This window comes from Prauserella oleivorans, from assembly GCF_042685745.1.
Classification (GTDB): Bacteria; Actinomycetota; Actinomycetes; order Mycobacteriales; family Pseudonocardiaceae; genus Prauserella_A; species Prauserella_A oleivorans.
On the sequence record NZ_JBHUNT010000001.1, the window covers coordinates 4,277,367 to 4,332,858 of the forward strand.

At 71.9% G+C, this 55,492-nt stretch carries 60 protein-coding genes (2 of these 60 only partly in view); 17 read left to right on the forward strand and 43 right to left on the reverse strand.

Features of this window, described 5'->3' with window-relative positions:
• The 3 genes in view from ACFSZT_RS20935 to ACFSZT_RS20945 are tightly spaced (each overlapping or abutting the next) and all read left to right on the forward strand, a layout consistent with a single transcriptional unit that may run on beyond the window.
• On the forward strand, positions 1-36 hold the 3' end of the coding sequence (locus ACFSZT_RS20935; protein ID WP_377385734.1) for a type III PLP-dependent enzyme. Its footprint begins 1,134 nt before the window's first position; the window shows 36 of its 1,170 coding nt (coding positions 1,135-1,170); its start codon lies beyond the left edge, outside the window; its stop codon occupies positions 34-36.
• Positions 26-415 (forward strand): adenosylmethionine decarboxylase, encoded by a 390-nt coding sequence (gene speD, locus ACFSZT_RS20940; RefSeq protein WP_377385737.1) that lies wholly within the window; start codon positions 26-28, stop codon positions 413-415. Before ACFSZT_RS20935 ends, speD begins: the two co-directional genes overlap by 11 nt.
• The gene (locus tag ACFSZT_RS20945; protein ID WP_377385740.1) at positions 416-1,276 is read left to right on the forward strand and encodes a spermidine synthase; all 861 of its coding nucleotides are present in this window, start codon (positions 416-418) and stop codon (positions 1,274-1,276) included.
• On the opposite strand, the gene ACFSZT_RS20950 is transcribed toward ACFSZT_RS20945, so the two are convergent.
• From ACFSZT_RS20950 to ACFSZT_RS20980, 7 genes are all read right to left on the reverse strand, one after another.
• On the reverse strand, positions 1,254-1,604 hold the full coding sequence (locus tag ACFSZT_RS20950) for a DUF3817 domain-containing protein (RefSeq protein WP_377385743.1): 351 nt from the start codon (positions 1,602-1,604) through the stop codon (positions 1,254-1,256). The genes ACFSZT_RS20945 and ACFSZT_RS20950 overlap by 23 nt on opposite strands.
• 2 nt (positions 1,605-1,606) lie before the next feature.
• On the reverse strand, positions 1,607-2,020 hold the full coding sequence (locus ACFSZT_RS20955; RefSeq protein WP_377385745.1) for a hypothetical protein: 414 nt from the start codon (positions 2,018-2,020) through the stop codon (positions 1,607-1,609).
• A 73-nt stretch (positions 2,021-2,093) separates the two neighbouring features.
• The gene (locus ACFSZT_RS20960) at positions 2,094-2,948 is read right to left on the reverse strand and encodes a lytic transglycosylase domain-containing protein (protein WP_377385748.1); all 855 of its coding nucleotides are present in this window, start codon (positions 2,946-2,948) and stop codon (positions 2,094-2,096) included.
• A 100-nt stretch (positions 2,949-3,048) separates the two neighbouring features.
• Positions 3,049-3,534 (reverse strand): helix-turn-helix transcriptional regulator, encoded by a 486-nt coding sequence (locus tag ACFSZT_RS20965; RefSeq protein WP_377385751.1) that lies wholly within the window; start codon positions 3,532-3,534, stop codon positions 3,049-3,051.
• A 313-nt stretch (positions 3,535-3,847) separates the two neighbouring features.
• Positions 3,848-4,015: a hypothetical protein gene (locus tag ACFSZT_RS20970; RefSeq protein WP_377385754.1), complete on the reverse strand. Its 168-nt coding sequence runs from the start codon at positions 4,013-4,015 to the stop codon at positions 3,848-3,850.
• 307 nt (positions 4,016-4,322) lie between these two features.
• On the reverse strand, positions 4,323-5,465 hold the full coding sequence (locus ACFSZT_RS20975) for a CaiB/BaiF CoA transferase family protein (protein ID WP_377385757.1): 1,143 nt from the start codon (positions 5,463-5,465) through the stop codon (positions 4,323-4,325).
• A 17-nt stretch (positions 5,466-5,482) separates the two neighbouring features.
• Complete coding sequence (locus ACFSZT_RS20980) at positions 5,483-6,634, reverse strand: acyl-CoA dehydrogenase family protein (protein WP_377385760.1); 1,152 nt, start codon at positions 6,632-6,634, stop codon at positions 5,483-5,485.
• A 66-nt stretch (positions 6,635-6,700) separates the two neighbouring features.
• Between ACFSZT_RS20980 and ACFSZT_RS20985 the strand changes: the two genes are divergently transcribed.
• Positions 6,701-7,345, forward strand: a complete 645-nt coding sequence (locus ACFSZT_RS20985; RefSeq protein WP_377385763.1) for a TetR/AcrR family transcriptional regulator — start codon at positions 6,701-6,703, stop codon at positions 7,343-7,345.
• A gap of 71 nt (positions 7,346-7,416) precedes the next feature.
• Positions 7,417-9,018, forward strand: coding sequence for a succinic semialdehyde dehydrogenase (locus tag ACFSZT_RS20990; RefSeq protein ID WP_377385766.1), 1,602 nt, complete (start codon positions 7,417-7,419; stop codon positions 9,016-9,018).
• A 21-nt stretch (positions 9,019-9,039) separates the two neighbouring features.
• Here ACFSZT_RS20990 and ACFSZT_RS20995 read toward each other — a convergent pair whose 3' ends face one another.
• The 8 genes from ACFSZT_RS20995 to ACFSZT_RS21030 form a co-directional block, all read right to left on the reverse strand.
• Positions 9,040-12,039, reverse strand: a complete 3,000-nt coding sequence (locus ACFSZT_RS20995) for a helix-turn-helix transcriptional regulator (protein WP_377385768.1) — start codon at positions 12,037-12,039, stop codon at positions 9,040-9,042.
• A gap of 50 nt (positions 12,040-12,089) precedes the next feature.
• Complete coding sequence (locus ACFSZT_RS21000) at positions 12,090-12,290, reverse strand: hypothetical protein (protein WP_377385771.1); 201 nt, start codon at positions 12,288-12,290, stop codon at positions 12,090-12,092.
• A gap of 157 nt (positions 12,291-12,447) precedes the next feature.
• Entirely contained in the window at positions 12,448-12,657 is a 210-nt protein-coding gene (locus ACFSZT_RS21005; protein WP_377385774.1) for a DUF397 domain-containing protein, read from the reverse strand.
• A 20-nt stretch (positions 12,658-12,677) separates the two neighbouring features.
• Positions 12,678-13,538 carry a helix-turn-helix domain-containing protein gene (locus tag ACFSZT_RS21010; RefSeq protein ID WP_377385776.1) on the reverse strand — a complete coding sequence of 287 codons (861 nt, stop codon included), beginning with the start codon at positions 13,536-13,538 and terminating at the stop codon, positions 12,678-12,680.
• Between the two features lie 190 nt (positions 13,539-13,728).
• Positions 13,729-14,634, reverse strand: coding sequence for an acyl-CoA thioesterase II (gene tesB, locus ACFSZT_RS21015; protein ID WP_377385778.1), 906 nt, complete (start codon positions 14,632-14,634; stop codon positions 13,729-13,731).
• Positions 14,635-14,672: 38 nt separating this feature from the next.
• Entirely contained in the window at positions 14,673-16,097 is a 1,425-nt protein-coding gene (pyk, locus tag ACFSZT_RS21020; RefSeq protein ID WP_377385781.1) for a pyruvate kinase, read from the reverse strand.
• A gap of 72 nt (positions 16,098-16,169) precedes the next feature.
• On the reverse strand, positions 16,170-16,835 hold the full coding sequence (locus tag ACFSZT_RS21025; protein ID WP_377385784.1) for a DUF2461 domain-containing protein: 666 nt from the start codon (positions 16,833-16,835) through the stop codon (positions 16,170-16,172).
• A gap of 122 nt (positions 16,836-16,957) precedes the next feature.
• The gene (locus ACFSZT_RS21030) at positions 16,958-17,983 is read right to left on the reverse strand and encodes a 6-phosphofructokinase (protein WP_377385786.1); all 1,026 of its coding nucleotides are present in this window, start codon (positions 17,981-17,983) and stop codon (positions 16,958-16,960) included.
• Positions 17,984-18,229: 246 nt separating this feature from the next.
• Here ACFSZT_RS21030 and ACFSZT_RS21035 point away from each other — a divergent pair, with 246 nt between their 5' ends.
• Entirely contained in the window at positions 18,230-19,318 is a 1,089-nt protein-coding gene (locus ACFSZT_RS21035; protein WP_377385788.1) for a 3-deoxy-7-phosphoheptulonate synthase, read from the forward strand.
• A 6-nt stretch (positions 19,319-19,324) separates the two neighbouring features.
• Here the strand turns inward: ACFSZT_RS21035 and ACFSZT_RS21040 are convergent, their stop codons facing one another.
• The gene (locus tag ACFSZT_RS21040; protein WP_377385792.1) at positions 19,325-19,828 is read right to left on the reverse strand and encodes a polyadenylate-specific 3'-exoribonuclease AS; all 504 of its coding nucleotides are present in this window, start codon (positions 19,826-19,828) and stop codon (positions 19,325-19,327) included.
• 54 nt (positions 19,829-19,882) lie between these two features.
• A complete protein-coding gene (locus ACFSZT_RS21045; protein WP_377385795.1) occupies positions 19,883-20,644 on the reverse strand; it encodes a lysophospholipid acyltransferase family protein in 762 nt (253 codons plus the stop codon).
• 196 nt (positions 20,645-20,840) lie between these two features.
• Between ACFSZT_RS21045 and ACFSZT_RS21050 the strand changes: the two genes are divergently transcribed.
• Positions 20,841-21,602 (forward strand): alpha/beta hydrolase, encoded by a 762-nt coding sequence (locus tag ACFSZT_RS21050; RefSeq protein WP_377385798.1) that lies wholly within the window; start codon positions 20,841-20,843, stop codon positions 21,600-21,602.
• The gene (locus ACFSZT_RS21055) at positions 21,599-22,111 is read left to right on the forward strand and encodes a hypothetical protein (RefSeq protein WP_377385801.1); all 513 of its coding nucleotides are present in this window, start codon (positions 21,599-21,601) and stop codon (positions 22,109-22,111) included. Before ACFSZT_RS21050 ends, ACFSZT_RS21055 begins: the two co-directional genes overlap by 4 nt.
• 16 nt (positions 22,112-22,127) lie before the next feature.
• Here the strand turns inward: ACFSZT_RS21055 and ACFSZT_RS21060 are convergent, their stop codons facing one another.
• The 7 genes from ACFSZT_RS21060 to ACFSZT_RS21090 are packed head-to-tail and all read right to left on the reverse strand — an operon-like array spanning position 22,128 to position 27,256.
• Positions 22,128-23,006, reverse strand: coding sequence for an NUDIX hydrolase (locus tag ACFSZT_RS21060; RefSeq protein ID WP_377385804.1), 879 nt, complete (start codon positions 23,004-23,006; stop codon positions 22,128-22,130).
• Between the two features lie 9 nt (positions 23,007-23,015).
• Positions 23,016-23,972 (reverse strand): ROK family protein, encoded by a 957-nt coding sequence (locus ACFSZT_RS21065; RefSeq protein WP_377385807.1) that lies wholly within the window; start codon positions 23,970-23,972, stop codon positions 23,016-23,018.
• Positions 23,973-24,407 carry a hypothetical protein gene (locus tag ACFSZT_RS21070; protein WP_377385810.1) on the reverse strand — a complete coding sequence of 145 codons (435 nt, stop codon included), beginning with the start codon at positions 24,405-24,407 and terminating at the stop codon, positions 23,973-23,975.
• Entirely contained in the window at positions 24,404-25,555 is a 1,152-nt protein-coding gene (locus tag ACFSZT_RS21075; RefSeq protein ID WP_377385813.1) for an ArsA family ATPase, read from the reverse strand. The genes ACFSZT_RS21070 and ACFSZT_RS21075 overlap by 4 nt, the downstream gene beginning before the upstream one ends.
• Before the next feature lies 1 nt (position 25,556).
• Positions 25,557-25,997: an SRPBCC family protein gene (locus tag ACFSZT_RS21080; RefSeq protein WP_377385816.1), complete on the reverse strand. Its 441-nt coding sequence runs from the start codon at positions 25,995-25,997 to the stop codon at positions 25,557-25,559.
• A gap of 27 nt (positions 25,998-26,024) precedes the next feature.
• Positions 26,025-26,813, reverse strand: a complete 789-nt coding sequence (locus tag ACFSZT_RS21085; RefSeq protein WP_377385818.1) for a metallophosphoesterase family protein — start codon at positions 26,811-26,813, stop codon at positions 26,025-26,027.
• A 23-nt stretch (positions 26,814-26,836) separates the two neighbouring features.
• Positions 26,837-27,256, reverse strand: a complete 420-nt coding sequence (locus ACFSZT_RS21090) for a polyketide cyclase / dehydrase and lipid transport (RefSeq protein WP_377385821.1) — start codon at positions 27,254-27,256, stop codon at positions 26,837-26,839.
• A 110-nt stretch (positions 27,257-27,366) separates the two neighbouring features.
• On the opposite strand from ACFSZT_RS21090, the gene ACFSZT_RS21095 reads away from it, so the two are divergent.
• On the forward strand, positions 27,367-29,163 hold the full coding sequence (locus ACFSZT_RS21095) for an AMP-dependent synthetase/ligase (RefSeq protein ID WP_377385824.1): 1,797 nt from the start codon (positions 27,367-27,369) through the stop codon (positions 29,161-29,163).
• Positions 29,164-29,176: 13 nt separating this feature from the next.
• On the opposite strand, the gene ACFSZT_RS21100 is transcribed toward ACFSZT_RS21095, so the two are convergent.
• Entirely contained in the window at positions 29,177-29,908 is a 732-nt protein-coding gene (locus ACFSZT_RS21100) for a TetR/AcrR family transcriptional regulator C-terminal domain-containing protein (RefSeq protein ID WP_377385827.1), read from the reverse strand.
• A gap of 87 nt (positions 29,909-29,995) precedes the next feature.
• Between ACFSZT_RS21100 and ACFSZT_RS21105 the strand changes: the two genes are divergently transcribed.
• Positions 29,996-30,979, forward strand: a complete 984-nt coding sequence (locus tag ACFSZT_RS21105) for an ATP-binding cassette domain-containing protein (RefSeq protein ID WP_377385830.1) — start codon at positions 29,996-29,998, stop codon at positions 30,977-30,979.
• Positions 30,976-31,791 carry an ABC transporter permease gene (locus ACFSZT_RS21110; protein WP_377385833.1) on the forward strand — a complete coding sequence of 272 codons (816 nt, stop codon included), beginning with the start codon at positions 30,976-30,978 and terminating at the stop codon, positions 31,789-31,791. Before ACFSZT_RS21105 ends, ACFSZT_RS21110 begins: the two co-directional genes overlap by 4 nt.
• A gap of 79 nt (positions 31,792-31,870) precedes the next feature.
• Here the strand turns inward: ACFSZT_RS21110 and ACFSZT_RS21115 are convergent, their stop codons facing one another.
• From ACFSZT_RS21115 to ACFSZT_RS21150, 8 genes are all read right to left on the reverse strand, one after another.
• Positions 31,871-33,790, reverse strand: coding sequence for a peptidoglycan D,D-transpeptidase FtsI family protein (locus ACFSZT_RS21115; protein WP_377385836.1), 1,920 nt, complete (start codon positions 33,788-33,790; stop codon positions 31,871-31,873).
• Positions 33,790-34,566 carry a septum formation initiator gene (locus ACFSZT_RS21120; protein ID WP_377385839.1) on the reverse strand — a complete coding sequence of 259 codons (777 nt, stop codon included), beginning with the start codon at positions 34,564-34,566 and terminating at the stop codon, positions 33,790-33,792. Before ACFSZT_RS21120 ends, ACFSZT_RS21115 begins: the two co-directional genes overlap by 1 nt.
• Entirely contained in the window at positions 34,563-35,519 is a 957-nt protein-coding gene (gene rsmH / locus ACFSZT_RS21125; RefSeq protein ID WP_377385842.1) for a 16S rRNA (cytosine(1402)-N(4))-methyltransferase RsmH, read from the reverse strand. The genes ACFSZT_RS21120 and rsmH overlap by 4 nt, the downstream gene beginning before the upstream one ends.
• Before the next feature lie 190 nt (positions 35,520-35,709).
• On the reverse strand, positions 35,710-36,141 hold the full coding sequence (mraZ, locus tag ACFSZT_RS21130) for a division/cell wall cluster transcriptional repressor MraZ (protein WP_377385845.1): 432 nt from the start codon (positions 36,139-36,141) through the stop codon (positions 35,710-35,712).
• 348 nt (positions 36,142-36,489) lie between these two features.
• Positions 36,490-37,239 carry an ESX secretion-associated protein EspG gene (locus tag ACFSZT_RS21135; RefSeq protein WP_377385848.1) on the reverse strand — a complete coding sequence of 250 codons (750 nt, stop codon included), beginning with the start codon at positions 37,237-37,239 and terminating at the stop codon, positions 36,490-36,492.
• Entirely contained in the window at positions 37,236-37,817 is a 582-nt protein-coding gene (locus tag ACFSZT_RS21140; protein ID WP_377385851.1) for a PE-PGRS family protein, read from the reverse strand. The genes ACFSZT_RS21135 and ACFSZT_RS21140 overlap by 4 nt, the downstream gene beginning before the upstream one ends.
• Positions 37,814-38,356 (reverse strand): DUF3558 family protein, encoded by a 543-nt coding sequence (locus ACFSZT_RS21145; RefSeq protein ID WP_377385854.1) that lies wholly within the window; start codon positions 38,354-38,356, stop codon positions 37,814-37,816. The genes ACFSZT_RS21140 and ACFSZT_RS21145 overlap by 4 nt, the downstream gene beginning before the upstream one ends.
• A gap of 3 nt (positions 38,357-38,359) precedes the next feature.
• A complete protein-coding gene (locus tag ACFSZT_RS21150; RefSeq protein WP_377385857.1) occupies positions 38,360-38,716 on the reverse strand; it encodes a hypothetical protein in 357 nt (118 codons plus the stop codon).
• A gap of 255 nt (positions 38,717-38,971) precedes the next feature.
• Here ACFSZT_RS21150 and ACFSZT_RS21155 point away from each other — a divergent pair, with 255 nt between their 5' ends.
• The 3 genes from ACFSZT_RS21155 (at position 38,972) to ACFSZT_RS21165 (ending at position 43,872) form a co-directional block, all read left to right on the forward strand.
• On the forward strand, positions 38,972-40,030 hold the full coding sequence (locus ACFSZT_RS21155) for an AAA family ATPase (protein WP_377385859.1): 1,059 nt from the start codon (positions 38,972-38,974) through the stop codon (positions 40,028-40,030).
• 75 nt (positions 40,031-40,105) lie between these two features.
• On the forward strand, positions 40,106-41,377 hold the full coding sequence (locus ACFSZT_RS21160; protein ID WP_377386851.1) for a DUF58 domain-containing protein: 1,272 nt from the start codon (positions 40,106-40,108) through the stop codon (positions 41,375-41,377).
• Positions 41,374-43,872: a transglutaminase TgpA family protein gene (locus ACFSZT_RS21165; protein ID WP_377385862.1), complete on the forward strand. Its 2,499-nt coding sequence runs from the start codon at positions 41,374-41,376 to the stop codon at positions 43,870-43,872. Before ACFSZT_RS21160 ends, ACFSZT_RS21165 begins: the two co-directional genes overlap by 4 nt.
• Before the next feature lie 190 nt (positions 43,873-44,062).
• Here ACFSZT_RS21165 and ACFSZT_RS21170 read toward each other — a convergent pair whose 3' ends face one another.
• The 3 genes from ACFSZT_RS21170 to ACFSZT_RS21180 form a co-directional block, all read right to left on the reverse strand.
• Positions 44,063-44,461: a DUF3040 domain-containing protein gene (locus tag ACFSZT_RS21170; protein ID WP_377385864.1), complete on the reverse strand. Its 399-nt coding sequence runs from the start codon at positions 44,459-44,461 to the stop codon at positions 44,063-44,065.
• Between the two features lie 209 nt (positions 44,462-44,670).
• The gene (locus tag ACFSZT_RS21175; protein ID WP_377385867.1) at positions 44,671-45,912 is read right to left on the reverse strand and encodes a DNA polymerase IV; all 1,242 of its coding nucleotides are present in this window, start codon (positions 45,910-45,912) and stop codon (positions 44,671-44,673) included.
• Positions 45,913-45,965: 53 nt separating this feature from the next.
• Positions 45,966-46,727: a methyltransferase domain-containing protein gene (locus ACFSZT_RS21180; protein WP_377385870.1), complete on the reverse strand. Its 762-nt coding sequence runs from the start codon at positions 46,725-46,727 to the stop codon at positions 45,966-45,968.
• 82 nt (positions 46,728-46,809) lie between these two features.
• Between ACFSZT_RS21180 and ACFSZT_RS21185 the strand changes: the two genes are divergently transcribed.
• From ACFSZT_RS21185 to ACFSZT_RS21195, 3 genes are all read left to right on the forward strand, one after another.
• Positions 46,810-47,727: a ParA family protein gene (locus tag ACFSZT_RS21185; RefSeq protein ID WP_377385873.1), complete on the forward strand. Its 918-nt coding sequence runs from the start codon at positions 46,810-46,812 to the stop codon at positions 47,725-47,727.
• A 2-nt stretch (positions 47,728-47,729) separates the two neighbouring features.
• On the forward strand, positions 47,730-48,557 hold the full coding sequence (locus ACFSZT_RS21190) for a DNA-formamidopyrimidine glycosylase family protein (RefSeq protein ID WP_377385876.1): 828 nt from the start codon (positions 47,730-47,732) through the stop codon (positions 48,555-48,557).
• A gap of 303 nt (positions 48,558-48,860) precedes the next feature.
• Entirely contained in the window at positions 48,861-49,925 is a 1,065-nt protein-coding gene (locus ACFSZT_RS21195) for a quinone-dependent dihydroorotate dehydrogenase (protein ID WP_377385879.1), read from the forward strand.
• On the opposite strand, the gene ACFSZT_RS21200 is transcribed toward ACFSZT_RS21195, so the two are convergent.
• The 7 genes from ACFSZT_RS21200 to rimO form a co-directional block, all read right to left on the reverse strand.
• The gene (locus ACFSZT_RS21200) at positions 49,876-51,219 is read right to left on the reverse strand and encodes an allophanate hydrolase-related protein (RefSeq protein WP_377385882.1); all 1,344 of its coding nucleotides are present in this window, start codon (positions 51,217-51,219) and stop codon (positions 49,876-49,878) included. The genes ACFSZT_RS21195 and ACFSZT_RS21200 overlap by 50 nt on opposite strands.
• A gap of 198 nt (positions 51,220-51,417) precedes the next feature.
• On the reverse strand, positions 51,418-52,371 hold the full coding sequence (pspM, locus tag ACFSZT_RS21205; protein ID WP_377385884.1) for a phage shock envelope stress response protein PspM: 954 nt from the start codon (positions 52,369-52,371) through the stop codon (positions 51,418-51,420).
• A 19-nt stretch (positions 52,372-52,390) separates the two neighbouring features.
• Entirely contained in the window at positions 52,391-53,251 is an 861-nt protein-coding gene (locus tag ACFSZT_RS21210) for a PspA/IM30 family protein (protein ID WP_377385887.1), read from the reverse strand.
• A gap of 192 nt (positions 53,252-53,443) precedes the next feature.
• Positions 53,444-53,890 carry a helix-turn-helix domain-containing protein gene (locus ACFSZT_RS21215; protein WP_377385890.1) on the reverse strand — a complete coding sequence of 149 codons (447 nt, stop codon included), beginning with the start codon at positions 53,888-53,890 and terminating at the stop codon, positions 53,444-53,446.
• 94 nt (positions 53,891-53,984) lie between these two features.
• Positions 53,985-54,461, reverse strand: a complete 477-nt coding sequence (locus ACFSZT_RS21220; RefSeq protein WP_377385893.1) for a CinA family protein — start codon at positions 54,459-54,461, stop codon at positions 53,985-53,987.
• Positions 54,458-55,006, reverse strand: coding sequence for a CDP-diacylglycerol--glycerol-3-phosphate 3-phosphatidyltransferase (pgsA, locus tag ACFSZT_RS21225; protein ID WP_377386854.1), 549 nt, complete (start codon positions 55,004-55,006; stop codon positions 54,458-54,460). The genes ACFSZT_RS21220 and pgsA overlap by 4 nt, the downstream gene beginning before the upstream one ends.
• Before the next feature lie 65 nt (positions 55,007-55,071).
• Positions 55,072-55,492, reverse strand: the final stretch of a protein-coding gene (rimO, locus tag ACFSZT_RS21230) for a 30S ribosomal protein S12 methylthiotransferase RimO (RefSeq protein WP_377385895.1). It continues 1,013 nt past the right edge of the window; 421 of the gene's 1,434 nt are visible here — the last part of the coding sequence; its start codon lies off the right edge, out of view; it ends in the stop codon at positions 55,072-55,074.

Below are 55,492 nucleotides of genomic sequence, written 5' to 3' on the forward strand. Positions count from 1 at the left end.
TGCATCAGCGAAGGGAGGCCGACCAGTGCCGAGTGAGTGCCGCGAAGTCGGCGTGTTCTCGGGCACGCACGTGCTGGCCGAGCTCGACGGCGTCGAGCCACGGCTCCTCGACGACGAAAGCTTTCTGCGGACCACCTTGGCACGCACCTTGACCGATGCCGGGGCGACCGTGTGCGAGGTCATCGCGCACCGGTTCCAGCCCCAGGGCGTCACCGTGCTGGCCATGCTCGCCGAGTCCCATGCCTCCGTGCACACCTACCCCGAGATCGGGGCGGCGTTCGTGGACGTCTTCACGTGCGGCGAGCGGGCCGACCCCGAGGAGGCCGTGCAGCTGCTCGCGCGCGCCCTCGGCTCGGCTCCGGTGACCATGTCGACCGTCCGGCGAGGACGGCAGACCGCGATGACGGGGAAGTGAATGTCGAAGCAGATCGTCGAACCACTCGCAGCGGGCATGACCCGCGTCTGGGACCTGGACGAGGTCATCGTCGACACCCGCACCGACTTCCAGCATGTCGTGATCGCGCGGACGGCCCAGGGACGCACCCTCTTCTGTGACGACGAGCGGCAGAGCACCGAGGCCAGCCAGCTCGTGTATCACGAGGCGCTCGTCGTGCCGCCGTTGTTGCTGGCGGACGCCGTGCGCCGGGTGCTCGTCGTCGGGTCGAGCGAGGGAGTGGCGAGCCAGCTGGCGCTCGCGCACGGCGCCGCGCTCGTCGACCACGTCGACATCGACGCGCAGACCGTGCGACTGTGCGCCGAGCACCTGCCCTACGGCTACTCCCCCGCTGAGCTGGCCGAGGCCGAGCAGGGTACCGGACCGGTGCGCGTGCACTATCGCGACGGCTGGGAGTTCCTCGCCACCACCGAGACGCGTTACGACATCGTGCTGATCGACCTGCCGGACGAGAACACCGACCCGGACGCCCAGCACAACCGGCTCTACGGCGCCGACTTCCTCCGGCGCTGTGCCGGGGTCCTCGCGCCCGGTGGCGTGGTGACGTGTCAGGCGGGCTGCCCGACACTGTGGCGCAACGACACGCTCATCGCGGCGTGGCGCCGGTTCACCGACGTGTTCGGCACGGTCGTGTACTACGGCTCGGACGAGCACGAGTGGGCGTTCCTGTCGGGCAGGCCCGACAGTGTCGACGACCCGGTCGGCCGCATGGTGGAACGTCTGGAGCGCGGCGAGGGCTACCGGCCCGCGTCGATCGACGCCGAGGCGCTGCGGGCGAACACCGTCCCGCCGTACTCGGTCAGAGTTTCTGCCCGGCAGTGACGCGCTGGTGGACCTTGCGCTCGACCCAGAAGGACAGGAACGGGACGCATCCGGCGAGCAGCACGCCGACGGTGCCCTTCACCGACCAGCGGGCCTTGAGCGCAAGGTCCACCGCCACCAGCAGGTAGATCATGTAGATGACGCCGTGGATGGGCGAGTACACCGCCGACGGCGTCGCGTTGCCGAAGCCGTACCGCAGGACCATCACGACGCAGAGTCCGAGCAGGCCGATACCGGTGGCGAACGCCGCGATCCGGAACCGCTGCAGGGGACCCCGCAGGGACACCTCAGCGGGCGCCGCGGTCTCGTCGCGCTCGGTCGTCACCATCGTCACTTCACCTCTTGGTCGCGTGCGTTCAGCTCGGCCAGGAACCTGTTGTAGGCGGCCAGTTCCTCGTCTTCGGGATCCTCAGCGTCCACGATCACCGGCTGCCGTCGCGCGGCGGGGCGGGTCTCGGTCCGGCGCTCCGGCTCGGCCTCCGCGGCGGGCGCGGCCGGGGGCTGCGCGGCGATGGCCCGGTCCTCCCGCGTGCGGCGGCTCAGCTTGCGGTAACGCCACACCATGAACGCCGGGAACAGCCCGAACAGCGGCCACTGCAGCACGTATCCGAGGTTCTGGAACGTGCCGCCCGCCGACGTGAACCGATCCCACTGCCACCAGGCGAGACCGCAGCAGATGACCAGACTCAGCACGCACAGGCCCGCGATCGCGAGCCTGCGGCCGATCGTGGAGCTGAAGGTCACGCTTCGACGCTAGCACCATCAGCACAGTGGGCGAGGGCACACCTGGCCGGCTCCGGCCAGCGCCCGGCCGCGCTCAGTCGGCCGCCGTGTGCGCCTGCCTGGCGTAGGTGTCGGCCAGGCCGAACACCTTCTGCGCGTACTCGACGGAGTTGTTGTACGACATGATTCCCGTCCACCAGCCGTCGGCGCTGGCCATGTCGCGGTCGCCGACGCACAGATACCGTGCGGCGGCGAGCGCCGCGTCGTCGATCTGCTGGGGGTCGGCGAGTCCGTCGCCGTTGCCGTCGCTGGCATACCGCGCCCAGGTACCGGGGATGAACTGCATCGGCCCGACGGCCCGGTCGTGCGTGGTGTCGCCGTCGAGCGCGCCGCCGTCGGTGTCGGAGATCGCCTTGACGCCCCGGGAACCGTTGAGTGCGACCCCGATGATCGGCGTCGACGGCCTGCCGTCCTCGCCGAGCACGGCGCCGCCGTAGCGTCCGTGGTCGGACTCGATGCGCCCGATGCCGGCGAGCGTGGCCCAGCTGATGCGGCACCCGGGCTGGTACTGCCGCAAGGCCAGTTCGGCGTTGCCGTACGCGATGAGCGCCCGGGCCGGGATGCCGACCTGCTGCGCGGTGCGCTCGGCCCAGTCGGCGAGTGGGTCGGCACTCGCGCCGCGGGGCGGCAGTTCGACATGCCCACCTCCGGTCTGGGCCCCGGCCACCGCGTCGGTGGCCGGGGCGGCCGTACCGGGCTCCACCCGGGCCGGCTCGATGTCGAGTGCCGGGATGTCGGTGGTGGTGGGGCTCGCCTGCGGGGTGGTGGCGCGGGCGACGAGCCAGACGCCGCCCGCGCCCACCGCGAGAACGGCGATCACGACGAGCAGCCGGACGAGGGCCGCGGGGCCCGGGCGGGAATCGTGCTCCCGCCTCCCCGGTTCGCGCACTGCCTGGCCCTCCGTCTGCCGACCCTGTCCACCGTGAGAACGAGCGAGTGCACGTTAGCGTTATGGGTGCCGGGGCCGGCGGGCGGCACGCCGAGCTCGATCAGCTCGCGGCGTCGCGACGCTGCCGGGACAGCCGCGCCACGCACCACGCGGGCGCGCTGCCGCGGCGGAGGTGTTCCAGGACGGTCAGCGGTCCGAGTCGCTTGGACAGGTCGGCGGGGGTGAGCCCGGCCGCCCGGTAGTCGAGGGCCCGCTGGTCGAGCGGGCTGATGCCGGCATCCCACCACGCTTCGGCCTCGCTGACGTCACCGATCATCTGCCACCAGCCCGCGGCCGCGGCCAGCAGCTCGTCCGGGGCGTCCGGAAGCCGTTCCCGCATGGCGGACAGATAACCCGGGTCGGCGGTCTCGAGCGCGGCCCACGCGGCCGGGCCGGTGTTGCCGCGCTGTCCGGGGATGCCCGGTGCGGGCCGTGGCGCCTCCGCCAGCCACGCCGAGGCGATGCGGTTGATCTCCCGCTCCTCGGCGCTCTGCTCGCGCTCGGACGTCCACTGCCGGATTACCGCCTCAACGCCGGGATCTCGCATCCCTGCCTCCTCTGCAACGCACTGCTGTCGCTTGCGCAAAGACTGGTCGAGCAACGTTGTTCGAGATGTCGAGCGTGTGGCCTGGGGAACCGGCCGATCACGCAATGTGAGCACCGTAGGAGAGCGAGTCGGCTCCGCGCCAGACCCACTCGGCGACGAATTCGGTGACCTGCGAATTAACCCAGCGAATCCACCCGGATGGTCGAGCGGAACGACGGGAAAGAAAAAAGAACCACGGAGAGTGATCGTGAGATTGTGCGCACACGCACGTGACCGGCGCCGCATTTCCCGGCGCCGGTCACGGTGGTCCGGATCAGGAGAAGAGGCTCTGCACGAACGTCACGATCGCCTCGGCACCGTCGCGCAACCAGCCCAAAGCCGCCTGGACGGCGTCGGCCGACTCGGTGGGCCTGCTGATCAAGAAGAACAGGACGAGCGCGACGACGCCGAAGATGAGGACTTTCTTGAGACCCGGCGACATAGCTCCATCCGATTCATTCCGGTGTCCGTTCGGCGCAGCACCGCCTGTGTGTTCCGCCCGCCGGTACGGACCTCTCACGACCAGTACCACGTCATCATGCCCCACCGTCGGATGCTCCGACCGGCATTCACGCGAATGGGCGGCGTGCGTGACTGCCTGTGGTCGTGAAACACCTTCAGGCGGTGTCGTCACTGTAGTCAGAACGGGCGGGCGACGGGAGGTCCGACACGCCCGCCGGTACCGTCACCGGCGCCGGAACGCGGTCCCGGGCCGGCACACGCCGCCTGTCGGCCCGGTCGCCCGTACGTCACGCCACGGCGCCGACGGTCCGTAGCGCCTCGATGTCGGCGGGCTCGTAGCCGAACTCCCGCAGGACGTCGTCGGTGTCCGCCCCCTTTTCGTGCGGCGGCTCCGGCGGCTGCGCCGGTGTGCGGTCGAACTTCGGCCCCGGTGCGGGCTGGACCACCCCGCCGACGTCGACGAACGTGCCCCGCGCGACGTTGTGCGGGTGGGTGGCCGCCTCGTCCGGCGAGAGCACCGGGGTGAGGCAGGCGTCGGTGCCCTCCGCCTTGGCGACGAGCTCGTCCCGCGGGTACTTGCCGATCGCCTCGGCCAGTATCTGCCGCAGGCGCGGCCACTCGCGCTGGTCGAGGTGCATGGGCAGCTCCTGCGGATCGAGCTCCAGCACCTCGACCAGGGCCGCCCAGAACCGCATCTCGATGGCGCCCACCGCGACGTACTTGCCGTCGGCACACTCGTAGGTGTCGTAGAACGGCGCGCCGCCGTCGAGCACGTTCCGCCCGCGCCCGCCGCCCCACAGCCCGGCGGCCTTCATGCCGTAGAGCTGGGTCGTCAGCAGCGCCGAACCGTCCACCATGGACGCATCCACCACCTGGCCCCGGCCGGACGACGCGCGCTCGTACAGTGCCGCCAGCACGCCCATGGCGAGGTACAGCCCGCCACCGCCGAAGTCGCCGAGGAAGTTCACCGGTGGCACCGGCCGCTCCCCCGCCCGGCCGATCGGCTCCAGCGCACCCGACAGCCCGAGATAGTTGATGTCGTGCCCGGCCGACTGCGCGAGCGGCCCGTCCTGCCCCCAGCCGGTGATGCGCCCGTAGACCAGCCGCGGGTTGCGGGCGTGCACGTCCTCGGGGCCGAGCCCCATGCGTTCCGCCACGCCGGGCCGGTAGCCCTCCACGAGAACGTCGGACCGTTCGGCCAGCGTGAGCACCACCTCGATACCCTCGGCCGTCTTGGTGTTGACTCCGATCGTGCGCCTGCCGCGCATCAGCGGGTCGTTCGGGATGGACAGCACGTCCTGGCCCGGCACCGCGCGGTCGACCCGGATGACGTCGGCGCCGAGGTCGGCGAGGATCGTGCAGGCGAACGGCGCCGGCGCCAGACCGGCGAGCTCGATCACCGTCAGGCCACTGAGCGGCCCTGGCTTCATCGATGACACCTTTCGGGTCAGAGGGTGCGCGAGATGATGTCCTTCATGATTTCGCTCGTGCCACCGAAGATGCGGGAGATGCGCATGTCGGCCCAGGCACGGGCGACCGGGTACTCCATCATGTAGCCGTAGCCGCCGAAGAGCTGCACACAGTCGTCGATCACCCGGTTGCACCGCTCGGTGGTCCACAGCTTGGCCATGGCGGCGCCCTGCACGTCGAGCTCGCCCTTGAGGTGCCGCTCGATGCACTGGTCGAGGAACGCGCGGGCGACGGCGCACTCGGTGGCGGCCTCGGCGAGGGTGAACTTGGTGTTCTGGAACCCGAAGATCGGCCTGCCGAAGGCGTTGCGGTCCTTGGTGTAGGCGATGGTCTGCTCCACGGCCGCCTCCATCCCGGCGACCGCGGTGATCGCGATCAGCAGGCGCTCCTGCGGCAGTTGCTGCATGAGCTGGATGAAGCCGATACCCTCCTGCCCGCCGAGCAGGTTGTCCACGGGCACGCGGACGTCGTCGAAGAACAGCTCCGCGGTGTCCTGGCCCTTCATGCCGACCTTGTCGAGCACCCGGCCGCGGCGGAAACCGGGCGTCGACGCCGGGACGGCGATGAGCGACACGCCCTTCGCGCCCGCCTCCGGGTCGGTCTTACAGGCCACCACGACGAAGTCGGCGAGCGCGCCGTTGGTGATGAAGGTCTTCGCCCCGTTGATGACGTAGTGGTCGCCCTCGCGCACGGCCCGGGTCTTGATGCCCTGCAGGTCGGAGCCCGTGCCGGGTTCGGTCATACCGATGGCGCCGATCCACTCGCCGCTGGCGAACTTCGGCAGCCACTCCTTCTTCTTCTCCTCGGAGGCGTACGCGAGGATGTAGTGCGCGACGATTCCGTTGTGGACGGACACGCCCCACGCGCTGTCACCACTGCGGGCCTGCTCCTCGTAGAGCACGGCCTCGTGCGCGAAGGTGCCGCCACCGCCGCCGTACTCCTCCGGAATGGACAGTGCGAGCAGACCCACCTCCCCCGCCTTCGTCCACACCTCACGATCGATCTGCTTGTTCTCGCGCCAGCGCTCCTGGTGGGGCGTCAGCTCCTTCTGACAGAACGACCTCGCAAGCTCACGGAAGTCGTCCAGCTCCTCGTTCAGCCACGAGCTCCTGGGCAGTTGCAGCGGCACGGCGGGCCTCCCTGATCACCTGACGCACTGGAAAACATTCCATCTGGAATGTAAGTTCTGCGCGGAATGTACAGCCGGTCCGCCGGACAGGTAAAGGGGCTCCGGGTGAACGCGACAGGGCGAGGTCACCGCACACAGGCCGAGCGCCGTGCCCAGACCAGGACGGCACTGCTCGACGCGACCATCGAATGCCTGGTGGAGCTGGGCTATCCACGGACGTCGATGCAGGAGATCTGCGCCCGCGCCGGGGTGTCCAAGGGCGCCTTCCAGCACCACTTCGCGGCGAAGTCCGAGCTCATGGCCGCCGCGGTGGAGCACCTCACGACCCGGCTCCAGCAGCAGCGCATCCCCGAGGCCGAGCAGTTGCCCGCCGGCCCGGAACGCGTGGCCGCGGCCATCGACCTGCTCTGGGAGTCCTACTCCGGGACCCTCGCGACGGCCGCCATGGAGCTGTGGATCGCCGCCCGCACCGACCCGGAGCTGCGGGCGGCCATGCGGCCGATCGACCGCGCGCTCGGCCGCAAGACCCTCGAGCGGCTCACGGCGCTGTCCGGCGACCTGCCGCGGGACAAGGTGGAGACGCTGTTCTGGCTCACGGTCAACCTCACCCGCGGGCTGGCGCTCGACGCCGAGCTCGGCGGAGATCCGCGCCGGCGCAAGCAGCTGCTCGAGGAGTGGAAGCGCATCGCGATGCTGCACGTCGCCGGTTGACACGACGTGCACGGCAGGCATACTGCCGGTACGCTCTACTCGCCGGTAACAACGTTGCTCTCGGAGGCGGCATGACCAGCACGGTGCCCGTCAAGGCGGACCAGCCGGACACGATCGGCGGAGTGCCGGGCGCTCCCCCGGTGCGCCGGGCGACGGCGCTGGTGAACCGCGTCGCCGCCGGTCTCGACTCGGCACCGGTCCAGATGGCGGCGCCGTTCACCGGGCTCCCCATGGTGACGCTGCCCCAGGCGACCGACGCCGACACCCGCGCCGTGTTCGCCCGCGCCCGCCGCGCCCAGCACGCGTGGGCCGCCCGCCCGGTGCGCGAACGCCAGCGCGTGTTGCTGCGCCTGCACGAACTCGTCCTCGAGCACCAGGACGAGGCGCTCGATCTCGTGCAGGTGGAGTCCGGCAAGGCCCGGATCGACGCCTTCGACGAGGTCAGCGCGACGGCCCTGGTCGCCGCCTACTACGGCAAGCACAGCGCCCGCATCCTCGCCCCGCGCCGCGCGGCCGGAGCGCTGCCGGTGCTCACCCGGGCCGCCGAGCTGCATCACCCCAAGGGCGTGGTCGGCGTGATCTCGCCGTGGAACTACCCGCTCGCGCTCACGGCCATGGATGTGCTGCCCGCTCTGATGGCCGGCAACGCGGTGGTGCAGAAGCCGGACAACCAGACGGCCCTGTCCGCGCTGTGGCTGCACGAGCTGGCCGAGCGCGCGGGCCTGCCGGTCGATGCTTGGCAGATCGTGCTCGGGCGGGGCTCGGTGATCGGCGACGCCATCGTCGACGAGTCCGACTACGTGTGCTTCACCGGCTCGACCCCCACGGGCAAGCGGCTGGCGAGCCGGATCGCCGGGCGGCTCACGAGCTACTCGCTCGAACTCGGTGGCAAGAACCCGATGATCGTGCTGCCCGACGCCGACGTGCGCAAGGCCGCGGCGGGCGCGGTCACCGCGTGCTTCTCCTCGGCCGGGCAGCTGTGCGTCTCGATCGAGCGGATCTACGTGCACGAGACCATCCGCGACGAGTTCCTCCGCGCGTTCGCCGAGCGGACGGAAGCCCTCCACCTCGGCGCCGAACTGGACTACAGCGCGGGCATGGGCTCGCTGACGTCGCCGGAGCAGCTGCGGACCGTCTCGGCGCATGTCGAGGACGCCCGCGCCGCCGGTGCCACGGTGGTGACGGGCGGGCGCGCCCGCCCCGACCTCGGCCCGCTGTTCTACGAGCCGACCATCCTCACCGGCGTCACCGAGCGGGCGACGCTGTTCGCCGAGGAGACCTTCGGCCCGGTGGTGTCGGTCTACGGCTACACCGACGTCGACGAGGCCGTCGAGCGCGCCAACGACACCGCGTTCGGGCTCAACGCGAGCGTGTGGACCCGCGACACCCGCCGCGGGCAGCAGGTGGCGGCGCGGCTCAAGGCGGGCACGGTGAACGTCAACGAGGGATACGCCGCCACGTTCGGCACCGTCGGCGTCCCGATGGGCGGCATGAAGGAGTCCGGTGTCGGCAGGCGCAACGGCGCGGAGGGCCTGCTCAAGTACACCGAGGCGCAGGCGATCGCCGTCCAGCGCGGCCTGCGACTGCGCCCGTTCCGCGGACTGCCGCCGCGGCTGTGGACGGGCGCGATGACCGCCGGCATGAAGGTCCTGCGCTGCCTGCCCGGACGCTGAGACGTCAAGAGCTGCGGGACATCAGGGGCTCTTGGCGAGCAGGCCGCGGTCGTAGGCGATCGCGACCGCCTCGGCGCGCCGGCTCGCCCCGAGCTTCGCCATCGCGCGCGAGAGGTGCACGCTCACCGTCTTCTCGCTGATGTAGAGCTCGTCGCCGACCTGCCGGTTGGTGCGGCCGAGCGCGACGCGTTCGAGCACGGCACGTTCCCGGTCGGTCAGCACGTCGACCACCGCGCGGCGCGGTGCCACGCCCGGCAGGTCGAGCCTGGCCCGGCGCGCGAGCTCCCGGACGGCGTCCCGCAACGGCTCCGCCGCGAGCCTGCGTGCGGTGTCGTGGGCCGCGGCCAGCTCGTCGGTTGCGGGGCCGCTCTCCCCCGCCGCCAGCAAGGCCTCCGCGTGGTGCAGCCGGCAGATCGCCTGCTCGTACACCGCGCCGTAGCCGAAGGCCTCCACGGTGGCGGCCCACAACTCCGGATCGGCCGGACCGGCGAGCCCGCTCGCCGCGGCCCTCGCCCGCGCGAGCCAGGCCCGGCCCTCCGGGCCGAGGGTGCCGGAGCGAGGGACGGCGCGTTCCAGGCACGCATGCACCCGGGCAAGCAGGTCCTTGCCCACGGCGGCCGCGGCGGCGACCGTGTCGTCGTCCCCGCGCAGCCGCGCCCGCCCGGCCCAGGCCGCGCTCGCCTCGACGCCGAGCGCGCCAACCCGTAGCCCGCCCAGCGCCCACGGGAACAACTCCTCGAGCCGGCCGAGACCCTCGCGCGCGCGTTCCGCCGCCCGCGCGTGGTCACCCTGCCAGTAGGCCAGTCCCGCGCCCGCCGACGCCGCCGACACGGCGATCCAGACATCGGAACGCCACTGCGCGCGCAGATCATCCAGAATGCGCTCGGCCTCGGCGAAGCGACCGCGCGCCACGACGAGGTCGACCCACGCGGCGCCGACGAACGCCGTGACCGTGCTGGAGACGGCGGAGGGCTGCTCCATCCGGTCGTCCGGCCAGTCGCCGCGCAGGTAGCGCAGCGAGACATACCGGACCCGGGCGCTCAGGCCGACCGTGCTCCAGGCGAGACCGGCCTGCTCGGCGTGCTCCAGGCACCGCGCGTAGAGCTCGAACGCCGGGTCGAGTTCGCCCTGGTCCTCGTGACTGAGCGCGCGCATGTACAGCGCGTGCAGCTCGACGTCCGGTGCGCCCGCGGCCCGGGCCTTGCGCTCCGCCTCACCCAGCCGTTCCCGCGCCGTCGCCGCCTCGCCCGCCGAGTCGGCGAGGGTGCCCAGGGTGACCAGGGCCGAGGCCTCGGCGGCGTCCGCGCCTGCCGAGCGTGCGTCCGCCGCCGCTGTCTCGGCGCTCCACCACGCCTCGTCGAGACGTTCCTCGCCCCGCAGAATGCGGGCCCGCGTCGCCAGCACCCACGCGCGGTCGCGGCTCGGTGGAGCATCGGCGACCAGTGCCCACGCCTGCTCGATCGCCCCGACACCCTCGTGAAAGCTGCTGTCCAGCGCGATCAGCGTCTCGGCGAGCCTGCGCCACGCCATCGCCGCCCGCCCGGCGTCCAGGTCCGCCGGCAGGCCGTCGACGGCCGAGCGGGCGAACGCGATCGCGCGTTCGGGATCTCCCGAGGTCCCCGCGTACGACGACGCGCGCAGCAGCAACGTCAGCTCGTCGTAGCCGTCGGGGCGCTGGTCGCGGGGCACGGCGTCCCAGATGTCGAGTGCCTGCTCGACGTGCCGGAGCGCGTTCCCCGGCGCTCCCAGCGCTTCCGCCTCGTCCGCCGCGCGGACCAACGCCGGCAGTGCCGTGACGAAGTCCTTGCTGCGCAGGCTGTGGTAGGCGAGTTTCGCGTCGTGGCCACGCCCCTGCGGCGTCGAGCGGATCCGCGCGGCGTACGCGGCGTGCATGCGCGTGCGCTCGCCCGGCAACAGGTCGGCGTACACCGCTTCCTGCAGGAGCGCGTGGCGGAACTGGTAGAAACCGCCGTCGATCACCAGCACATGGTGCTGCACGGCTTCCCGGAGTGCCTCGTCGAGCTCGAACTCCCCGAGCCCGGAGATCTCGGCGAGCGCCGCGTGCGCCACGCTGTCACCGGCCACGGCGATCGCGCGCAGCACCCGGCGCGTGTCCTGGGCGAGCCGCTCCAGCCGCGCCAGCAGCACCTCGGCGAGCCCGGCCGGGATCTCCTGGCACGTGGTGCAGGAGGCCAGCAGTTCCTCGGCGAAGAACGGGTTGCCCTCCGAACGCGCCACCAGCTCGGCCAGCGTCTCGGGGGCCAGTTCCTCGTCGGCGAGCGCGGCGAGGAACTCCCGGGCCTCCGCCTCCCCGAACGGGGCCAGATCGATCCGCTCGACGGTCGGCAGCCGCACCAGCTCGGCCAGCACCGCGCGGAGCGGGTGCCTACGGTGCACGTCCTCCTCGCGGTAACTGCCGACCACGAGCAGCCGCTGAGTGCGCAACCGGGAGAGCAGAAAGGACACCAGGTTCCGGGTCGAGGTGTCGGCCCAGTGCAGGTCCTCCAGCACGAGCAGCAACGGTCGGTGCTCGGCGATCTCCGTGAGCACGCCGAGCACCGCGTCGAAGAGCTGCAACTGGCCGAGGTCCTGCTCGGCATGCGCGCGCTGCCTGCTGTCGTCGCCCATGGCCGACACGTGCGGCACGGGCAGCTTCGACGACGTCCCGTGCCCGAGCTGCGGCACGAGCCTGCCGAGCGCGGGCCGCGCCGCCAGCGCCGCCTCGACTGCGGCGTCCCCGGTCCCGGCCAGCGGTGCGAGCGCCTCGGCGAACGGGAGGTAGGGCAGCCCGTCCTCCCTGAGGTCGAGGCAGCGTCCGGTGAGGACGAGCGCACCGTCCGCCGCCGCGCCCTCGGCCAGCTCCGTGACCAGCCGCGTCTTGCCGACGCCGGCGTCGCCGGCGAGCAGGATCGCGGTCGCCTCTCCCGTCGTCGCGCGGTCGAGGGCGGCGCGGAGCCGCGCCAGTTCGGGGACGCGACCGACCAGCGGGATACCGGATCCGAGACGGGGCACGAGTCGCATTGTTCCCTACCCCACCGACAGGCCCGCCATGGTTTTCGCGACCCCGACCCTCAGCGTGCGCACCGGAGCGGCTCGTCGTCGTGTGCGCCGGAGCGCGGGGCCGGGATCATCGCGGCCCGCCGGCCGACCCGCCACCGGCGGCCGCTCGGGCTCACCCGCCACGTGCGGCCGGCCTTGTGCAGCTCCTCGGTGCGGTAGGCCACCTCGGCCCGCATCGCGTCGAGCAGCAGTTCCCCTTTGCTGGATGCCATCGCGGTTCAACTCCTCGTTCACCTCGTCGGTGAACGACAGAGTCGTGCTGAGGCACCGGCGGCGGCATCGGACGTTCACGTCGTCCGGCCCCTCGGGGACCCCTTACCCGGCGGTCCCGGCTCCGGCGCGGTGGTAAGGCCCGTCCGGGCGGCCGGATCAGTGCCGGTCGAGCCGTCCGGTCCGGGCCGCGGTCAGCAGCGCCTCCCACTGCGCGGCGGGCAGGCGCAACGCGCCGGCGTCCGGGTTCTTCGAGTCGCGCACGGCCGTGCCGTCCGGAGTGAAGGCCACCTCCACACAGTCGTTCCCGCCCCCGCTGTGGCTGCTCTTGCGCCATTCCAGCCCGGACAACTCGGACATGGTCCCCATCAGCGCTCCTTCGTCTCCCATCAGTTCTCGTGCTTCTCGAACCGCCGCGCCGCGGCCTCGATCATCGTCAGTGAATCGTCGGGCTTTGCCGCGGCCGCCCGCAAATGATCGAACATCAGCGCATATCGACGCACATCCGCGTCGTCCTCGAGATAGAGGCCGCCATTCGTGCTGTCGACATACACGACGTCCTGGTCGGCCTGTTCCGGAAAACCGAGAATGAGAAACGGACCTTCCATTCCCGGATGCGCACCCCCGGAAAACGGCACGACCTGGATCGTGGCATGGGGCAACTCGGCCACTTCGAGCAGCCGCCACAGTTGCTCGGCCATCACCTCCGGCCCACCGACGGCCCGGTGCAGCACGGCCTCGTCGACCACCGCCCAGTATTCCGGCGGGTGCGGATCCCGCAGCAGCGCCTGGCGTTCCATCCGGGCGGCCACCCGGCGTTCGATCTCGCTCTCCGTGGCGTCCGGGCGCATGGCCCTGATCACCGCATGCGCGTACCGCCGGGTCTGCAACAGCCCCGGAACGAGCAGGGCCTGGTAGGCGCGCAGCGAGCTGGCATCCGCCTCGAGGCCCACGAACGTGCCGGTGAACACCTCGTTGTAGGCGTGCCACCACCCCCGCCTGCGCGCCTCGCGAGCGAGCTGGACCAGCGCCTCCTGTTCGTCGCCCCGGACGCCGTAGAGCTCCAGCAGGTCGCGCGCGTCGCGGGGCGTGACGCCGACGTTGCCCGTCTCGATGCGGCTGATCTTCGACGCCGAGCACTCGAGCTTCTCCGCCACCTCGTCGATGGTGAGATCGGAGGATTCCCGGAGCCGCCGAAGTTCACTGGCCAGCCTGCGGCGACGAACGGTCGGGCCCTGGCCACGCGTCATAAGTCACCTCCGATTGACTCACTTCGCACATCTAACCAGGCGACACAACCGGGAGTGACCCGACAATCCTCCGGTGTCAACCAAAAGGTGTTCGCGCGGCGGATTGCAATTTGCAGTTTTCAACCAGGACGCGCGCGACCGTTCCCGCCGGTGCGATTTCCGATTCGGTCCCGCGGGATGCGCGTGGCTGTCACACGAGGCGGACGAGACCTTCCTGCACCACCGTCGCGATGAGCCTGCCGTCACGGGAGAAGAACCGTCCCGTCGCCAGACCACGAGCGCCGGATGCCGACGGTGAGGAGCAGTCGTAGAGGTACCACTCGTCGGCGCGGAAGGGCCGGTGGAACCACAGCGCGTGGTCGAGGCTCGCGCCGAGCACCCGGTCGACGTCCCAGTACACGCCGTGCTCGGCGAGCACCGAGTCCAGCAAGGTCATGTCCGAGGCGTAGGTCAGCACGCACACGTGCAGCAGCTGATCGTCGGGCAGCACGCCGTCGGCTCGCATCCACACCTGGTTGCGTCCCGCCCACGTGCCGGTCTCGCGGGTCACCCACGGCGGGTCAGTCACGTAGCGCAGGTCGATGGGCCGCGGTTGCGTACGGAACCCGAGCTGATCGCTGTACCCCTCGATGCGCTCGGCCAGTGTCGGCAGGCTCTCCGGGTCGGGCACGTCCGGCATCTCGACGGCGTGCTCCACGCCCTCCTCGTCCTTCTGGAACGACGCCGACAGCGCGAAAATCGCCTTGCCGTGCTGGACGGCCACCACCCGGCGGGTGGTGAAGGAGCGGCCGTCCCGGATGCGATCGACCTCGTAGATGATCGGCACCGAAGGGTCGCCGCCGCGGATGAAGTAGGCGTGCAACGAGTGGACCTTGCGCTCGGCCGGCACCGTCCGGCCCGCCGCGACCAGCGCCTGCCCGGCGACCTGGCCTCCGAACACCCGGGTCGGCGAGTGCGGCGGGCTGACGCCGCGGAAGATGTTCTCCTCGATCTTCTCCAGGTCGAGCAGGGCGATCAGCCGATCGAGCACCTGCTGGCCGCCGGTGCCCGCATCGCCGTCCAAACCCGACGCTGCCGCTCTCGCCAGCTCAGTCATACCTAGGAATTCAACACGTTCGGCCCGCGCCACGCCCCTCAGGCGTGGTCGTCCTCACCGAGACGATGAACACGGATCAGGTTCGTGGAACCGACCGTTCCCGGGGGCGATCCGGCGACGATGACCACCAGGTCGCCGGGCTGGTACTTGCCGGTTTCCAGCATCGCGTGGTCGACCTGCTGGATCATGCGGTCCGTGGAGTCGGCGTGCGGCACGATGCGCGCCGTGGTGCCCCACGTCATCGCCAGCTGGCTGCGCACGCTCTCCAGCGGTGTGAACGCGAGCAACGGCAGCCGCGTGTGCAGGCGGGCGAGCCTGCGCACGGTGTCGCCGGACTGCGTGAACGCGACGAGCGCCTTGGCGTTGAGCCGCTCCCCGATGTCGCGGGCGGCGTAGGAGATCACGCCGCGCTTGGTGCGGGGGACGTGGCTCAGCGGCGGTACGGTCGGCAGGTCCGCCTCGACGGCCTCGACGATGCGGCTCATCGTCTGCACGGTCTCCACCGGGTAGCGGCCGACGCTCGTCTCGCCGGAGAGCATCACCGCGTCGGCACCGTCGAGCACCGCGTTGGCGACGTCGGAGGCCTCCGCGCGCGTCGGACGTGAGTTGTTGATCATCGAGTCCAGCATCTGCGTCGCGACGATCACCGGCTTGGCGTTCTCGCGCGCGATCTGGATGGCCCGCTTCTGCACCAGCGGCACCTGCTCGAGCGGCAGCTCGACCCCGAGGTCGCCGCGGGCCACCATGAGGCCGTCGAACGCGAGCACGATCGCCTCGAGGTTGTAGACGGCCTCCGGCTTCTCGAGCTTGGCGATGACGGGCACCCGGCCCCGGCCGACGCGGTCCATCACCTGGTGCACCAGATCGATGTCGGCGGGAGAGCGCACGAACGACAGCGCCACGAAGTCCACCCCGAGCTCCAGGGCGAACTCGAGGTCCTCGATGTCCTTCTCGGACATGGCGGGCACCGAGACGTCCATGCCCGGCAGCGAGACACCCTTGTTGTTGCTGACCGTCCCGCCCTCGGTGACCTCACAGAGCACGTCGGGACCCTCGACGGATTCGACCACGAGACCGACCTTGCCGTCGTCGACGAGCAGGCGGTCACCCGGCTTGGCGTCCTTGGCCAGCCCCTTGTAGGTGGTGGAGACGCGCTCGTGCGTACCGGTCACGTCCTCGACGGTGATGCGCACCTTGTCGCCCGTGCGCCACTCGACGGGACCGCCCGCGAACGTGCCCAGCCGGATCTTCGGCCCCTGCAGGTCGGCCAGGATGCCGACGGCTCGCCCGGTCTCGGCCGCCGCGGTGCGAACGAGGTCGTACACCTGCTTGTGGTCGCCATGGCTGCCATGGCTGAAGTTCATCCGTGCCACGTCCATGCCCGCGTCGACCAGCGCACGGACCTTCTCCGCCGTCGCCGTCGCCGGACCCAGGGTGCACACGATCTTCGCTCGTCGGCTCACACCCTGAAAGCGTAGACCGTCACGCGCGGCACGTCTGTACCGATCCGGTAATCGCGTCGCGTATCGGTCCTGCTAGCGCCGCGGCAGCTCGCTGAGGCCGACATGATCGCGTGCCCACTCGTTCAGTGGGCGCAGCGCGCGCCACGCCGTGCGCACGCGATCCAGGCAGCCGCGCTCGTGCAGCGTGTCGTCCGGCTCCCAGCCGCGGAGGGCGTACAGCGCGCGGTGCCGCAGCAGGTCCAGCCGGGGATGGTCGGCGGGCACGCCGCGCGGCCGGGTCGCGAGCCGCTCGCCCGCGATGTCCCAGCCGTCCGCCCGCAGGTCGGCGACGATGCGCTCGAGCGCGCGGCCGTGGATGTCGGTGTCGACAGCCGCGCGGAACCGGGCGAGCTGGTCGGCGGCCAGGTGGAAGCAGCCTCCGCCCACGCGCAGCCCCGCGGGCCCCACCTCGACGTAGTACGCCCCCGCGCCACGCCCGGGTTCGATCACGCCGCCACAGTGGGTCTTGTACGGCGACTTGTCCTTCGCGAAGCGGACGTCGCGGTGGGGCCGGAACACCTTGGGCTCCCCGAAACCCGGCGCGAACTCGTCCGCGAGCTCGGCCAGCAGGGCCTCCATCGGCGCGCGGACGTCCCGGCGGTAGATCTCGACGTTGGCGTCCCAGTACGGCCTGGAGTTGTCCGCGACGAGACCGTCGTAGAAGTCGATCGCGTACTCGCCGAAACCCGTGAACGACACGCGGCCAGGCTACTCAGGGCTGGCCCGCCCGCGGCGGCACCCGGGCCACCCAGGAGGCGAGCCGACTGTCCGGTGTGGACGGCAAGTCCGGGCGCCCCCTTCCGGCGCCCGACCGCGAACGGTCAGCCGAAGAAGATCTCTGCCTCGGCGTAGCGTTCCGGCGGGACCGTCTTCAGCTCCGCGGTCGCCTCCGCGAGCTTCACCCGGACGATGTCCGTGCCCCGCAGCGCGACCATGACGCCGAAGTCGCCCTCGGCCACGGCGTCGACGGCGTACAGGCCGAACCGCGTGGCGAGCACACGGTCGTAAGCGGTCGGCGTCCCGCCGCGCTGGGTGTGACCCAGGACGACCGCGCGCGACTCCTTCCCGGTCCGCCGGGAGATCTCGTCGGCGAGCCACGTCCCCACCCCGCCGAGCCGGACGTGCCCGAACGCGTCCTTCTCGCCGCTCTGCAGCACCTCCGCGCCGCCCTCGGGCAGCGCACCCTCGGCGACGACGATGATCGGCGCGTACTCGCGCTCGAACCGGCGCTCCACCCACTCGACGACCTGGTCCACCGAGAAGGCCCGCTCCGGCACGAGGATCACGCTCGCGCCGCCGGCGAGACCCGAGTGCAGCGCGATCCAGCCCGCGTGCCTGCCCATGACCTCCACCACGAGGGCCCGGTGGTGCGACTCCGCGGTGGTGTGCAGCCGGTCGATCGCCTCGGTGGCGATGTGGACGGCGGTGTCGAAGCCGAACGTGTAGTCGGTCGCGGCGAGGTCGTTGTCGATGGTCTTCGGCACGCCGACGACGTTGACGCCCTCGTCGGTGAGCCGCTTCGCCACGCCCAGGGTGTCCTCGCCGCCGATGGCGATCAGCGCGTCGATCCCCTGCTCGGCCAGCACCGACTTGATCCGCGCCGAGCCACCTTCCTCCCGGTACGGGTTGGTGCGCGACGAACCGAGGATCGTGCCACCGCGCGTGAGGATGCCCTCGACGTCGTCGCGGCCGAGCGGCCTGCTCTCCCCCGTCAGCGGCCCGCGCCAGCCGCTGCGGAAACCGACGATCTCCCAGCCGTGCGCCTCGATGCCCTTGAGCACGACCGCACGGATCACCGCGTTGAGCCCTGGGCAGTCGCCACCGCCGGTCAGCACGCCGACTCGCATCGATCAACCTCCGCGACTTGTTCTTCGTCACACTGTGGCCGCCAGCGTAGACCCACCCCACTTGATCGGTGCAGCAGCGCCCGGCCGTCTGTTACAGTCTCGGCCGTGCAGCGTTTCTACTGGTTTAGCGGGCCGGCCCGGAGTGGGCCGGTCGGCGACGCCGTGCGCTGACCAACCACCACTTCGAGCCGGACGCCAAGCCGGCTCGGCGGTGCTCGGGGCGGCTTGCGGAAAGGAAGCCACCCGATGTCGATCCCCGCAGGTCCCGCGGATCTCGAACCCGTACAGCGGCTGGACAGCCAGCGAACCACGCACGTCAGCCCGCTCGTGTCCCCCGCGCTGCTGCGCGAGGAGCACCCCGTCGACGCCGCGGTCGCCAAGACCGTCACGCAGGGCCGCGCCGACACCGTGGACATCCTCGAGGGCCGGGACCAGCGTCTCATCGTGGTGGCCGGCCCGTGCTCCGTGCACGACCCCGAGGCCGCCCTCGACTACGCCCGGCGCCTCGCCGAGCACGCCGCGAAGGTCCGCGACGAGCTGCACATCGTCATGCGCGTGTACTTCGAGAAGCCGCGCACCACGCTGGGCTGGAAGGGCCTCATCAACGACCCCGACCTCGACGGCAGCTTCGCGGTGAACAAGGGGCTGCGCCTGGCCCGGCAGCTCCTGCTCGACGTCTCCGCGCTCGGGCTGCCCGTCGGTTGCGAGTTCCTCGACCCTATCACGCCGCAGTACATCGCCGACACGGTCAGCTGGGGCTCGATCGGCGCGCGGACGGCGGCGAGCCAGGTGCACCGGCAGCTGTGCAGTGCCCTGTCCATGCCGGTCGGCATCAAGAACTCCACCGACGGCGACGTGCAGGTGGCCGTCGACGCCGCCCGTGCCGCGGCCGCGGGCCACGTCTTCCCCGGCATCAACGCCGACGGCCTCGCCGCGCTGTTCACCACCGCGGGCAACCCCGACTGCCACGTGATCCTGCGCGGCGGCAGCGCGGGCCCCAACTACGACAGCGCGACGGTGGCCGACACGCTCGCCCGGCTGCGCAAGGCCGGCCTGCCCGAACGCGTCATCGTCGACGCCAGCCACGGCAACAGCGGCAAGGACCACCACCGGCAGGCGGGCGTGGTGAGCGAGCTCGCCGAGCGCATCGGCGCGGGCGAACGCGGCATCGTCGGCCTGATGATGGAGAGCTTCCTCGCCGAGGGCAGGCAGGACCTCACCCTCGGCAAGGCCGCCGACCTGCACTACGGCCGCAGCATCACCGACGCCTGCGTCGACTGGTCCACCACCGCCGGCCTGCTCGACGAGCTGGCCGCGGCCGTCCGGGCCCGCTGAGGCGGGTCAGGCCGCCGGGAAGCCGCGGCGACGCCGGGTCTCCTCGATGACCTTCCACCGCTCGAGGTTGTGCCGCGCGTCGGCGAGCGCGTCGTGGGCGTCGGCAGGCGGGTCGGGCAACCTCGGCTTGCCGACGTCCTCCCAGCGCTGGCGCAGGTCGCGGGTGAACCGCGGCAGCTGCCGCGGCAGCGACGGCATCGGGCCCCACAGCTGCGCCAGCGCCACGTGGTCGTAGGCGGCGTACCAGGCCCACAACTCGATCCCGTCAGGCGGCGTGCCGAAGAACGCCAGGAGGTCCTCGCGGATCCGGCTGCGGCTGCGCCACGCCGGATCCGCCGGGGACGGCAGCTTGTCGAGGACGTGCTCACGCACCCACGGTCCGGCCTTGGCCGGGTCGAACTCCGTGGACACGGCGTAGAACTCGCGCCCGGAGGCGTCCACGACACCGATCGACACCAAATCGATCGTCACGCCGTCCTCGATGAACTCGGTGTCGTAGAAGAATCGCACCGCAGCACCGTATGCACTCTCGCGCCGTGCCCGCACCCGGGGTGGGCGCCGGCGTCAGCCCGCCTGGCTCTCCGGCAGCCGCGCGGCGTCGCGGGCGTCGGCCTGCAGCGGCACCGCGGGCCGCACACCCGCCGACTCGGCGGCGAGCTGCTCCTTGGCCTTCGCGGCGTAGATGTCGACGTACTCCTGCCCCGACAGCTCCATGAGCGCGTACATGATCTCGTCGGTGATGGAGCGCTCGACGAACCGGTCACCCGCCAGGCCCTCGTAGCGGGAGAAGTCGAGCGGCGTGCCGAAGCGGATCTCCAGCCTGCGCGGCCGCCACATCTTGGAGCCGATCGGGTTGACCTGGTCGGTGCCGATCATCGCGACCGGGATCACCGGGACCCGGGCCTGGAGCGCGATGCGCGCGACACCGGTCTTGCCCTTGTAGAGCCTGCCGTCCGGCGAGCGAGTGCCCTCGGGGTAGATGCCGAGCAGCCTGCCCTCCCGCAGCAGCCGGATCGCGGTGTCCAACGCGGCCTGCGCCGCCGACCCACCCGAGCGGTCGATCGGGAACTGGCCCACACCGGTGAAGAACCACTTCTTGAGCCTGCCCTTGACACCGGGCTCGGTGAAGTACTCCTGCTTCGCGGGGAAGGTGACCCGGCGTGGCACGTAGAGCGGCATGAAGAACGAGTCGGCCACGGCCAGGTGGTTGCTGGCGATGATGGCGCCACCGGTGTCGGGGATGTTCTCCAGACCGGTGACCTTCGTCGGCCAGAAGAGCCGTAGCAGCGGACCGAGAAGGACGTACTTCATGAGCCGATAGAGCACCGCGGCAAGCCCTCCTCCAGCACGACACCAGAACCCCGACCGTTGGTCAGCCTACGAATCCGCGCTGGCCGGGCACAACAGGCCGCACCGGGTTGCGCCTGCCCCGGGATCGATCTCACACCCGATGCCGATCGCGGACAGATCGCCGGGCGCGTGCGACCATGGACCGACCAAGCTCGACGGGAGGGCGATCGGCATGCCTGTGCTCGCCGGCGCTGAGCCGTTCCGGCACACCGGCTCCACCGAGACCGGTGTGCTGTTGTGTCACGGGTTCACCGGGACACCGGCGACCATGCGGCCGTGGGGCGAGTACCTGGCCGACGCCGGATACACCGTGTCCTGCCCGCGGCTGCCCGGCCACGGCACCACCTGGCAGGAGTGCAACCGCACCGAGTGGACCGACTGGTACGCCTGCGTCGAGGCGGAGTTCCACCGGCTGGCGCAGGAGTGCGAGTCGGTGTTCGTGTTCGGCCTGTCGATGGGCGGGACGCTGACCCTGCGGCTGGCCGAACAGCTCGGTGACGCCGTCGCGGGCATCGCGCTGGTGAACCCGTCGGTGCTGACCACGCGCCTGGACGCGAAGTTCCTGCCGCTGCTCTCGCGGGTCCTGCCGTCGGCCAAGGGGCTCGCCGGCGACATCGCCAGGCCCGGCGTGACCGAACTGGCCTACGACCGCACCCCCGTGCGCGCCGCCCACAGTCTCGGCAAGCTGTGGACGCTGGTGCGGCGGGATCTGGCCAAGGTCACCCAGCCACTGTTGCTCGCGCATTCGGCGGTCGACCACGTCGTCGAGCCGGTCAACGCGCGCATCGTCGCCGAGGGGGTCAGCAGCACACACATCGAGAAGGTGGTGTTGCACGACAGCTTCCACGTCGCCACCCTCGACAACGACGCACCGCTGCTGTTCGAACGCAGTGCCGACTTCGTACGGGCCGTCAGGCAGGTGAGGGCACGGTGAGCAGACCAGGGGCCGACGGGCCGGAGAACGTGGACGCGACGTTCGAGGAGATCGTCGCCGATCTGCGCGCCCAGGGCTTCAGCGAGCCCGACCTGCAGGTCGCCGAACCGGAGGCCGACCCCGCACCGGACCGGGACGGCCGGGACCCCAAGCGCCGCGGCGCGGGCGAGGAGCAGCCCGACCCGGCGCTGAGCGAGTCGGGCTGGCGGGAGAGCACGGCCGGCTGGGACGAGACGATGTTCGGGCCCGACCCCGCGAGCGACGACGAGCACTTCGTCCCCCCGGAGCCACCGCCCCTGCCGAAGCCCCGCAAGGGCGCGTTCGTGGTGCTGTTGTTCTTCGTCGTGGGCCTGCTGTTGCTCATCGCGCCCACGGTGATCGGGTTGACCTCGAGCATCGGGACCCCGCTGGGCATGCTGGCACTCGCGACCGGGATCGCGTTGTTGCTGCTGCGGGTCAGGCAGGGCCCGCCTGACGGCGCCGATCCCACCAACGGCGCCCAGGTCTGATCCCCTGCCGCGACCGTCAGCCGCAGGCGTCGAGCAGGCTCCACAGCGCGGAGGGCCCGACCACGGTGACCCCCTCGGCCTCCACCTCCCGGCGCAACTGCCGGTCGGCGGTGGCCACGACGACGTGGTCGCGGGGCCGCAGCCCGCGTAGTTCCTTCACGGTCCGCACGATCGCGCTGTCGCCGTCGTCGTCGGCCGACACGACCTCCACTCGTTCGGTCGCGTCGGTCGCCTTCGCCCGCCCCTCGACGACCAGCACCACGCGTGGCCACCACAGCCAGTCACCGTCGTGGCGCAGGCCCACGTCGCCGGCGCGCACACCGACGCACGTCAGCGCGCCGAGCCGGTCCCGCAGCCGCTCGGTGGCGGCCGCGCGGTCGCGCCACCAGCCGTCCGGCCGCGCGCCGACCACGTTGGCCGAGTCGACGACGAGCACCAGTTCGCGGTCGAGCTGCTCCCGGAGTTCGGGCCACGCCGCGGCGAAGTTGCGGTGCAGCGGGTAGCCCGGCACGTCGTCGGGGTGCACCCAGTCGAGGGCGGTGCTCTCGGCGTTGGCGACGCGCGGGCGCACGGTGTCCCGGACGGTCGCCAGCACGGTGGTGTAGCGCCACGTGCCGTGGTCCTCGGCGCGGGCGGACAGCACCCGCACCGAAGCCGCGGGCACGGCGGTCTCCTCCTCGGTCTCCCGGGTGGCGGCCTGCGCGGGAGATTCGTCGGAACGGACCGCGCCGCCGGGCAGCGCCCAGGAGTCGCCGTGGTGGGTCCAGCCCGCGCGGTGCTGCAGCAGCACCCCACGCCGCGGATCGCTCAGGAGCAGACCGGCGGCGCCATGCAGGCCCCAGTGCCGCTCCCCGCACAGGCACTTGACGAACCCGTCGCCGTCACCGAGAAGCATCCGGCCAGCCTAGTCAACGCAGGGCGCGGATTTCTCCCTCGCGAGAGTGGCGGCGCCGACGATGGCGGCCTCGTCGCCGAGCTGAGTGGTCCGGATGCGGGCGAGCGGGCGGTGCCCGACACCGGTCACCGCGCGCACGTACCGCTCGCGTGCCTCGTCGAGGAACAGCGGTGCCGACTCCGACACCCCGCCGCCGATCACGACGATCTCCGGGTCGTAGACGTCGGCGACCAGAGCCAGCCCCTCACCGAGCCAGCGCGCCAGCTCCGCCATGGCCAGGAGCGCGATGGGGTCGCCGTCCCGGGCCGCGCCCGCCACCCGCCTGCCGGTGACCGAGCCGGGATCGCCCGCGGTCTCCCGGGCCAGCACCGTCGACCGGCCCGGGTGGCGGGCCAGCAGCTCGATCGCGGTGGCGGCGAGCGCTGTGCCGCTGCAGTAGCGCTCCCAGCAGCCGTACTTGCCGCAGGGGCACGGCCGCCCGCCCGGGACCACGCACAGATGCCCGAGTTCCGGCGCGACGCCGTGGGCACCGCGGAAGATCCGGCCGTCCAGCAGCAGCCCGGCGCCGATGCCGGTGCCGAGCGCCACGAACGTCACCACCCGCGCCCCGCGGGCGGCACCGAACCGGTGCTCGGCGTACGTCGCGGCGTTGGCGTCGTGCTCGAGCGTCACCGGGAGGCCGACGCGCTTGGCGATCCGGTCGGCCACCGGCGCGTCCCGCCACGCCAGGTGCGGGGCGAACATCACCGACCGGCGATCCGACCTCACGAAGGCGGCCACCGCGAGACCCACCGCGCTCACGTCGTGCCGGTGACGTAATTCCTCCACCACACCCGCGATGGCGTCCTCGAGCACCGTCTCCTCGCCGGGTGTGCCGACGCGTGCCGTGTCGAGCAGCGACCCCTGGTCGTCCACGACGCCGGCCCGCACACTGGTGCCGCCGACGTCGATGCCGATCGCGGGCATCTAGGGCTCCCACCGCTCCCGGGGCCGCACCGCGACCCGCTGCACCCGTCTGCTCGCCCCGGCCGGCGCGGGCTCCGGGCGCGGCGGTGGCTCGAACCCCGGCATGTGCACGCCGTCCTCGGGCTGCCACCGGTCGGCCAGCACGGCCCGCAACAGAGCGATCAGCTGCGCGGCCTGCTCGAGGACCCGCGCCGCGATCTCGGGAGCCTCGCCCCGCACGACCGCGACCACCGCGCACAGCGGGCACCAGCCGCAGGCCGTGCTCTGCCGGTCGTGGGCGGTGTCGCGGTCCGAGCCGTCGCCGTGGTCCCCGCCGTGTCCCGCGGCGACCACGCTCTCCAGCCAGGGCGCCGCCCGCTCGGTGACCAGGTCGACGAGCAGGCGGATCTCCTCGGCCAGGCGGGCGCCGTCGTGGGTGCCGTCGTCGCCGCTCATTCGGGTCCTCTCAGATGCACGAGCACTCCGCGGGAGTCGGATTCGGCGTCGGTGATGTGGCAGACGCGCAGCACCTCGGGCAGCGCGACGAGCCTGCGCACCCCGTCCACGGTGATCGCCAGGTCGTCGTCGACCCGCGCCAGGTCCACCACGCTGTCCCGCGCCAGCGGCAACGCCACCCGTAACTCGTACCCGCCACCATCACCGTCCACACGCGACACCTGGAGCAGCGGCGCCAGGTTGGCGCCGGTACCGCCGAGCGGGCTGGCTCCGCCGTAGAGCTCGTCCGCGATCTCCCGGAGGGCGGGCAGCCCGACCGGCTCCGCGGCTCGGTGCTCCACCGACCGCAGCATGCCCTCCCCGAAGCCGGACCGTTCCAGTTCCGCCAGGACATCGTCCTGCTGCCTGCGGCGCGTCCGCAGCCAGGACGCCGCCGAGCCGCGCCACAGCCCGGGGGCGGGGATCAGCCGGTTGGCGATCATCCCGTCGACGCGGATTCCCCGCAGCGCGAGCGCCGTGAGGGTGCGGCGGGTCTCGGCGACGACGACGCGTTCGGGCGTGAGCACGAGCCGCACGCTGGTCCGCTCGGGATCGGTCAGCAGCGCGCGCAGCGACTCCAAGTGCGCGGCCAGTCGCTGCACCGGTTTGCCCAGGCCGGAGAGCCGCAGCTTCCAGCTGTCCATGCGGTCGAGGTAGCCGGAGATCGCCTCGGGCAGCGCGAGCAGGCGCAACGTCTCGGCGGTCGGGCCGCAGTCCACGACGACGGTGTTCCACGGCCCGCTGTCGGCGAGCCGTTGCACCTCGGTGAGCGCGAGCAGCTCGTCGACGCCCGGCAGGACGGTGAGCTCCTCGGCGGCGAGGCTGTCGAGTCCCGCGCCGTTCACCAGCGCGGAGCGCAGCTGCGCGCGCACCCGGTTCCACGAGCCGTCCGCGAGGGCCCGGGTGTCGATCTGGGCGCCGTGCAGGCAGCTGTCCACCTCGGCGGGTTCGAGCCCGAGCGGTGTGCCGAAGGCGTCGCCGAGGGAGTGCGCGGGGTCGGTCGACACCACGAGCGTCTTGCTGCCCCGGCCCGCGAGGGCGGCGCCGGTCGCGGCGGCGAGGGTGGTCTTGCCGACTCCGCCTTTGCCGGTGAACAGCAGCAGCCGCACGCTACCCCTTGCTCTCGACGCGTCGCTTGAGTTCCTTCAGTGCCGTGTCCATGATCATCTTCTCGGCCTTGCGCCGGAGCAGCCCGATCATCGGCAGTGCCAGCTCCACCGACAACGTGTAGGTGACGAGCGTGCGGTCCCCGCGCGGCTCGAGCGCGTAACGGCCGTTCTGCGCCTTCTGCATCTGCCCCTTGACCAGATGCCAGTTCACGGACAGGCCGTCGTCGGCCCAGTCGTACTCGAGCGTGTAGACGTCCTTGACCGGACCCGAGTCCAGCGTGAAGCGGACCTGCTTGGCACGGCCCTGCTCGTCGGTGGCGAGCACCTCCGTCTTCTGGACCGCCTTGGCCCACTCCGGATAGGCGGGCAGGTCGGCGATGACGGCCATGATCCGCTCCGGCGGGGCGTCGACCTCGATGGACTGCGTGGACTGGTCGGCCATGGGGCTAGAGCGTAGCGGTCCCGGCGGTCACCAGCGCAGTACGTAGGGGCGCGCCGTCTTCCGGAAATGTCCGACGTTGCGGCACTCGGTCCGGCCGGCCCGCGAGCGTGCCGCCAGCGGCTGGTGCACGTGGCCGAACAGCGCCCAGCGCGGCTGCTCGACGGTGATCAGCTCGAGCAGCGCCTCCGAGCCGACCTCGATGCGGCGCGCGACGACGTCGTAGACCAGCTCGGGCACGGCAGGGGGGATGTGACTGCAGAGCACGTCGATGCCGCGCAGGCCGGCCGCGGCCTTGTCGAACTCCTCGCGAGGACGCAGGTACGGCAGCCAGACCGGATTGCGCCTGCGCACCACACCGTCGGGCAGCAACGCGCCGCCGACGAAGCCGAACCGGAGCCCGCCGATCTCCACGACCTCGCCGTCGACGAGATGGATGCCCGGCCCGGCGAACTCCGGCCACAGCGCGGGCGAGTCGACGTTGCCCGGGATGGCGTAGGTGGGCGCGCTCAGCGCCGCGAACAGGGTCGCGTACTGCTCCCGGATGGCCTCGTCGACGGCACCCGCCGGGTCGTCGAGACTCGACCACAGCTCCCGGGAGAAGGCCGCCGTCTCCTCACGCCTGCCCTCCCGGCGCAGCCGCGCGAACGTGCGGACGTTCTCCGCGCCGAACAACGCGCCGAGGATGCCGTTGCCGTGATCGTGGTAGTCGACGAAGTCGATGAGGTCGCCGAGCACGATCAGCGCGTCGGCGCCTTCCCCGGCCCGCGCGAGAGCCTCGGCGTTGCCGTGCACGTCGGAGACGACATGAACCCGCACCTGACCAGCCTACCGAGCGACGATCACGTCTCCGCCGTCCCGGGGCGGGCAGGCGGCACGCCCGGCTCGCGGCCGTCCTCGAGGAGGAGCTTGAGCTCCAGGGCGATGGCCTTCGCCGCCCGGGCCCGGCGGTCGAACTCACGGCGCAGCCGGCGGGGCTTGACCGGCCGGTCACGCACCGGCGTCGCGCGGAGGAAGTAGTGCAGCAGCGTGCCGTCGAGCACCGGTTCCAGCCAGACCTCCATGGTGCCGACCAGTGCGCCGCGGACCGTCCAGCGAAGGCCCTCGTCACCCCGGTCGGTGTAAACTTCCAGGACCAGGTCGGGCCAGTAGCGCGTCCACGAGCGGGGGTCGGCGAAGGCCGCGGCGACCGTGCTCGGCGGCACCGCCAGGAACGTCTCGTCGACGATGTCGAGCGCGGGGGCGTTCTGGGTAACGGTCACGGTTGCAGAATGGCATGTTCGCCGGACTGATCGGACCCACCCATGGTCAGCAGCCGGCTCAGCCGTTAGGTTGACTGGCGAGTAACACAGGTTGGACACGGAGGTTCACGTTGCGCGAGTACAGCGCCCCCGCAAACCGGACGGTCGCCGACGACGAGAACATGTCCGACGTCGTGTGGGCCAACGCCGAGCGGTTCGGCGACACGGTGAGTTTCCGCCGTCAGGTCGACGGCTCCTGGCGTGACGTGACCGCGCGCGAGTTCGCCGCAGAGGTGCTCGCCGTCGCCAAGGGCCTGGTCAAGTCCGGGATCGGGCAGGGCGACCGGGTCGGCCTGATGTCCAAGACGCGGTACGAGTGGACGCTCATCGACTTCGCGATCTGGGCCGCGGGCGCCGTCACCGTGCCGATCTACGAGACCTCCTCCGCCGAACAGGTGCACTGGATCCTCTCCGACTCCGGCGCCAAGGCCGTGATCGTCGAGACCGCCGCCCACACCGCGACGCTCGGCGAGGTGCGCGATCGGCTGCCGGAGCTCAACGACGCGTGGCAGATCGAGGGCGACAAGCCCGCCGTCGAGGCGCTTTCCACGCTCGGCGCCGGCGTCGGCGATGACGAGATCCACACGCGCAGGCGCGCCGTGCGTGCCGACGACCCGGCCACCGTCGTCTACACCTCCGGCACGACCGGCCGTCCGAAGGGCGTCGTGCTGACGCACCGCAACCTGCTCGCCGAGGTGCGCGCCGACGTGGACGCGTTCCCGGACCTGATGGGTGCGGGCAACTCGCTGCTGCTGTTCCTGCCGCTGGCCCATATCCTCGCGCGCGCCATCGCGCTGACGGCGTTCACCGCCCGCGCGACGCTGGGCCACACGCCCGACATCAAGAACCTCGTCCCCGACCTCGGCACGTTCCGCCCCACCTTCGTGGTGGCCGTGCCGCGCGTGTTCGAGAAGGTCTACAACAGCGCCAAGCTCAAGGCCCATTCCGAGGGCAAGGGCAAGATCTTCGACGCCGCGGAGGCCACGGCCGTCGCCTACAGCGAGGCGCAGGATCGCGGCGGCGCCGGGCTCGGCCTGAAGATCAAGCACGCGGTATTCGACAAGCTCGTCTACACCAAGCTGCGCGCCGCCCTGGGCGGGCGCTGCATCGCCGCCGTGTCCGGCGGGGCACCCTTGGGCACCCGGCTCGCCCACTTCTTCCGCGGCATCGGTGTTCCGGTGTTCGAAGGCTACGGCCTCACCGAGACCACCGCCGCGGCGCACGTGAACACGCGCTCGGCCTTCAAGGTCGGCACGGTCGGCAGGCCGGTGGCGGGCACGTCGGTGCGGATCGCCGACGACGGCGAGGTGCTGTTGAAGGGCGACGTCGTGTTCCGTGCCTACTGGAACAACGAGCAGGCGACGACCGAGTCGCTCGAGGACGGCTGGTTCCACACCGGCGACCTCGGCGAGCTCGACGACGAGGGCTTCCTCAAGATCACCGGCCGCAAGAAGGAGATCATCGTCACCGCGGGCGGGAAGAACGTCGCACCGTCCGGCCTGGAGGACGCGCTCAAGGCGCACCCGCTGATCAGCCAGGCAATGGTGGTCGGCGACCAGCGGCCGTTCATCGGCGCGCTCGTCACCATCGACGAGGAGTTCTTCCCGACCTGGAAGAAGCAGAACGACAAGCCGGAGAACGCGACGGTGTCCGACCTCGCCGACGACACCGACCTGCGGGCGGCCGTGCAGGCGGCCATCGACGAGGCGAACAAGCTGGTGTCGCACGCGGAGTCGATCAAGAAGTTCACGATCCTGCCGAACGACTTCACCGAGGCGGGCGGCGAGATCACCCCGAGCCTCAAGCTCAAGCGCAACGTGGTCAGCAAGAACTACGCCACGGCGATCGAGTCGCTGTACGCGAAGTAGCCCCCTCCTCGCGTCACCGCGCGGGGAGGCTGCCCTCGATGCCGGCGATCAGCCGGTCGAGGGCGCGCTCGAATCGGCTGTCGGCGTCCTCGTGCGGGGCCTTCGCCTCGACGACGACGCGCGTGAAGTACGGGTACTCGCCGCTGTCGGCGACGGCCCGGACGTAGTCGGCCATGGCACGGTGCACGTCCTCGTCGTCGGCGTCGCCGAAGTACGCCTTGGCGGCGAGCTCGTTCTGCACGTAGCCGTTCACCCAGGTGTCGAGCAGGCCGATGATCTCGAACATGTCGTCGATGCCGAGCCCGAAGCCGTCGAGGATGGACATCGAGCGCTCGAACCCGCGCAGCATGTTCGGGCCCATCGCCGGCTTGCCCGCCCACACCCGGGACAGCCAGGGGTGGGCGAGCAGCGCCCGGCGCTGACCGCGGGCGAGGTCCCTCAGGTCCTGCCGCCAGTCGCCGCTGAGCTCCGGCCACTCCTCGCGTCCGACGACCCGGTCGCCCATGAGTTCCACGAGGGCGTTCTTGCTGTCGACGTAGCGGTACAGGCTCATCGCGCCCGTGCCGAGGCGCGCGGCGACCTTGCGCATGGTGACCGCATCCAGCCCCTCCTCGTCGGCGATCTCGATCGCGGCATCGGCGATCTGGTCACGGCTGTAGGCCGGCGCGGGCCCCCGGCTGTTACGCGCGCCCTTCGCCCCGGCCCGCCTCGTAGCCGACGGTTCCGCCTCGCTCTTGCCCGGCACTCGTTCTCCCCTGGCGAAACAGTTGCGTACGCCGTACTCGGTTGACTACGTTGGACTGCGTACATCGTACTCACTTCAGGGGTCTTCATGGGGAAACACACGGGTGACGCAGTCGTCCTCGCCGAAGGACTACGCAAGAGATTCGGGCAGACGCAGGCGCTCGACGGGCTCGACCTCACCGTCCCGCCCGGCCTGGTCTACGGCCTGCTGGGACCGAACGGGGCAGGCAAGAGCACGGCGGTCCGCGTCTTCGCCACCCTCACCCGCCCCGACGAGGGCCGGGTGCGCGTCGCCGGCCACGACGTGGTGCGGGAGGCCGCCGCGGTGCGGCGGGAGATCGGGCTGGCAGGCCAGCACGCAGCGCTCGACGAGCAACTCACGGGCCGGGAGAACCTGCGCATCTTCGGCAAGCTGTTCCATCTCGGCGCCAAGCGCGCCCGGCAGCGCGCCGACGAACTGCTCGAACGGTTCGACCTCGCCCACGCCGCCGACCGGTTGGTCAAGACCTACTCGGGCGGGATGCGGCGCCGGCTCGACCTGATCTCCAGCCTCATCGTCTCCCCCACCGTGCTGTTCCTCGACGAGCCCACCACCGGCCTGGATCCGCGCAGCCGCAACGAGATCTGGGACACCGTGCGTGACCTCGTCGCCCAGGGCACCACGGTGCTGCTCACCACGCAATACCTCGACGAGGCCGACCAGCTCGCCCACAACATCGCCGTCATCGACACCGGGACGGTGATCGCATCGGGCACGCCGGACGAGCTCAAGGCGAAGATCGGCGGCCGGATCGACGTCGTGGTGGGCGATGCCGCCGAGATCGCCGATGCCGCGCGGGCCCTGACGGCGCTCACCGACATCAGCGGCGAGCCGGACGTCGACGCCGACCGCAGACTGCTGAGCGTGCCGGTGGGGGCCGACTCCCTCGCGCTGCCCGACGTCGTGCGCCAGCTCGACCAGGCCGGGGTGAAGGCCGTGGACGTCGGCATCCGCAGGCCCACCCTGGACGAGGTGTTTCTCACCCTCACCGGCAAGGCGACCACGACGACCACCGAGGAGACGGCCCGATGACCGCACCAGCACCCGCGTCCCCGTTGCGCACCGGGCTCTCCGACGGCCTCGCCGTGATGAGGCGGAACCTGCTCAAACTCAAGCACCAGCCGGGTCAGATCGCCGCGACCTTCGCCTTCCCGCTCGTGTCGGTGGTGTTGTTCGGCTACGTCTTCGGCAGCGCCATCCCCATTCCCGGCGGCGGGAACTACCGCGAGTACCTGATGCCGGGCCTGTTCGTCATGGGCACGGTCTTCGGATTGATGGGCTCGCTGACCGTCATCGCCAAGGACAACGGGCTCGGCGTGATGGACCGCTACCGCTCGATGCCGATGGCCCGCTCGGCGGTCCCGTTCGGACAGACGGCGGCCGACCTGATCGTGGCGGCGGGCAGCCTCGCCGTCATGGCGCTGTGCGGACTGCTGTTCGGCTGGCGCGCGCACAACGGCATCGGCGCGACACTCGGCGCGTTCGGGCTGCTGCTGTTGCTGCAGTACGCCGTGTCGTGGGTCGGGGTGTTCCTCGGTTCGCTGGCGAAGAACGAGGAGACCGCTGCGAGGATCGGGCCACTGATCATGCCGGTCACGATGATCTCCAACATCTTCGTCCCCACCGATGGCATGCCGGCGATCCTGCAGGCGATCGCGGACTGGAACCCGGTCAGTGCGGCGACGGCCGCCTGCCGCGAACTCTTCGGCAACCCGGGCCTGCCCGCGGGAGACCTCTCCTGGCCCATCGCCAACCCGGTGCTGGCCACGGCAGGTTGGTGCGTGCTGCTGCTGGTGATCTTCGTTCCGCTGTCGATCCGCCGGTTCCGCACCGCGGGCCTGTAGCCGCACGGACGACGGCCCGCCACCCGGTTCACGTGTCCCGGGTGGCGGGCCGTCCGGCTGCTCGGCGCCGCGTGGTGCCTCAGCCCCGCATGATGAGGGGAACCACCGGTGCCTTCTTGTCCGACAGCGGGATCGAGTACCGCTGGGCCAGGTACGAGGCCACCTTCTCGAACAGCGGCGCCGCGGAGCTACCCTCCGGCAGGGTGGTGTCCGGCGCGTCGAGCCGGATGCCGACCACGAACCGCGGTTCGTCAGCGGGCAGGATGCCGGCGAACGTGATGTTGTAGAGGTTGTCGCTGTAGGCACCGGTCTCGGGGTCCACCTGCTGGCCGGTGCCGGTCTTGCCCGCGATCTGGTAGCCCTCGATCGCCGCGGCCGGCGCGGTCCCCCGGTGGTAGACGTCGCCATCCTGGGTGACTGCCCGGAGCATGTCCTTGACCGTGTCGGCCGTCTTCTCGCTGACGACTCGCGTGGATGCCGGCTTCGGTTCGGGCACGCGCTGGCCGTCCGGGGTGATCTTGGCCCGCACGACGCGCGGCTCCACGCGCACACCGTCGTTGGCGATGGCCTGGTACATGCTCGCCATCTGCACCACCGTCATCGACAGACCCTGGCCGATGGGCAGGTTGCCGAACGTGGTGCCCGACCACTGGTTGCGGGGCGGGATGAAGCCGGGGCTCTCCCCGGGAAGCCCGATGCCGGTGCGCTTGCCCAGCCCGAACCGCTTCAGCATGTCGAGGTAGCGGTCCGGGCCGAGCCGCTCGGCCAGCATCAGGGTGCCCACGTTGGACGACTTGGCGAAGATGCCGGTGGTGGTGAACGGCTGCGTGCCGTGCGACCACGCGTCGTGCACCACATGGTCGGCGATCTCGATGGATCCGGGCACCTGGTGCACGTCGTCCGGCTTCGTGATCCCGGCCTCGATCGCGGCGGCGGCGGTGACGACCTTGTTCACCGAGCCCGGTTCGAACGGGGTCGTCACCGCCGTGTTGTTCATGAGCTCGAGGTCGAGCGAGTCGGCGTTGGGGTCGAGGGTCTTGTCGTTGGCCAGCGCGTAGACCTCGCCGGTCTTCGCGTCCAGCACCACCGCGCTGCCGCCCTTGGCGTGCGAGCGCGCGACATAGTCGCTCAGCATCTGCTGCAGGTTGTACTGCACGTCGGAGTCGATGGTCAGCTCGAGGTCCGAGCCGGCGGTGGCCGGCTGCAGATCGCGCTCGGTCCCGGGGATAACGACGTCGGTGCCCTGCGCGGTGTCGACGATCTGCCTGCCCGACGTTCCCGCCAGGTCGGCGTCCCGCATGCTCTCCAGCCCGGCGAGGCCACGCAGGTTGTGTTTGGACTGATCCGGATCATCGGTGCGCCAGTTCGCGAAACCGACGATGTTGGAGGCGACCTCGCCGCCCGGGTACTCCCGCTTGGCCCGCTTCTCGTAGCCGATCTCCGGGTAGGCCGCCTTGATCTCCTCCGCGACCGAGGGTTCCACGTCGTCGACCAGATACGTGAAGCTGCCGTCCTTGTGGAACCGCTCCAGTAGTTCCTGCTCGGTGGTCTTGTCCGGGAGCCTGCCCGCGATGAACTTGGCGATCTCCGCCACCCGGGTCTCGTAGTTCTGGCCCGACTTCGGGTTCTCGCGGGCGAACTCGTTCCACGTCTTGCGCATGAGCCGCAGGTTGGCCCACAACATGCGCGTTTCGACGCTGAAGGCCAGCTGTGAGCCGTTCCGGTCCACAATGGAGCCGCGCTGGGCGGGGATGTCGATGGTGGTCGTGCGCTGCCGTTCCGCGCGTGCCGACAGGGCCTCCGCCTGGAAACCCTGCACCTGCACCAGTTTCAGCCCGGCCGCCACGAGGACGACGATGAGCACGATCCGGCCGGCGACGAACCGGCCGCGATTTCCCCCGTCCAGTACGGGCGCGCCCCGACGACGGGCTCGCGCGGAATAGGTCCGGCGGGTGCCACCCGCACGGGTCCCTCCTCGCCCTCGTGCCTGAGGTCGCATCAGTCCCCTCCGGTTCGCTCCTGCGCCACCGTCCGTGCCCGCTCGGCGTCGTCGGCGGCAGCGTCGTCGGCCGCCCGCTGATCGCGCGGCTCGCGGACCTCCTGACGCTGCGCGTCCGGCACCCGGTCGGCGTCCCCCGTGGCGACCCGGTCCCGCTCGTGGCCGGCATCCGTCGCCGGCTGCCGCGGCTCCTCCGGTCGGTCCGCGGGTTCCGGCGCCGGCGGAGGTGGCGGTGCGGGTGTGGTCGCCTCGGTCGGTTCCCCGACGACGGTCACCGAGCCGTCCTCGCCGACGACGAGCCGCGCCGGGTTGCCGCCGGGCACCATGCCCAGCGCCTTGGCGCGCTCGGCCAGCGACGCCGGCGACTCCGCCGTGGCGACCTGGCGCTGGAGCTGCGCAGACCGCTCGGCCAGCGCGGCGTTGCTCTGCCGCAGTTCCTCCAGGCGGTAGGAGTCGGTGATCGCCTGCGTGGACAGCCACAGCGTGGTCGCGACACCGGCCGCCATCAGCGCCATGAGCATGAGCACAAAGGACGCTCGCGAGCGCGGCCAGCGCAACCGCAGGCCCGTGCGCCGCTGGGGCTCACCGCTTTCCCTGCGCTGCAACAACTCCACGCGCTGCGCCCGGCGGGCGTAGGCGCGTTCGGCGGCGGAGCTCCGCCGCCGAGGGGAGCCGACGACACCGGGTGTCGCCGGTGCGGTGGTCGTCGTCGTGGCACGGGCGCGCTGCCGGGTTCGGGACGCGGGCTGGTGACGGGGACGTGCGGGCGCGGTCATCGGGCAGCCGCTCCAATCCGTTCGGCCGCGCGCAGCCGGACCGAGGCCGCGCGGGGGTTGTGGTCGATCTCCCGCTCGTCGGCCTTCTCGGCGCCGCGGGTCAGCAGGCGGATGTCGGGGCCGTGGCCCGGAAGCTCGACCGGAAGTCCTTCCGGTGTCCGGGACGACGCCCGCTCGGCGAACGCTCGCTTGACGATCCGGTCCTCCAGCGAGTGATAGGCCTCGACGACGATGCGCCCGCCGTCGGCGAGCGCGTCGATGGCCGCGGGAACGGCCGCCCGCAACGTGTCCAGCTCCCCGTTGACCTCGATCCGCAGGGCCTGGAACGTTCGCTTCGCGGGGTGCCCTCCGGTGCGCCTGCTCGGCGCGGGGACCGTGTCGTAGAGCAGCCGGACCAGCCGCTCACTGCGGTCGAACGGGGCCTTCTGCCGCTCGGCGACGACGGCCTTGGCGATCCGGTGCGCGAACCGCTCCTCGCCGTACTCGCGCAGGATCCGCGTCAGGTCGGCGACCGAGTAGGTGTTGAGCACGTCGGCCGCCGTGGGGCCCGTGGTCGGGTCCATGCGCATGTCGAGCGGGGCGTCCTTGGCGTAGGCGAACCCGCGCTCGGGGAGGTCGAGCTGCATCGACGACACCCCGAGGTCCATGAGCACACCGTCCACACGGGAGAGACCGAGATCGGCGAGCACGGCGGGGATCCGGTCGTAGACGGCATGCACGAACTCGACGCGGTCGCCGTGCCGGGCCAGGCGTTCGCGCGCCCGCTGCAGTGCGTTCGGATCCCGGTCCAGGCCGACGATCCGCAGCGCGGGGTGGGCCGACAGCAGAGCGTCCGCGTGGCCGCCGAGACCGAGGGTGGCGTCGACGAGCACCGCGTCGCGATCGGCGAGGACGGGCGCGAACAGCTCGAGCACCCGCTCGAGCAGGACGGGAAGGTGCGCCACGTCGTTCATGGCAGCGCCCCCTTTCGCCTCACCGCCCTGATCGGTCCGGGACGGATGCCTTCAGGTTGCGGACCTGATACCGGGGAAGGTGCACCAGGGCCGCAGCCTGAGGGCATCCGTGCCCATGTCTGTGCTGTCACGTCACACGAGGAGATCGCGAAACCCCCATCCCCGGCTGCCGGGGAACCCGCGCCCGCCGTCAGAACACGCCGGGCAGGATCTCCTCTTGCGCCTTCGCATAGCTGTCTTCGTGTTCTTCCAGATACGTCTGCCACGCCTGGGAGTCCCAGATCTCCAGCCTGGTGATCGCACCGATCACCACGCACTCCTTGTTGAGCCCGGCATAGCGCCGGAGCTCGGACGCGATGGCGATGCGCCCCTGCCCGTCCGGACGTTGTTCGTCGGTCCCCGCGAACAAGTACCGCTGGTAGGCCCGCACCGACTCGTTCGTGAACGGCGCCTCGGCCACCTTCCGGGCCATCTGCTCGAACTCCGCACGCGGGAAGACGTACAGACAGTGGTCCTGTCCCTTGGTGATCATCAGTCCACCCGCCAGCGCGTCCCGGAACTTCGCGGGCAGCGTGAGCCGCCCCTTGTCGTCCAGTTTCGGGGTGTGGGTGCCGAGGAACAACGGCCTCCACCTCCCCTACCGACCAGGACCGGATACGCCTCCGCGAATCCGCCGAGATCGGCTACGGAGCTCCCTTCTGCCCCACTGCTCACCACCGTACCCCACTTTTCACCACAGTCAACGGCAAAACGACGCTTTCGCGCGATAGCGCTCGCCGTTACCGCAGGTCAGCGCAGTGGGTGGCGAGTGGGGGCCGGTGGGGGGAGATCGCCGCCGCGGGTGATGCCGACGGGACTAAACCACCTGGGACGCACCGATTCGTGTTGCTCACACCACATCGGGACCACATCGGACGGTCCGGGGTGGGGCCAGGTGGGGCGCGTGGTGGAGCGTGGGGGACGGCCGTGGTCAGCCGCCGAGGACGTCGGCGAGCCGCAGCGCGATCCGGTCGCGGTCCGCCGGCGCCACGCTCATCCACCGCTCGCCGTCGCGGCCGGGCAGCACCGTGCCGAGGTACGCGCCGACGTCGGTGACGAACCAGCTCACTCCGCCGAGTCTGCGCAGCCGCTCGCCGTCACGAACCCGGACGGAGAACTGGCCGGCCGCGAGCACCGGCCGCGCCTGGATCGCCAGCACCTCGCGGATCTGCTGCGCGTATGCGCGCGAACCGCCCCGAGAACCGGTGCCGTAGACGGGATCCTCCGCGGCGTCGCCAAGTGCCGACGCCGGCAGGCTCACGCCGTAGCCGGGACCGGACTCGACCTCCGGCAGCACGCCGACCGCCGCGGCGAACAGCTCGCCCTCGCCGATCGCCTCCAGACCGATCGTGCGGTGTGGCTGCACGGCGAGCACGCCGGCACCGCCCCCGGCGGCCGCGACCGCGCGCAGTGGCTCGGCCTCGGTCATGTCCAGCAACGCCTCGCACTCGACGTACACCGACGCGGAGGCCAGCAGATCGAGCCGTTCCCGCAGCGCGGCATCGAGCTCGCCACCGTGGGCCAGTCCGCGCTCGGCGAGGTTGTCGTACACGGCCTGCCGGATCTCCCGGCGCTCCGACTCGGTCTTCCCTCCACTCGGCACCGCGAGCGGAGCCGGAGGCGCACGGTGGCCGAGGTCCGACCACAGGATGTCGAAGGCCGAGGCGGACACCCGGATCACTCGAGCGCCGGCCTTCCCTCTTCGGTCAGGGCGGGCGGTGGCGTGAACGACACGGCGGGCACGGCCGCCCGCAACGCCGCGTCCCGCGCGTACATGACGTCGATGGCCTTCTGCCGGGCCGCCTCGGCCTCCTCCCGCCGTGCCGAGAGCACATCGGACAGCCCGACCAGCACTGCGATGTCGCCGCTGCCCGCGGCGTCCCGGATCATCGCGGCAGGGTCGTACGACACCGGCTCGGGCATCTCGGCGCGGGCCTTCGCCGCGACCTCGGCCTGGCTCGCGACGGCGTCGGCGAGCGTGGCCGAGACCCCGGCCGCCGACCGGGACCAGGCGGCCGCCCTCGCCAGCGCGGCGCGGACCGCCTCACCGCCGGGACCGCTCCACGCGTCCTCACTGGCACCGGACACGCCGGTCAGCACCTCGCCCGCCTCGTGCAACCGTTCGGCCAGGTCCGTCCACTCACGACTGATCTCCCCCGCCGCCGAGGGCTCGTTACCCGATTCGACGTCGGCCTTCATCGCCTCATGGCTGTACCACTCGTAGCGACGTTCGGTGGCGGGTACCGCGTGCTCGCTCATCCGGCTCCCCCCGGCAGGTCCGGTGCGACCAGCTCGGCCACGGTCATCGCTCGCCGGCACGCGTCCTCGGTACCGGTGAAGTCCGTCCTCGACACGTCCACGTGCACGCTCGCCGACTCGCCCGCCGCCACCAGCACCGCGCACGTGCCGTCGTCGGCGGCCGGGTCGGCGACCCGCAGCGCGTCGTGGCCGCCGATGCTGATCGGCTCGGCGTCACCGGGCACGTCCAGGTCCGCCAGTCCGGACGTGCCGTCGACCGTGACCGTCACGCCGAAGGAGCCCGGCTCGGTGTAGTCGCACGCGGCGGCGCCCCCGATCGACCGGCGCTCCCCCGGCACCGTCAGGCCGGCCGTCGAGCGGTCGGCCGCGGACAGCAATGCGCACGGATCGAGCACGGCGAGTTCGGCCGCCGTCGACGAGGGCGCGGCGGAGTCCGGAGCCGGAGCAGGCACGGCGTCGGCCCCGGCCGGCTCGCCGTGCGACCTGCCACAGGCGGCCACGAGCAGCAGCACGGGCGCGAGCAGGCGGAACCAGCGCATCGGTCAGCCTCCGCCCACGCAGTCGACCCCGTCCGCAGCGGCCTCGTCCTCGGCGCGGTACCGCTCGAGCGCAGTGTTGATCTGCGTCTTGAGCGACTCGAGCTCCCGGCCGAAGCGGGTGAGAGCCTCCACCGCGGAGCCCTCGCCCTCCAAGCCGTAGCGCGCCATGAACTCCCCGAGCTCGCCGGCGTACCCGCCGCCCAGCGGCACCGTCCGGCCGAGGACCTTCGCCTGGCGCACCAGCCTGCCCACCACGTCCTGGAGCTCGCTGAGCCGCCGGAAGGCGTCGGTGGCCAGGTCGGGCGCGACGGCGAACGCCTCCGCGGGCACCACGGGTGCCGCGGCGTGCCCACCAGTCATCGCTCGCACCTCTCCGTAACCGGCTGATCTCAGCACGAGAGCATAGGCGAGAACGCTCGGTCATCCGGCCCGCCCGTACGCCGTCACCTGATCGTCGCAAGCACAGTCGGTGACGGTTCCGCTGCGCGGGGTTGGATCTCCGAGTTCGCCTGCGTTTGACACACTTCGTGGCACGCTGGGACAAGGGCGGGGCAGCCCATTCCATGAACGGTGACCACCCGTTCGTGGCATGCGCGAGGGGCATCAGGAGGTCGTGTGACGTCGAGAGGGCACTCTGCCGCAACCGCCGATCCGGCCGGCGAGCACGCCGGTCCGGCGGCCTACCCGCAGGCCGTGGCCAGGCCGAGCACTGGCCTGGCCGAGCTGCACGAGACCGCCCGGCGGATCGCCGGCAACGTCGAGCGCGTGCTCGTCGGCAAGCCCGAAGTCGTGCGCATCGCGCTGGTCACGCTTCTGGCGGAGGGGCATCTGCTCGTCGAGGACGTGCCGGGGGTCGGCAAGACGTCGCTGGCCAAGGCGCTCGGGCGGTCCATCGACTGCACCGTCAGCCGGATCCAGTTCACGCCGGACCTGCTGCCGAGCGACGTCACGGGCGTCTCGATCTACAACCGCCAGCAGGCGGACTTCGAGTTCCGGCCCGGTCCGGTGTTCGCCAACATCGTGGTGGGCGACGAGATCAACCGAGCCTCGCCGAAGACGCAGTCCGCGCTGCTGGAATGCATGGAGGAACGCCAGGTCACCGTCGACACGACGACGTACCACCTCGACGAGCCGTTCATGGTGATCGCCACCCAGAACCCGATCGAGATGGAAGGCACCTACGCGCTGCCCGAGGCGCAGCGCGACCGCTTCACGGCGCGCGTGTCGATCGGCTATCCGGACCCGCAGGCGGAACTGGCGATGGTCGACGAGCACGCCGGGCACAATCCGCTCGACGATCTCGAGCCCGTGTCCGACGCGGCGACCGTGCACCGGCTCGTCCAGGCCGTGCGAGGGATCCACCTCGCACCCGAGGTCCGGCAGTACGCCGTGGAGCTGGTGGCGGCGACGCGCCAGGTGCCGGAGCTGCGGCTGGGCGCGTCGCCGCGCGCGACACTGCAGCTGGTGCGGGCCGCGCGGGCGCAGGCGGCGCTGTCCGGACGCGAGTACGTGGTGCCCGACGATCTGCACGCCGTCGCCGTCCCAGTGCTCGCGCACCGGCTTGTCCTCACCACCGAGGCGCACGCCGCCCGCCGCTCGGCAACGGACGTCGTGCGCGCGGTCCTGCAGCGCGTTCCCGTCCCCCACGGCGGTAACGGGCTGGCCCACCGGTAGCGCACGGAACGGACCGACGTGACCACTCCCAACCCCGGCCTGGCCGACCCGGTGCGGGACCGCACCCGGGCCGGCCTGTGGCGCTCGCTGTCGGGGCTGACCACCCGGGGCCGCTGCCTGCTCGCCGCCGGGGTGGCTGCGGCCGTGTGCGCCGCCGTCCTCGACGAACGCGATCTGCTGCGGATCGCGGTGTTCGTCATCACGCTGCCGTTGTTCGTGGCGCTGCTGGCCTCGGCGTCGAAGGTGCGGATCGGCGCGTCGCGCACGCTGCTGCCTGAGCGCGTGCCCGCGGGCGGGCACGGGGAGGTGCGGCTGGACCTGTGGCGCGACGGCCGGCTCCCCGCGGGCGACGTGCTGCTCGAGGACGGTGTGCCGTACGTGCTCGGCTCGCGGCCACGGTTCGTCGTGGAGCGGCTGCCCCAGCACCGGTCGGTGGCCCTGCGGTATCCGATCCAGCCCGCGCTGCGCGGCATCCAGCGCATCGGCCCGCTCCGGGCGACGATCACCGACCCGTTCGGCCTCTGCGAGTTCGAACGGGACCTGACGTCGTTCTCGCGGCTCGTCGTGGTGCCCCGGGTGGTGCGGCTGTGGGGCCTGCCGATCGGCGCGGGCATCGGCTCGGGCGACGACGGCAGCATCCGGCTGCACGCGGGACAGGGCGAGACCGACGTCAGCGTGCGCCAGTACCGGACCGGCGACGACATGCGGAAGGTCCACTGGCGCTCGACGGCCCGGCGGGACGAGATCATGGTGCGGGTCGAGGAACGCGCGTGGCGAGGCGGCACCACGGTGCTGCTCGACCACCGGGCCGCCGCCCACCACGGCAGCGGAGCGACCGCGAGCCTGGAGTGGGCGGTCGAGTTCGCCGCCAGCGTGTGCCTGCATCTCGGGCACGCCGGCAACCGGGTGCGGCTGGTGAGCGAGCACGGCCGCGTCCTCGCCGACACGCCCGGTGGTGGCGGGCCGCAGTACGACAACGTCGTCCTCGACGCGCTGGCCGCCCTGCAACCCACCCACGAACGCGAGCTCACCACCGGTTTCGACCCGGCACAGGGACAGGAACTGATCGCCGTGCTGGGCACCGTCGGCAAGGACGCGGTCACCGAGCTCACCCGGCGCCGGCCGCGCGGCACCCGCAGTTTCGCCGTGCTGCTCGACACCCCGGCCTGGAGCGGCAGCGTCTCCCCCGGCCCGCGGAGCACGTCCACCGACGAGGCGGCGACACTGCTGCGCGCGGCGGGCTGGGGCGTCGTCGTCGCGGGCCCCCGATCGCCGATGACCCAGGTGTGGTCCGAGCTGTGCCGCACCGTGGCTCCGGGCACGTCGCTGCTCGGCGGTGTGTCATGACCACCACCACGCCGCCACGGCCGCAGGCTCCCCCACCTGCTCCCGCGCCACCGCCACGGCCGGCGATGACCGCGAACGCCGTCGTGTCGCCGGTCGCGGCCGCGATCGCCACGATCGCCGCCGCGACAGCCCTCACCGGCGTCATCCAGGGCTGGGGCTGGCTCGGCTACGTCGTCGTCGCGACCGTGCTGGTCACCTGCACCGGCATGGCGCTGCGGGCACTGCGCGCGCACCCCTTCGCGGTCGGCGCCGCGCAGCTGCTGGTACTGCTGTTCCTGGTGGTCGGCGCGTTCACGCGCAGCGGCTTCCTCGTGATCGTCCCCGGTCCGGCGGCGCTCACCGAACTCAACGACGTGCTGGTCGCCGCGTTCGAGGAGATCCGCACCGGGCTGCCTCCGGTCGAGGGCACCACGCCGATCGTCTGCCTGGTCACGATCGCCATCGGGCTCGTCGCCGTGGTGGTCGACATCCTCGCCGTGACGGCCGCCGCGCCCGCGGCGACCGGGCTGATCCTGCTGTGCGTCTACGCCGTGCCCTCGGCGCTCGCCGGTGAGCTCCTGCCCTGGTGGACGTTCGCGCTCGGCGCGGCCGCGTTCGCCGGCCTGCTCGCCGTCGACGGCAGCCACCGGCATCGCAGCTGGCGCAACCGCGGCACCCCCGGTCTCGGCGCCTCCCCCGGCTCGGTGTCGGCGCCGGTCGCCGTGGTGGCGGCGGCGCTCGCGGCCGGTCTCGTGGCGGGCACCGCGGTCACCGGCATCGGCACCGAGGGCAGCCTGCCCGGCTCCAGTTCCGGCAGCGACGACGTGCCGGGCGGGCTCGGCATCAACCCGTTCACCTCGCTGCGCGGGATGCTCGACGAGGGCACGTCGGTGGAACTGTTCCGGGTGCACGGGCTCGGGCAGGACCGGCGACTGCTGCGCGCCTTCACGCTCGACACCTACCGGCCGAACGAGGGATGGGGACTGCCGGAGGGCCCGATGCCCGCCGGCGTGCCCGCCGACGGCCCGCTGCCCGCCGCGCCCGGCGACGACGGCACCGGCGAGAGCAGGCCCATCCGCATCGAACCGGTCAACTGGGTGGATCTGTGGCTGCCGGTGTTCGGCGCGCCCCGCAGCCTGCACTCGATCTCCGACGGCTGGTACTACGACCGCACGAGCGGCACGGTGTTCCGCGAGCGCAGGCAGCGCCCGGGGCCCTACGTCGAGGTCGCGTCGCTGGAGGAGCCGTCACGCCAGGAACTGCGCGCGAGCGAGCCCGCTGCCGACGACGTGCCGCCGGTCTACACCGAGGTGGAGGCCGTCGACCCACGGGTGCGTGACCTCGCGGAGGAGCTGACGGCCGACGCCCCGACCACCTTCGACAAGGCACAGGCTATCTGGAGTCACTTCACCAGCCCCGGCAACGGGTTCATCTATGACACCCAGACCGCCCCGGCGAGTGATCCCGACGCGCTCGCCGACTTCGTGCTGAACGGCAAGCGCGGATTCTGCGAGCAGTACGCCTCGGCGATGGCCGTGATGCTGCGCTCGATCGGCATCCCCGCCCGGGTCGCGGTCGGCTTCACCACCGGCTACCCGAGCGGCGACACCCGCGTCATCACGTCCCAGGACGCACACGCCTGGGTGGAGGTCTACTTCGGCGACGAGGGCTGGGTCGGCTTCGACCCGACGCCGCTGTCCGACGGCCGGGGATACGTGCCCGAGTACCTGCGGGCGCCGCAGGACAGCGGGAATCCCGGCGAGTCGCCGGGCGAGGAAGTGCCGACCGCGTCGTCCAGCGTGAACGCCCCGTCGAGCCCGCTCCCCGGCGCGCAGTCGCCGTCGGACACCGCACAGAATCGGCGCCCGTTCTACGCGGCGCCGTCGTGGTCCGGCTGGGGCGCGCTGGGGGCCGCGCTGGTGGCGCTGCTCGCGACGGCCGCGGTCGTGCTGCTGGGCAGGCGGATCGCGACGGGCAGGCCCGGCAGCGGCACCACCGTCCCCGCCTGGCTGGTGGGCGCGGCGCTCGGCCTGTGGGTGTTGTCCCTGGTGTTCGTGGCCTGGCAGCTGCACTGGGCGGTCGCGCTGTTCGTGCTGATCGTCGTCGGCGGGGTGATGGCGCCCGCGGCGATCCGCGAGGTGGTGCGCATGCGCAGGCTGCAGGACATCACACAGGGACGGGCGTCCGCCGCCGACGCCGCGTGGCAGGAGCTGCTCGACGAAGCCGCCGACCGCGGCATCGAGATCCCCCGCAGCGACACCGTGCGGCTGGCGGCACAGAAGGTCGCCCAGCGGCACCGCCTGGACGAGCAGGGCAAAAACGATCTGCGCACCGTGGTCGGCGTGGTGGAGCGGTCGTGGTACAGCCCGCCCAGTTCGGACTCGGGCGCACGGGACCAGCAGGAGCTCGCACGGGCGTTCCACGGTCTTCGGGACAGTCTGCATCGCAGCGCACCGCTGTCCTGGCGCGGCCGGCTGTTGCCGCGGTCGCTGTTCCGGCGCCGCTCCGGCCGCTGATCAGCCCGCCGGAGGCGGGACGCGCGGCGGTACCGGTGTGTGCACCAACGGGCGGCGGACGCGAGCCGGTGTGCCTCGCTGGCCGCGAGCACCGCGAGGGACCGTGCGAGAGATGGCGTGGGTCAGGGTGTGCGCATATGACTCGAGCAGGGCACCGGAGCACCCTGCTCGAGTCGGCGTCGAAGCGACGTCAGCGGTCGTCGAAACGCTGCCGGAAGCGCTCTTCCATGCGCTGGGTGAAGGAGCTGCGCCGGGTCTGCTTGGCGCCGGGCGTGCCGGAGCCACCGGACTGATCGTCCGATCCCCCACGGGTTCGCATGGCAGTGACAGCGAGCAGAACCCCAAAGAACATCACCAGGAAGCCGAGCACGCTGATCAGCGGAATCTCGGCGACCCGGAATGGCACCACGACGCCCAGCACCAGCAGGCCTACGCCCACCACGAACAGCGCAATGCCCTGGATGCGCCTGCGGCGCGTCGGGCGGCGCATCTTGGCGCCACGTACCGTGGATGCGAACTTGGGGTCCTCGGCATAGAGCTCGCGCTCGATCTGTTCGAGCAGCCGCTGCTCATGCTCGGAGAGTGGCATCTTTCCTCCTCCGGCACAGCGTTGTCTCCGACCCCTTGGCGGGCGCCGGACCGCGCTTCGTCGTGGACCCAACGACCCCCCGGTCGGGGCGTCTGTCACCAGGATACGAGCACGACGCTTCGACGACTACCCGATCTCACCTGAACCACGCAGAGATTTCCTGGGAAAACGCCGACCCGGACTCCTCACCCGGTCGAACGCGACGAAACTCACCCCTCATCGGGTGACAGCAGCGATGCGGGACGCACCGCGGCGGCGCCGAACCTGGACCGCGCGACGTCGGCGGCACGCTCGGCATCACGCCACCGTGGAGCGGGCGCGTCGAAGCTGAGCTGCTCGCCGGCCTCCCCGTCGGCGAGGCCTTCGACCCGGACCCCCAGCAGCCGGACGGCGCCACCGGAAACGGCCTCGTCGAACAGGGCGGCGGCGGTGGCGTGTACCTCCCGGGCCACGTCGGTGGGGGCGAGCAGGGTCCGAGCTCGGGTGATCGTGCGGAAGTCGGCGAACCGGACCTTGATCGACACGGTCCGTCCTCGCAGCCCGCGTGCCCGCAGGGTCGCGGCGACCCGTTCGGACAGGCGCAACAGCTGCCGGTCGAGTACCGCCCGGTCGTACTGGTCGACGTCGAAGGTGTGTTCCGCGCCGAGGGACTTCTCCTCGGCGTCGGGTACGACCGCACGGTCGTCGCGGCCGTGGGCGAGCGCGTGCAGGTGCTCGCCGAGTGCCGTGCCGAGACTGCGGCGCAGCCGGTCGAGCGGCGCCCTGGCGACGTCGGCGATGGTGTCCAGACCGTGCCTGCGCAGGTTCTCCTCGGTCTTGCGGCCGACTCCCCACAGCGCCGACACGGGCAGGGGATGCAGGAAGTCCAGGGTCTCGGCGACGGGTACCACGACCATGCCGTCCGGCTTGGCCATGCCCGAGGCGAGCTTCGCGACGAACTTGGCCCCGGCCACGCCGACGGAGCACGTGATGCCGTGCTCGCCTGCGACACGTTCCCGGATGTGGGCGCCGATTCCGGCCGGGGTGCTGCCCAGGCGCCGGAGCGCACCGCTGACGTCGAGGAACGCCTCGTCCAGGCTCAGCGGTTCGACCAGCGGCGTCAGGTCGCGGAAGATCGCCATGACGCCTTGGGAGACCTCGCGGTAGGCCTCACGGTTCGGCGGGATCCACACCGCCTGCGGGCACAGCCGCCGGGCGGTGCCGACGGGCATGGCCGAGCGCACGCCGTAGCGGCGGGCCGGGTAGTTCGCGGACAGCACCACCGAGCGCGGACCCGCACCGGCCACGATCACCGGCCGGTCGGCCAGCTCGGGCCGCTCGCGCAGCTCCACGGCGGCGTAGAAGGCGTCCATGTCGACATGCAGCACGCCGCACCCCGTGTCGTCGGGCACTGTGCCTGCGGCGGCCCGGAACCGCTCGTACCCGGCGGGCAGCTGCGCGTTTCGTCCCACGCGGTCAGGTTATCCGGCACCCCCGACGATCTCGGCGGCGGAAACGCCCGCGCTCAGCCGGGGCGGCGCGCGAGCGCGTGCAGCCTGGTGGCGATGTCGCGCAGTGGCGGGGTGCTCGCCGCCTGGGCCTCGAACTCGGCGACCTCGTGCTCCCACGACACGACGGCACTGGCGGGTTCGGGCTCGACATGCTGGACCACGTCCGAGACCACGCCGTCGCCCTGGATCAGCGTGACCTCGAGGCCTGCGCCGCCGAGCAACGCCTCGAGGCCCGCGGTGTCGAATCGGCGCAGCAGCGTCTCGGCATCGTCGGTGAGCACGCCGTCGGGCTCGGTGAGCAGTTTGAGCGCCTCGCCGAGCCGCCCCGCGAGCGCGCGGTGCAGCACGGCGGCATGCCGGTTGGCCGCCAGCACCGACAGGCCGCCCCCGGGCGCGAGCACCGCCGAGAGCGCGCGCACCGCCGCGGCGGGGTCGTCGACGACCTCGAGCAGCCCGTGGGCGAGCACGAGGTCGGCCGAGCCGTCCGGCACGTGCTCGCCGAGCGCGTCGGAGTCGTCGGCCACGACGGTGATCCGGTCGGAGACGCCTTCCTCCTCCGCGCGGCGCCGCAGCGTGGCGAGCGCGTTCGGATTCGGTTCGACGACGGTGACGAGGCAGCCGTCCGACGCGAAGGGCACCGCCCACACGCCACTGCCTCCGCCGACGTCGACGACCCTCGGCCGCTCGACGCCGCGGGCCCGCGCCTCGCGCAGTTCGGCCTCCAGCACCTTTCGCACCGCCGCCGACCCGTGACCGGCCGAAGTCTCCGTTCGCATGGACGGCAGCGTAGTTGGGCCGCTCGCAGCACTCACCTCGACCGGGCACGACTGCGTTCCGGATACGGCTACGCTCGCAGTTGTGCACACGGTCGCCGTACTCAGCCTCAAGGGAGGCGTGGGCAAAACGACGGTCGCTCTGGGCCTCGCCTCCGCGGCGCTGCGCCGGGGCGCGCGTGCGCTCGTGGCGGACCTGGACCCCCAGGGCAACGCCACCGCGACGCTCGACCCGCCGATGACCGACGCGACCCTGACCGACGTGCTCGAGACGCCGCGCCTGGCCGTCATCCAGGAGGCGCTCGCGCCCAGCGGCTGGAGCGACGATCTCGATGTCCTGGTGAGCTCCGAGGACCTGGAGCTGCTCAACGAGCCGGGTCCGGACACGCGACGCATGGACAACCTGGCCCGTGCGCTCGACGTGCTGCGCGCCTCGCCGCGCGGTGAGCGCCCGTACGAGCTGGCGATCCTCGACTGCCCGCCCTCGCTCGGCAGGCTGACGCGCTCGGCGCTCCTCGCCGCCGACAGCGCGTTGCTGGTGACCGAGCCGACGATGTACGCGGTCTCGGGCGCCGAACGGGCACTGGAGGCCATCGACACCATTCGCGCCCAGCAGAACCCCCGGCTGCGCCCAGCGGGCGTGCTCGTCAACCGCATGCGGACCCGTTCCTACGAGCACCAGTACCGGATCCAGGAACTGCGGGAGTCCTTCGGCAGGCTGGTCATGCCCACCGCGATCCCGGACCGGCTCGCGATCCAGCAGGCGCAGGGCGCGTGCATGCCGATCCACGAGTGGAAGTCGCCCGGCGCGCAGGAGATCGCGCTCACGTTCAACATGGTGCTCGCGAAGATCCTGCGCTCGTCCCGGGCGGGCAGGCACCGCCTCGACCATGCCGAGGAGCCCGAGACCGCCGGTCGCGCCGTGCCGCATCCGCCCGCGGCGGCCGAGACGACCTCGCAGTTTCCCGTGCCGCAGCGACTCGGCGACCGCGAGACCGGCTGAGCGTGCCCGAAGGCGACACCGTCTTCCTCACCGGCAGGACCGTGGACAAGGCCCTCGCCGGCCACACCCTGACCCGCACCGACTTCCGTCACCCGGCGTTGGCGACCGTCGACCTCGCCGGCCGGGACGTGCTGGGCGTGCGCACGGTCGGCAAGCACCTGTTCTTCCGGTTCTCCGGCGCGCTGAGTCTGCACAGCCACCTGAAGATGGACGGGGCGTGGCGGGTGTTCCGGCCGGGTGCGCGCTGGAACATGCCTGCGCACCACGCCCGGGCGGTCCTGGCAAGCGCCGAGGCGGAGGTCGTGGGGTTCCGGGTCCACGATCTCGCCCTCGTGCGCACCGGCGAGGAGCACCGGCTCGTCGGTCATCTCGGCCCGGACCTGCTCGATCCGGAGTGGACAGACGAGCACGCCGGCCGCGCGGCCCGGGCGCTCGCCGCGGATCCGGACCGCGAGCTCGGCTTGGCGCTGCTGGATCAGCGTGTCCTGGCCGGTGTCGGCAACCTCTACAAGGTGGAGATCTGTTTCCTGCTGGGGGTCACGCCGTGGACGCCGGTGCGCGACACCGACGCCGCCCGCGCGGTGGAGCTGGCACGGACACTGTTGTCCGCCAACGCATGGCGGTGGGAACAGAGCACGACCGGCGACCTCACGCGCGGCCGGCGCACCTGGGTGTACGAGCGGACGCGGCAGGGCTGTTTCCGGTGCGGCGGGCGCGTCCGGGTCGCCACGCAGGGCACGGGAACGGAGGGCAGGCCGACGTGGTACTGCCCGCGCTGCCAGCGTGGCCCGGCGCCCGGCGACCGCCCGACCTCTTCACGGTGGCGCTGACCACGTTCGGTGGCGGCGAAATTCTGTTGCCGGACAGGCGATCGCGGACCTAGCGTGGCGGTACACGAGAAAGGAGGTGGTCCTACGTTGAACAGCTACAGGACTCGTGAGGTGGCTGTCCGCTGACGGACGGCGCACGGACCACCTGAGTACGTGTGCTGCCAGGCGAATACCAGGCAGTCACCGGCCCCCTGACGCTCCCGGGTACCGGTCCGACCCGGGCCCGACCGGCTGACGACGGTCGGGAGTCGCGTCGGGGGCTTCCCCTTCTCCTGCTCCCCGCGTAAGGCAGCATAGGGAGCCGTGCTTTTCGACAAGATCGTCCGCCCCACGCTCTACCGGCTGGGCGGGCAGGATCCCGAGACCGTCCACGAACGCACCGTGCGGGCCCTGGCCAGGCTGAGCTCCGCACCGCCCGCGCTCGCCGCGCTACGCCGTATCTACGCCGTCGACGCGCCGGTCACCGTGTTCGGGATCCGCTTCCCCAACCGCGTCGGTCTGGCCGCCGGCATGGACAAGGACGGCCGCGCCTTGGCAGCCTGGCCCGCGCTCGGGTTCGGGTTCGTCGAGGTGGGCACCGTCACCCGGCACGCACAGCCAGGCAACCCGAAGCCGCGGCTGTTCACCCTGGCCGACAGCGACGCGGTGATCAACCGCATGGGGTTCAACAACGCCGGGGCCGAGGCGCTCGCCACGCGGCTCGCACGCACCGGCAAGCCATCGGTGCCGCTGGGCATCAGCATCGGCAAGTCCAAGGTCACGCCCATCGAGAACGCCGTCGCCGACTATCAGGCCTCGTTGCGCGCCCTGCACCCCTACGCCGACTACGTCGCCGTCAACGTCAGCTCCCCGAACACGCCAGGCCTGCGCACCCTGCAGGATCGGGCGTCGCTCACCGACCTGCTCGCCGCGCTCCGGGCGACCACCCGGGAGCTCTCCCCCGCCGCGCCGATCCCGCTGCTGGTGAAGGTCGCTCCCGACCTCACCGACGAGGCGCTCGGCGAACTGCTGCAGGTGTGCACCGACCACGACGTGGCCGGGATCATCGCCACCAACACCACGCTGAGCCGGGACGGCGTCGCGCCCTCCGGCACCGGGATCGCCGGCCAGCCGGGCGGCCTGTCGGGCCGGCCGCTCGCCGCGCGGGCGCGCGAGGTCGTCCGGTTCGTGCGCGCGCAGACCGGCGACCGGCTGCCGGTGATCGGGGTCGGCGGCATCACGAGCCCGCGGGACGCCGAGGCGATGCTGGACGCGGGCGCGAGCCTGATCCAGCTCTACACCGGCTTCGCCCTGCACGGCCCCGGACTGGTGCGGCGGATCAACCGGACGCTGGCCGCGGACCAGGCACGTCGGCCCGCCGCGTACTGAGGTAGCGCAGGTAGGCCCGCCAGCAGCCGTAGGCTGTGATGTCGGTGCCCTCGGCCGCCGCGACGGGGTCACACAGGAGACCGGTGGCGGTCGCGCCACCGGCGAGGTCGATGCTGCCAAGCGTCATGGGCGCGGGCAGCCCGGCGAGGAAGTGGCCGAGCCCGGCCTCCGACACCACCCACCGTTCCGCCAGCAGCGGCCCTCCTCCTTCGGCCGCGCGCAGGATGCCGGGCTGCGGCGGCGACCCCGGCAGCGCCACCATCCGGTAGTACGGCGCCGTCTCGACGAACCCGGTGAAACGTGCGCCGACCTCGGCGAGCCGGTCGTTGAGCGGCTGGCCGCGCAGGTAGGCGCCGAAGACTGCCAGCTCGACGCCGGTGTCCGGATAAGGCGTGTCGGCCTGGATGCCGCTGAGCTGGCCGACGACGTCGATGGCGATCTGGTCGTCGAAGGCGCGCGTCACGACGGCGGCGTCGGCCGCGTCCCGGTCGGAGAATGCCACCGCGGCCACGTCGAGTGTGCCGACGAGGTCGGCGAGCGCCGGTGTGGTGCCTTCCAAAGGCAGGACGAGCGCGTCGAACCCGTCCAGCGTGGTGGCGGGCTGCCCGCGCCAGCGCCGCACCCCGGCGGTGAGGCTGATCTCCTCCACGACGGCCCCGGTGGCGCGCAGCGTGTCGACGGTGGCCGAGAAGCCGGCCTGCGCCGGCTGCGGCAGGCCGGCACGCTCGCGCTGCCGCGGGACGGCGATGCGCGGGTGCTCGCCGGCGCTGAACCGGACCGACGCAGGCCACGCGCGGCTCGCCGGGTCGGTGTCGTCCCGGCCGGTCAGGGCGGCGGCGGCGTGCTGGCCGATGTCGATGTTGCGCGCCAGGACGGTGACCTCGCCCGGTCCCGGCACCAGCCCGCGGGTCGGCCGCACCGCCACGACGCCGCGGCACTCCGCGGGCAGGGACCAGCATGTCGCCGCGTCGACGACGTCGAGGACCGGCGACGCGGCGAGGCCTGCGGCGTCCGCGATGCCGAGGATGACCGCACCGGACTGGACCAGTCGCTGCGCCGCCACGGGGTGCTCCTGGATCGCCACGAGTGTTCCGGCGAGGGGCAACCGCTCTCCCGCGCGGACACGCTCATCGACGGCCTTGGCGTCGACGAGGACGTCCTCGCGGGAACGGACGGTGAGCCACGACTGGGGCCGGTCGGCACGCGCGATGCTCTCGAACGCGGCGATGGCGCGCTGATACGCGCTGACCGGCGGAACGGAAACGGGGTCTTCCTCGATCGGAAATGGATTCACGCCGCTGTCCTTTCGCCACTGACAGCCGCCGGATACCCGTTGCCTCGTCGGTGAATCGGTGTATCCGCTCGAGCCTTTCCTTGCGAGGCTAGGAACCGCGGGTTTCCGCCACGGTGTCGGTCGCGTTACCCCGAAATTTCCCGCCGTTACGGGTGGTGCGCCGGACGAGAGCGGTCGTCGGTGGGGGAATCGGGCCCGTCAGGACAGTTCCCGCAAGGCGAGCGCGAGCCCGGCGAGCCGATCGGTGGCGTCGGTGAGCGCTTCCTTCGCGGGCTGGGCGCCGTTGGTGCTCGCGGCGACCGCCTTGCCCGCCGCGGCCACGAGCGCGCCGTAGCCTTCGACGCCGTCGTCGAGCTGGCCACGCAGCGTGGTGACGGCCTCGTCGAGTGCGGCCCGTTCGCCGGCCGGTGCGGCGGCCCTGGCTCGTTCGATCGACTGGAGCCGGGCGGCGAGGGCGCGCAGTGCGCCGGCTGCCTCGGTGGCGGTGGCGCGGGCGTCCTCGACCGACACCGTGGGTACCGAGGACGGCGCTCCGTGCTGGGGCGCGGCGAGCTGGTCGAGCAGCTCGGCCAGCGTGGCCTCGCTCTCGGCCAGGCGCTCCATGGGCTTGCGGGCCGCGGAGCCGGAGGCCGGGAGCTTCGTCGGCTTCGGCGTCGCCGGAATCTCGGTGCGGTTGAGCCGGTACAGCCGGACGCCCGACTGCACGCCGAGCACGCCGAAGATCACCGCCGAGGTGATGCCTCCGAAGGCGCCGATGAATCCCTCGGTACCGCCGGTGATCCCGAAGTACCCGCCAAGCGCCCACAGCACGCTGAGCAGCGTCAGGATGGTCCACAGCGTGAGCGCGCGGGCCGTCCAGCGCTTGCGGCGTTCGAGCTTGACGGCGGGGTCGTTCCAGCGGGCGAGCTTGTCCTTGACGTCGTTGACGACGGTCAGGTCGACGGTCGGCCTGCGCACCGGCGGGCGCGGGACCCGGCCAGTGCCGTCACCGGTGCTCTCCGGCCGCTCCCGCGCGCCCTGGTCCGTCGACGGCGGAACGTACTTCTGCAGCTTCTCCTGAGCCCGCTGCGCATAGTCGGGCAGGCGCTCGATGTGCTTTTCCAGCTTCGCGGTGAACTCGCTGAAGTCGCGCCTGCCCGACGTACCCGCCATGATTCCGTCTCCGGCCCGCTCAGGCTTCGTTCTTCTGCCGCTCGGCCTCGACGCGAGCCTGGATTTCCTTCTGGACGTCGCTGCCCGAGGACGCCGGCTTCGCGGCGGCGGTGCCCGCCGAGGACGCCGCCGAGCCGTCGGTCACCTGGGCCACCGACTCGCCCTTCATGGACGCACGGATCTGCTCCAGGCGGTTGTGCCCGGCGAGCTGGGTCGTGGAGTGTTGCACCTCGAGCATGCGGCCCTGCACCGAGTTCTGTGCGAGCTCGGCGGAACCGAGGGCCGTGGTGTAGCGCTTCTCGATCTTGTCGCGGACCTCGTCCAGCGACGGCGTGTTGCCCGGCGCGGCGAGCTCGGTCATCTGGGTCAGCGACGCCGACACCTGCTCCTGCATCTTGGCCTGCTCCAGCTGCGAGAGCAGCTTGGTGCGCTCGGCCAGCTTCTGCTGCAGCATGCTGGCGTTGCGCTCGACGGCCTGCTTCGCCTGGGCGGCGGCCTGCAGGGCCTGGTCGTGCAGCGTCTTGAGGTCCTCGATGCTCTGCTCCGCGGTGACGAGCTGGGCGGCGAAGCCCTCGGCCGCGGTCTCGAACTCCTGCGCCTTCGCCTCGTCGCCCTTCGAGCGCGCCTCGTCGGCCAGCACCAGCGCCTGGCGGGTGGATGCCTGCAGCTTCTCGACCTCGCCGAGCTGGCGGTTCAGCTTCATCTCGAGCTGCCGCTGGTTACCGATCACGGAGGCCGCCTGCTGGGACAGCGCCTGGTGGTTGCGCTGCGCCTCCTCGATGGCCTGCTGGATCTGCACCTTCGGGTCGGCGTACTCGTCCACCTTCGACGAGAACGCCGCCATGAGGTACTTCCAGAACTTCACGAAAGGGTTGGCCATCTCCTCCGCCTGCCTTCTCACGTCCCACGGGCTTGTTGATCCGGTTCCGTCACCACTCGCCGCTGTCCTGGCAACGTGCGACCCCCGGTGTTGGGTTCCATCGTGTCAGGTCGGCGGCGGTCGTTCCAGGCGACCCCGGGGGAATTCAGGGATGGCCCTGAGCTGCGGTCGGGTACCGGCGCGGCCGGCGACTCAGGCGGCGAGAACCGCCTTGGACTTCGGCGGGCGGATGGTGGTCCGCAAGGTCGGCGAGATCCGGAGGTCGCTCAGGTCCGTGCCCGCGGTGTCGGGCACGAGCCTGCCGCCCTCGAACCCGCTCGCGGACGCACTGGCGGCACGACCGTCCGCAGGCTCGCCCGAAACGGGTTCGGCGGGCTCGTCGACGGCCGCCCGCTCCATCGTGTCCAGGGCCGAGACGTCGTTGGCGACCTTGTGCAGCAGCTCGGCCAGCGGGAGGTCCAGCGCCTCGCAGATCGACGCCAGCAGCTCGCTCGAGGCTTCCTTCTGGCCGCGTTCGACCTCGGAGAGGTAACCCAGGCTGACCCTGGCGGCGCGCGAGATGTCGCGCAGCGTCCGACGCTTGGTGGTGCGGGCATGACGGAGCCGATCACCGATCGCCTCACGCAACAGCACGGTCATCACGCGCCTCCCTTCAGCTACTCACCACGTTACCGAGCCCGGCCGACAGAACGCAGCGGTTCCCGGTCACGTCCGCCCAGGGCGAACGCGGAGATCACCCGAGTTGTTCCGCCAGCAGCTCGAGCGCACCCCGCACGGCGGCTTGCCGCACGACGTCGCGGTCACCCGATACCTGCAGCGTACGGGTACCGCGGACGACCGCGCCCGCCACGCCGACGTACACCGTTCCGGGGGGCACACCGTCCTGCGGGTCCGGGCCCGCGACGCCGGTGAGCCCGAGACCCCAATCGGCGCCACAGCGTGTCCGGGCACCCTCGGCGAGCTGGGCCGCGACGTCGGGGTGGACGGCGCCGTGCGCGGCGAGGAGTGCCGGGTCCACGCCCGCGAGAGACCGCTTGAGGTCGGTGGCGTAGACGATCAGACCGCCGCGCACGACCGCGCTGGCACCGGGGACGTCGGTGAGGGCGGCACAGACCAGGCCTGCGGTCAGCGACTCGGCGGTGGCGACGGTGTGGCCGTGCCGCATCAGCTCGCCGACCAGCCGCCGCGCCAGCGGGGTCGCCGCGCTCACGCCGCCCGCCCGGCGGCGCGCAGCCGCACGGCCCGCACGACGTAGTCCAGCCCGGTCACGACCGTGAGCACCAGCGCGACGCCCAGGCACACCCACCGCACCGGCTCCGCGGCGTCGGGCAGCGGCAGCAGGTAAAGCCCGATGGCCACCACCTGCGCCAGCGTCTTCGCCTTGCCGCCACGGCTGGCCGGAATGACCCCGTGCCGGATCACCCAGAACCGCAGCAGCGTCACCCCGAGCTCCCGGACGGCGATCACGATCGTCACCCACCAGGGCAGCAGGCCCAGCACGCTCAGGCCGACAAGCGCGGCACCGATCAGTGCCTTGTCCGCGATCGGATCGGCGATCTTGCCGAAGTCGGTGATCAGGTCGTACTTGCGGGCCACCCAGCCGTCGACGCGGTCGGTGAGCGCCGCGACGGCGAACACGGCCGTGGCGACATAACGCCACAGCGGCTCGGTGCCGCCCGCCTGGAACAGCGCGAGCACGAACAGCGGCACCAGCACGAGCCGGGAGATGGTGAGCAGGTTGGCGGCGTTGAGCATCGGCACCGAGGCGATGGCCCGCGCCGGCACCTCGGCGTCGTGGTCTGCTCCACCCGCTCCGGCACTCACGGGGCGGGGTCCCCGACCGGTTCCAGCGGACGGACGACGAGGTCCACGCCGGCGCTGTCCACGACCTCGCACCGGATGAGCTCGCCGACCTTGCAGCTGCCCGCGTCCAGCACCACGCACTCGCCGTCCACCTCGGGCGCCTGGTGCGCCGCGCGGCCGGTGACCTCGTCGCCGACCGACTCCACGAGCACCTCCACCGTCTGCCCGATCCGCTCCTCGGCGCGCTGGGCGGTGAGCTCCTCGACCAGCGCGGAGATGCGGCCGACCCGTTCCGCCACGGTGCCGGTGTCGAGCTTGCCGTCGAAGCCCTCCGCCTCCGTGCCGTCCTCGTCGGAGTAGCCGAACACGCCCACGGCGTCGAGGCGGGCCTCGGTGAGGAACCGCTCCAGCTCCGCGACGTCGGCCTCCGTCTCGCCG

Bases quoted from the DNA above. Each gene is read 5' to 3' on its own strand.
- ACFSZT_RS20990 (WP_377385766.1), top strand. From the start codon at position 7,417: ATGACCAGCACGGTGCCCGTCAAGGCGGACCAGCCGGACACGATCGGC.
- ACFSZT_RS20970 (WP_377385754.1), bottom strand. From the start codon at position 4,015: ATGTCGCCGGGTCTCAAGAAAGTCCTCATCTTCGGCGTCGTCGCGCTC.
- ACFSZT_RS21060 (WP_377385804.1), bottom strand. From the start codon at position 23,006: ATGCTTCTCGGTGACGGCGACGGGTTCGTCAAGTGCCTGTGCGGGGAG.
- ACFSZT_RS21170 (WP_377385864.1), bottom strand. From the start codon at position 44,461: ATGCCACTCTCCGAGCATGAGCAGCGGCTGCTCGAACAGATCGAGCGC.
- tesB (WP_377385778.1), bottom strand. From the start codon at position 14,634: ATGACTGAGCTGGCGAGAGCGGCAGCGTCGGGTTTGGACGGCGATGCG.
- ACFSZT_RS21115 (WP_377385836.1), bottom strand. From the start codon at position 33,790: ATGCGACCTCAGGCACGAGGGCGAGGAGGGACCCGTGCGGGTGGCACC.
- ACFSZT_RS21030 (WP_377385786.1), bottom strand. From the start codon at position 17,983: ATGCGAGTCGGCGTGCTGACCGGCGGTGGCGACTGCCCAGGGCTCAAC.
- ACFSZT_RS21050 (WP_377385798.1), top strand. From the start codon at position 20,841: ATGCCTGTGCTCGCCGGCGCTGAGCCGTTCCGGCACACCGGCTCCACC.
- rsmH (WP_377385842.1), bottom strand. From the start codon at position 35,519: ATGAACGACGTGGCGCACCTTCCCGTCCTGCTCGAGCGGGTGCTCGAG.
- ACFSZT_RS21150 (WP_377385857.1), bottom strand. From the start codon at position 38,716: ATGACTGGTGGGCACGCCGCGGCACCCGTGGTGCCCGCGGAGGCGTTC.
- ACFSZT_RS20945 (WP_377385740.1), top strand. From the start codon at position 416: ATGTCGAAGCAGATCGTCGAACCACTCGCAGCGGGCATGACCCGCGTC.
- ACFSZT_RS20985 (WP_377385763.1), top strand. From the start codon at position 6,701: ATGTACAGCCGGTCCGCCGGACAGGTAAAGGGGCTCCGGGTGAACGCG.
- ACFSZT_RS21110 (WP_377385833.1), top strand. From the start codon at position 30,976: ATGACCGCACCAGCACCCGCGTCCCCGTTGCGCACCGGGCTCTCCGAC.
- ACFSZT_RS21210 (WP_377385887.1), bottom strand. From the start codon at position 53,251: ATGGCCAACCCTTTCGTGAAGTTCTGGAAGTACCTCATGGCGGCGTTC.
- ACFSZT_RS21215 (WP_377385890.1), bottom strand. From the start codon at position 53,890: ATGACCGTGCTGTTGCGTGAGGCGATCGGTGATCGGCTCCGTCATGCC.
- ACFSZT_RS21145 (WP_377385854.1), bottom strand. From the start codon at position 38,356: ATGCGCTGGTTCCGCCTGCTCGCGCCCGTGCTGCTGCTCGTGGCCGCC.
- ACFSZT_RS21080 (WP_377385816.1), bottom strand. From the start codon at position 25,997: ATGGCCGACCAGTCCACGCAGTCCATCGAGGTCGACGCCCCGCCGGAG.
- ACFSZT_RS21165 (WP_377385862.1), top strand. From the start codon at position 41,374: ATGACCACCACCACGCCGCCACGGCCGCAGGCTCCCCCACCTGCTCCC.
- ACFSZT_RS21070 (WP_377385810.1), bottom strand. From the start codon at position 24,407: ATGAGCGGCGACGACGGCACCCACGACGGCGCCCGCCTGGCCGAGGAG.
- pspM (WP_377385884.1), bottom strand. From the start codon at position 52,371: ATGGCGGGTACGTCGGGCAGGCGCGACTTCAGCGAGTTCACCGCGAAG.
- ACFSZT_RS21035 (WP_377385788.1), top strand. From the start codon at position 18,230: ATGTCGATCCCCGCAGGTCCCGCGGATCTCGAACCCGTACAGCGGCTG.
- pgsA (WP_377386854.1), bottom strand. From the start codon at position 55,006: ATGCTCAACGCCGCCAACCTGCTCACCATCTCCCGGCTCGTGCTGGTG.
- ACFSZT_RS20975 (WP_377385757.1), bottom strand. From the start codon at position 5,465: ATGAAGCCAGGGCCGCTCAGTGGCCTGACGGTGATCGAGCTCGCCGGT.
- ACFSZT_RS20950 (WP_377385743.1), bottom strand. From the start codon at position 1,604: ATGGTGACGACCGAGCGCGACGAGACCGCGGCGCCCGCTGAGGTGTCC.
- ACFSZT_RS20995 (WP_377385768.1), bottom strand. From the start codon at position 12,039: ATGCGACTCGTGCCCCGTCTCGGATCCGGTATCCCGCTGGTCGGTCGC.
- ACFSZT_RS21105 (WP_377385830.1), top strand. From the start codon at position 29,996: ATGGGGAAACACACGGGTGACGCAGTCGTCCTCGCCGAAGGACTACGC.
- ACFSZT_RS21065 (WP_377385807.1), bottom strand. From the start codon at position 23,972: ATGCCCGCGATCGGCATCGACGTCGGCGGCACCAGTGTGCGGGCCGGC.
- ACFSZT_RS21120 (WP_377385839.1), bottom strand. From the start codon at position 34,566: ATGACCGCGCCCGCACGTCCCCGTCACCAGCCCGCGTCCCGAACCCGG.
- ACFSZT_RS21010 (WP_377385776.1), bottom strand. From the start codon at position 13,538: ATGACGCGTGGCCAGGGCCCGACCGTTCGTCGCCGCAGGCTGGCCAGT.
- ACFSZT_RS21140 (WP_377385851.1), bottom strand. From the start codon at position 37,817: ATGAGCGAGCACGCGGTACCCGCCACCGAACGTCGCTACGAGTGGTAC.
- ACFSZT_RS20965 (WP_377385751.1), bottom strand. From the start codon at position 3,534: ATGCGAGATCCCGGCGTTGAGGCGGTAATCCGGCAGTGGACGTCCGAG.
- ACFSZT_RS21000 (WP_377385771.1), bottom strand. From the start codon at position 12,290: ATGGCATCCAGCAAAGGGGAACTGCTGCTCGACGCGATGCGGGCCGAG.
- ACFSZT_RS21180 (WP_377385870.1), bottom strand. From the start codon at position 46,727: ATGCGAACGGAGACTTCGGCCGGTCACGGGTCGGCGGCGGTGCGAAAG.
- ACFSZT_RS21005 (WP_377385774.1), bottom strand. From the start codon at position 12,657: ATGGGGACCATGTCCGAGTTGTCCGGGCTGGAATGGCGCAAGAGCAGC.